Source organism: Brevibacillus soli (genome assembly GCF_044759095.2).
Classification (GTDB): domain Bacteria; phylum Bacillota; class Bacilli; order Brevibacillales; family Brevibacillaceae; genus JBIYSM02.
In genome coordinates this window covers 1-57671 of record NZ_JBIYSM020000021.1, presented here as the reverse complement: position 1 = coordinate 57671, position 57671 = coordinate 1, and the positions used below count along the sequence as shown (strand labels likewise).

General features: G+C 52.1%; 58 protein-coding genes, 1 pseudogene and 2 riboswitches (1 of these 61 running past the window's edge). Of the genes and pseudogenes, 43 read left to right on the top strand and 16 right to left on the bottom strand.

Annotated features, from left to right (window positions below; all coding sequences use genetic code 11):
- Positions 1-821, bottom strand: partial view of a DMT family transporter gene (locus ACE99V_RS10670; protein ID WP_400491064.1) — the 5' portion only. The gene continues 76 nt to the left of window position 1, outside the view; the window shows 821 of its 897 coding nt (coding positions 1-821); the start codon lies at positions 819-821; its stop codon lies beyond the left edge, outside the window.
- A gap of 149 nt (positions 822-970) precedes the next feature.
- Here ACE99V_RS10670 and ACE99V_RS10665 point away from each other — a divergent pair, with 149 nt between their 5' ends.
- Together ACE99V_RS10665 and ACE99V_RS10660 are read left to right on the top strand one after the other, a co-directional pair.
- Positions 971-1873: a LysR family transcriptional regulator gene (locus ACE99V_RS10665; protein ID WP_400491076.1), complete on the top strand. Its 903-nt coding sequence runs from the start codon at positions 971-973 to the stop codon at positions 1871-1873.
- Between the two features lie 90 nt (positions 1874-1963).
- Positions 1964-3064 (top strand): citrate synthase, encoded by a 1101-nt coding sequence (locus ACE99V_RS10660; protein ID WP_400491063.1) that lies wholly within the window; start codon positions 1964-1966, stop codon positions 3062-3064.
- 214 nt (positions 3065-3278) lie between these two features.
- Here ACE99V_RS10660 and ACE99V_RS10655 read toward each other — a convergent pair whose 3' ends face one another.
- The 5 genes from ACE99V_RS10655 to ACE99V_RS10635 all read right to left on the bottom strand — a co-directional run bounded on the left by ACE99V_RS10655 (position 3279) and on the right by ACE99V_RS10635 (position 8048).
- Positions 3279-4094 carry an ABC transporter permease gene (locus ACE99V_RS10655; RefSeq protein ID WP_400491062.1) on the bottom strand — a complete coding sequence of 272 codons (816 nt, stop codon included), beginning with the start codon at positions 4092-4094 and terminating at the stop codon, positions 3279-3281.
- Entirely contained in the window at positions 4091-5080 is a 990-nt protein-coding gene (locus ACE99V_RS10650; protein WP_400491061.1) for an ABC transporter ATP-binding protein, read from the bottom strand. Before ACE99V_RS10650 ends, ACE99V_RS10655 begins: the two co-directional genes overlap by 4 nt.
- 16 nt (positions 5081-5096) lie before the next feature.
- Entirely contained in the window at positions 5097-5906 is an 810-nt protein-coding gene (locus ACE99V_RS10645) for an ABC transporter permease (RefSeq protein ID WP_400491060.1), read from the bottom strand.
- A 2-nt stretch (positions 5907-5908) separates the two neighbouring features.
- Positions 5909-6982 (bottom strand): ArsR/SmtB family transcription factor, encoded by a 1074-nt coding sequence (locus ACE99V_RS10640; protein ID WP_400491059.1) that lies wholly within the window; start codon positions 6980-6982, stop codon positions 5909-5911.
- Positions 6983-7127: 145 nt separating this feature from the next.
- Positions 7128-8048: a DMT family transporter gene (locus ACE99V_RS10635; protein WP_400491058.1), complete on the bottom strand. Its 921-nt coding sequence runs from the start codon at positions 8046-8048 to the stop codon at positions 7128-7130.
- A 93-nt stretch (positions 8049-8141) separates the two neighbouring features.
- Between ACE99V_RS10635 and ACE99V_RS10630 the strand changes: the two genes are divergently transcribed.
- Complete coding sequence (locus tag ACE99V_RS10630; protein WP_400491057.1) at positions 8142-8444, top strand: ArsR/SmtB family transcription factor; 303 nt, start codon at positions 8142-8144, stop codon at positions 8442-8444.
- A gap of 206 nt (positions 8445-8650) precedes the next feature.
- Positions 8651-9601, top strand: a complete 951-nt coding sequence (locus ACE99V_RS10625; protein ID WP_400491056.1) for an LLM class oxidoreductase — start codon at positions 8651-8653, stop codon at positions 9599-9601.
- A 44-nt stretch (positions 9602-9645) separates the two neighbouring features.
- On the opposite strand, the gene ACE99V_RS10620 is transcribed toward ACE99V_RS10625, so the two are convergent.
- Positions 9646-10269, bottom strand: coding sequence for a Crp/Fnr family transcriptional regulator (locus ACE99V_RS10620; protein WP_400491055.1), 624 nt, complete (start codon positions 10267-10269; stop codon positions 9646-9648).
- Positions 10270-10453: 184 nt separating this feature from the next.
- Between ACE99V_RS10620 and ACE99V_RS10615 the strand changes: the two genes are divergently transcribed.
- The 7 genes from ACE99V_RS10615 to ACE99V_RS10585 all read left to right on the top strand — a co-directional run bounded on the left by ACE99V_RS10615 (position 10454) and on the right by ACE99V_RS10585 (position 15318).
- Positions 10454-11029, top strand: a complete 576-nt coding sequence (locus ACE99V_RS10615) for a 2-oxoacid:acceptor oxidoreductase subunit gamma family protein (protein ID WP_400491054.1) — start codon at positions 10454-10456, stop codon at positions 11027-11029.
- Between the two features lie 6 nt (positions 11030-11035).
- Positions 11036-11332 carry a 4Fe-4S binding protein gene (locus ACE99V_RS10610; protein ID WP_400491053.1) on the top strand — a complete coding sequence of 99 codons (297 nt, stop codon included), beginning with the start codon at positions 11036-11038 and terminating at the stop codon, positions 11330-11332.
- Complete coding sequence (locus ACE99V_RS10605; protein WP_400491052.1) at positions 11332-12570, top strand: phenylglyoxylate dehydrogenase; 1239 nt, start codon at positions 11332-11334, stop codon at positions 12568-12570. Before ACE99V_RS10610 ends, ACE99V_RS10605 begins: the two co-directional genes overlap by 1 nt.
- Entirely contained in the window at positions 12567-13595 is a 1029-nt protein-coding gene (locus tag ACE99V_RS10600) for a thiamine pyrophosphate-dependent enzyme (protein WP_400491050.1), read from the top strand. Before ACE99V_RS10605 ends, ACE99V_RS10600 begins: the two co-directional genes overlap by 4 nt.
- Positions 13580-13864 carry a hypothetical protein gene (locus ACE99V_RS10595; protein WP_400491049.1) on the top strand — a complete coding sequence of 95 codons (285 nt, stop codon included), beginning with the start codon at positions 13580-13582 and terminating at the stop codon, positions 13862-13864. The genes ACE99V_RS10600 and ACE99V_RS10595 overlap by 16 nt, the downstream gene beginning before the upstream one ends.
- Positions 13865-13966: 102 nt before the next feature.
- Entirely contained in the window at positions 13967-14794 is an 828-nt protein-coding gene (locus tag ACE99V_RS10590; protein WP_400491048.1) for a PaaX family transcriptional regulator, read from the top strand.
- A 98-nt stretch (positions 14795-14892) separates the two neighbouring features.
- The gene (locus ACE99V_RS10585) at positions 14893-15318 is read left to right on the top strand and encodes an acyl-CoA thioesterase (RefSeq protein WP_400491047.1); all 426 of its coding nucleotides are present in this window, start codon (positions 14893-14895) and stop codon (positions 15316-15318) included.
- A gap of 64 nt (positions 15319-15382) precedes the next feature.
- On the opposite strand, the gene ACE99V_RS10580 is transcribed toward ACE99V_RS10585, so the two are convergent.
- From ACE99V_RS10580 to ACE99V_RS10550, 7 genes are all read right to left on the bottom strand, one after another.
- On the bottom strand, positions 15383-16747 hold the full coding sequence (locus tag ACE99V_RS10580) for an MFS transporter (protein ID WP_400491046.1): 1365 nt from the start codon (positions 16745-16747) through the stop codon (positions 15383-15385).
- Between the two features lie 116 nt (positions 16748-16863).
- A complete protein-coding gene (locus tag ACE99V_RS10575) occupies positions 16864-17514 on the bottom strand; it encodes a Crp/Fnr family transcriptional regulator (RefSeq protein WP_400491045.1) in 651 nt (216 codons plus the stop codon).
- 188 nt (positions 17515-17702) lie between these two features.
- Positions 17703-19019 (bottom strand): DUF4129 domain-containing protein, encoded by a 1317-nt coding sequence (locus ACE99V_RS10570; RefSeq protein ID WP_400491044.1) that lies wholly within the window; start codon positions 19017-19019, stop codon positions 17703-17705.
- Complete coding sequence (locus ACE99V_RS10565) at positions 19009-20202, bottom strand: DUF58 domain-containing protein (RefSeq protein WP_400491043.1); 1194 nt, start codon at positions 20200-20202, stop codon at positions 19009-19011. The genes ACE99V_RS10570 and ACE99V_RS10565 overlap by 11 nt, the downstream gene beginning before the upstream one ends.
- Entirely contained in the window at positions 20199-21143 is a 945-nt protein-coding gene (locus ACE99V_RS10560; protein WP_400491042.1) for an AAA family ATPase, read from the bottom strand. Before ACE99V_RS10560 ends, ACE99V_RS10565 begins: the two co-directional genes overlap by 4 nt.
- Positions 21144-21218: 75 nt before the next feature.
- On the bottom strand, positions 21219-22445 hold the full coding sequence (locus ACE99V_RS10555; RefSeq protein ID WP_400491041.1) for an MFS transporter: 1227 nt from the start codon (positions 22443-22445) through the stop codon (positions 21219-21221).
- Positions 22438-23484: an ArsR/SmtB family transcription factor gene (locus ACE99V_RS10550; protein ID WP_400491040.1), complete on the bottom strand. Its 1047-nt coding sequence runs from the start codon at positions 23482-23484 to the stop codon at positions 22438-22440. Before ACE99V_RS10550 ends, ACE99V_RS10555 begins: the two co-directional genes overlap by 8 nt.
- Positions 23485-23936: 452 nt before the next feature.
- Here ACE99V_RS10550 and ACE99V_RS10545 point away from each other — a divergent pair, with 452 nt between their 5' ends.
- The 11 genes from ACE99V_RS10545 (at position 23937) to ACE99V_RS10495 (ending at position 33044) form a co-directional block, all read left to right on the top strand.
- The gene (locus ACE99V_RS10545) at positions 23937-25490 is read left to right on the top strand and encodes a sensor histidine kinase (RefSeq protein WP_400491039.1); all 1554 of its coding nucleotides are present in this window, start codon (positions 23937-23939) and stop codon (positions 25488-25490) included.
- Positions 25483-26106 (top strand): response regulator transcription factor, encoded by a 624-nt coding sequence (locus tag ACE99V_RS10540; RefSeq protein WP_400491038.1) that lies wholly within the window; start codon positions 25483-25485, stop codon positions 26104-26106. The genes ACE99V_RS10545 and ACE99V_RS10540 overlap by 8 nt, the downstream gene beginning before the upstream one ends.
- A 19-nt stretch (positions 26107-26125) precedes the next feature.
- The gene (locus ACE99V_RS10535; RefSeq protein WP_400491037.1) at positions 26126-27274 is read left to right on the top strand and encodes an HD-GYP domain-containing protein; all 1149 of its coding nucleotides are present in this window, start codon (positions 26126-26128) and stop codon (positions 27272-27274) included.
- A 100-nt stretch (positions 27275-27374) separates the two neighbouring features.
- Entirely contained in the window at positions 27375-27554 is a 180-nt protein-coding gene (locus ACE99V_RS10530; protein WP_400491036.1) for a hypothetical protein, read from the top strand.
- A 201-nt stretch (positions 27555-27755) separates the two neighbouring features.
- Positions 27756-28295, top strand: a complete 540-nt coding sequence (locus ACE99V_RS10525) for a signal peptidase I (RefSeq protein WP_400491035.1) — start codon at positions 27756-27758, stop codon at positions 28293-28295.
- A complete protein-coding gene (locus ACE99V_RS10520; protein WP_400491034.1) occupies positions 28295-29527 on the top strand; it encodes a right-handed parallel beta-helix repeat-containing protein in 1233 nt (410 codons plus the stop codon). Before ACE99V_RS10525 ends, ACE99V_RS10520 begins: the two co-directional genes overlap by 1 nt.
- The gene (locus ACE99V_RS10515; protein WP_400491033.1) at positions 29517-30170 is read left to right on the top strand and encodes a hypothetical protein; all 654 of its coding nucleotides are present in this window, start codon (positions 29517-29519) and stop codon (positions 30168-30170) included. Before ACE99V_RS10520 ends, ACE99V_RS10515 begins: the two co-directional genes overlap by 11 nt.
- Before the next feature lie 14 nt (positions 30171-30184).
- Positions 30185-30970 carry a hypothetical protein gene (locus ACE99V_RS10510; RefSeq protein ID WP_400491032.1) on the top strand — a complete coding sequence of 262 codons (786 nt, stop codon included), beginning with the start codon at positions 30185-30187 and terminating at the stop codon, positions 30968-30970.
- Positions 30971-31114: 144 nt separating this feature from the next.
- On the top strand, positions 31115-31666 hold the full coding sequence (locus tag ACE99V_RS10505; RefSeq protein ID WP_400491031.1) for a signal peptidase I: 552 nt from the start codon (positions 31115-31117) through the stop codon (positions 31664-31666).
- A gap of 149 nt (positions 31667-31815) precedes the next feature.
- The gene (locus ACE99V_RS10500) at positions 31816-32106 is read left to right on the top strand and encodes a hypothetical protein (RefSeq protein ID WP_400491030.1); all 291 of its coding nucleotides are present in this window, start codon (positions 31816-31818) and stop codon (positions 32104-32106) included.
- Between the two features lie 347 nt (positions 32107-32453).
- A complete protein-coding gene (locus ACE99V_RS10495) occupies positions 32454-33044 on the top strand; it encodes a TasA family protein (RefSeq protein ID WP_400491029.1) in 591 nt (196 codons plus the stop codon).
- A 172-nt stretch (positions 33045-33216) separates the two neighbouring features.
- On the opposite strand, the gene ACE99V_RS10490 is transcribed toward ACE99V_RS10495, so the two are convergent.
- Positions 33217-34533, bottom strand: a complete 1317-nt coding sequence (locus tag ACE99V_RS10490; protein WP_400491028.1) for a homocysteine synthase — start codon at positions 34531-34533, stop codon at positions 33217-33219.
- An 80-nt stretch (positions 34534-34613) separates the two neighbouring features.
- A riboswitch (SAM riboswitch) is annotated at positions 34614-34722 on the bottom strand.
- Between the two features lie 92 nt (positions 34723-34814).
- On the opposite strand from ACE99V_RS10490, the gene ACE99V_RS10485 reads away from it, so the two are divergent.
- The 6 genes and pseudogenes from ACE99V_RS10485 to ACE99V_RS10460 all read left to right on the top strand — a co-directional run bounded on the left by ACE99V_RS10485 (position 34815) and on the right by ACE99V_RS10460 (position 39142).
- Positions 34815-35378: a GNAT family N-acetyltransferase gene (locus ACE99V_RS10485; protein WP_400491027.1), complete on the top strand. Its 564-nt coding sequence runs from the start codon at positions 34815-34817 to the stop codon at positions 35376-35378.
- A gap of 11 nt (positions 35379-35389) precedes the next feature.
- Positions 35390-35461, top strand: a pseudogene (locus ACE99V_RS10480) (putative holin-like toxin); the annotation flags it as partial.
- 296 nt (positions 35462-35757) lie between these two features.
- Positions 35758-37071 carry a cytochrome ubiquinol oxidase subunit I gene (locus ACE99V_RS10475; protein WP_400491026.1) on the top strand — a complete coding sequence of 438 codons (1314 nt, stop codon included), beginning with the start codon at positions 35758-35760 and terminating at the stop codon, positions 37069-37071.
- 24 nt (positions 37072-37095) lie between these two features.
- A complete protein-coding gene (locus ACE99V_RS10470) occupies positions 37096-38124 on the top strand; it encodes a cytochrome d ubiquinol oxidase subunit II (RefSeq protein WP_400491025.1) in 1029 nt (342 codons plus the stop codon).
- A 66-nt stretch (positions 38125-38190) separates the two neighbouring features.
- The gene (locus ACE99V_RS10465) at positions 38191-38502 is read left to right on the top strand and encodes a rhodanese-like domain-containing protein (RefSeq protein ID WP_400491024.1); all 312 of its coding nucleotides are present in this window, start codon (positions 38191-38193) and stop codon (positions 38500-38502) included.
- Between the two features lie 13 nt (positions 38503-38515).
- Positions 38516-39142 (top strand): SCO family protein, encoded by a 627-nt coding sequence (locus tag ACE99V_RS10460; protein ID WP_400491023.1) that lies wholly within the window; start codon positions 38516-38518, stop codon positions 39140-39142.
- Here the strand turns inward: ACE99V_RS10460 and ACE99V_RS10455 are convergent.
- Entirely contained in the window at positions 39139-39312 is a 174-nt protein-coding gene (locus ACE99V_RS10455; protein ID WP_400491022.1) for a DUF3889 domain-containing protein, read from the bottom strand. The genes ACE99V_RS10460 and ACE99V_RS10455 overlap by 4 nt on opposite strands.
- 158 nt (positions 39313-39470) lie before the next feature.
- Between ACE99V_RS10455 and rnjA the strand changes: the two genes are divergently transcribed.
- From rnjA to ACE99V_RS10380, 15 genes are all read left to right on the top strand, one after another.
- The gene (rnjA, locus tag ACE99V_RS10450; RefSeq protein ID WP_400491021.1) at positions 39471-41120 is read left to right on the top strand and encodes a ribonuclease J1; all 1650 of its coding nucleotides are present in this window, start codon (positions 39471-39473) and stop codon (positions 41118-41120) included.
- A gap of 93 nt (positions 41121-41213) precedes the next feature.
- On the top strand, positions 41214-41645 hold the full coding sequence (locus ACE99V_RS10445) for a BrxA/BrxB family bacilliredoxin (RefSeq protein ID WP_400491075.1): 432 nt from the start codon (positions 41214-41216) through the stop codon (positions 41643-41645).
- 70 nt (positions 41646-41715) lie between these two features.
- Positions 41716-42591 (top strand): aldo/keto reductase, encoded by an 876-nt coding sequence (locus ACE99V_RS10440; protein WP_400491020.1) that lies wholly within the window; start codon positions 41716-41718, stop codon positions 42589-42591.
- A gap of 155 nt (positions 42592-42746) precedes the next feature.
- Entirely contained in the window at positions 42747-43700 is a 954-nt protein-coding gene (locus ACE99V_RS10435) for an LCP family protein (RefSeq protein WP_400491019.1), read from the top strand.
- A 206-nt stretch (positions 43701-43906) separates the two neighbouring features.
- Positions 43907-44023: riboswitch (SAM riboswitch) on the top strand.
- A 122-nt stretch (positions 44024-44145) separates the two neighbouring features.
- Positions 44146-45168: a methionine ABC transporter ATP-binding protein gene (locus ACE99V_RS10430; RefSeq protein WP_400491018.1), complete on the top strand. Its 1023-nt coding sequence runs from the start codon at positions 44146-44148 to the stop codon at positions 45166-45168.
- A complete protein-coding gene (locus ACE99V_RS10425; RefSeq protein WP_400491017.1) occupies positions 45159-45824 on the top strand; it encodes a methionine ABC transporter permease in 666 nt (221 codons plus the stop codon). Before ACE99V_RS10430 ends, ACE99V_RS10425 begins: the two co-directional genes overlap by 10 nt.
- 48 nt (positions 45825-45872) lie before the next feature.
- Positions 45873-46724 carry a MetQ/NlpA family ABC transporter substrate-binding protein gene (locus tag ACE99V_RS10420; protein WP_400491016.1) on the top strand — a complete coding sequence of 284 codons (852 nt, stop codon included), beginning with the start codon at positions 45873-45875 and terminating at the stop codon, positions 46722-46724.
- Between the two features lie 200 nt (positions 46725-46924).
- Positions 46925-48577 carry a peptide ABC transporter substrate-binding protein gene (locus ACE99V_RS10415; protein ID WP_400491015.1) on the top strand — a complete coding sequence of 551 codons (1653 nt, stop codon included), beginning with the start codon at positions 46925-46927 and terminating at the stop codon, positions 48575-48577.
- A gap of 166 nt (positions 48578-48743) precedes the next feature.
- Positions 48744-50372 carry a long-chain fatty acid--CoA ligase gene (locus ACE99V_RS10410; RefSeq protein WP_400491014.1) on the top strand — a complete coding sequence of 543 codons (1629 nt, stop codon included), beginning with the start codon at positions 48744-48746 and terminating at the stop codon, positions 50370-50372.
- A gap of 218 nt (positions 50373-50590) precedes the next feature.
- The gene (locus ACE99V_RS10405; protein WP_400491013.1) at positions 50591-52222 is read left to right on the top strand and encodes a peptide ABC transporter substrate-binding protein; all 1632 of its coding nucleotides are present in this window, start codon (positions 50591-50593) and stop codon (positions 52220-52222) included.
- A gap of 176 nt (positions 52223-52398) precedes the next feature.
- On the top strand, positions 52399-54042 hold the full coding sequence (locus tag ACE99V_RS10400; RefSeq protein WP_400491012.1) for a peptide ABC transporter substrate-binding protein: 1644 nt from the start codon (positions 52399-52401) through the stop codon (positions 54040-54042).
- A gap of 129 nt (positions 54043-54171) precedes the next feature.
- Complete coding sequence (locus ACE99V_RS10395) at positions 54172-54429, top strand: hypothetical protein (protein ID WP_400491011.1); 258 nt, start codon at positions 54172-54174, stop codon at positions 54427-54429.
- Between the two features lie 70 nt (positions 54430-54499).
- Complete coding sequence (locus ACE99V_RS10390) at positions 54500-54916, top strand: hypothetical protein (protein ID WP_400491010.1); 417 nt, start codon at positions 54500-54502, stop codon at positions 54914-54916.
- Positions 54917-55095: 179 nt separating this feature from the next.
- Positions 55096-56736 (top strand): N-acetylmuramoyl-L-alanine amidase family protein, encoded by a 1641-nt coding sequence (locus tag ACE99V_RS10385; RefSeq protein WP_400491009.1) that lies wholly within the window; start codon positions 55096-55098, stop codon positions 56734-56736.
- 21 nt (positions 56737-56757) lie between these two features.
- Complete coding sequence (locus ACE99V_RS10380; protein ID WP_400491008.1) at positions 56758-57306, top strand: GerMN domain-containing protein; 549 nt, start codon at positions 56758-56760, stop codon at positions 57304-57306.
- The last annotated feature ends 365 nt before the right edge of the window (positions 57307-57671 follow it).

Sequence of the window (57671 nt, the reverse complement as noted above, 5' to 3'; positions counted from 1 at the left end):
ATCCCCCCGCAAATGCCGATCACAGTCAGCTGCTCTCCCAGAAACGCGGCGCCGATGCCCATGGCAATCACCGGAGCCACGTAAGTCCAGGTGGTAGGGAAGGTAGCATTCGTCTCTTTTACCAGCCAGTAATAGATGGTAGAAGCGATGATGGAGGCGACGACGGCCAGGTAGAACAGCGCCAGCAGGGAGGAAGCGGTAAACGCCACGGCTGCGATCGGTTCCGTAACGGCGGAGATCAGGAACAAGCCGATGCTGGCAAAGACCATCTGGTATCCGTTAAAGACGAACGGTGACAGCTTTTTCACGATCTTCCGCGATCGAACCGCTCCGATGGAGAAGAACAGCTCGGAGGCAATGATAAACAGTTTGCTGAAAAAGGAATACCAGCCGTAGTCTTCCCCGTCCAACTGATTGCTGAGGATGAGGGCGGCTCCCGATACGCTCAGCAAAAGTCCGGCCAGCACGTACCAGCGGAAGCGGATCTGCTTGTAGAAGACGCTGACCAGTGTGGTAAAAATGGGAGCGGACGCGACCAGCAAGGCAGCGGTTCCGGAAGAAATGTACTGTTCGCCCCAAAACAGAGCGGCAAACGGAATCGTCGTCATCAGCAGCCCGAGAATCGCCATTTCTCCGTATTCTCGCAGGGTAAGCCACCTGAATTGTTTTCGCCAGGCCATGAACAAGAGAACAATGGCCCCGGCCAGGAAGAAGCGGAGTCCGGCAAACAAGAAGGGGGGAATTCCTTCTTCCAGTCCGATTTTTATCATGAAGTAAGTCGTGCCAAAGATCAGGCACATCACCACGTATCCGATGATCATCGGTGAATCTCTCCTTTTTTTTCTTCCATCATAACGGCGGAGAGAAAGCGGGCTGTACTATCGATTGGGAAGAAGGGATATAACCTGCAGTTATAGTGGAGGGTAACCGTGGCATGGCAGGGTAGTAGAGGGAAGAGGGGTGAGGAACCATCGACTTGCGTGTATTGCAAACGTTTGTGGTGGCGGCGACCACGGAAAACTTTCACCAGGCGGCAGAGACGCTGTTTATCGCCCAGCCGACGGTAAGCCAGCATATCCGGCTGCTGGAGAAGGAATTGGGAATCGAATTGTTTGTGCGCATCGGAAAGCGGGTGAGACTGACACCGGCGGGAAAGCGTTTTTTTCCTCATGCGAAAAGCTTGCTGGATCAATGGCACAGCGGCATGGAGGACCTGCTCGCCTGGCGCCAGGGCTACCAGGACAGGCTGCAGCTGGCCGTCTCGCCGACGATTGCCAGAACGTCGCTCTTGCACCTGATCCACCGCTACACCAAACTGTATCCCGATGTGGATATTTCCATCAAGATTGTCGAATCAATCGAAATCGGCCCGCTTGTTCAAAGCGGCCAGGCCGATTTGGGGCTGACGCGGATGATTCCGGGAGAGTTCCAATTGGCTTGTTATCTTTTGCACGATGACCCGATCGTGTTTGCCGTTCCGCACAACGGCGGTGACATGGAAGCGCCGCTGCCGGATTGGGAGCAGGAACTGACGACAAAGCGGCTTTTAACCCACAACCATCCAGGATACTGGGACGAACTGCTTTTGCAGCTGCGGCAGCGGGGCCTTGCCCTGCGGACGATGGTTGTGTCCCAGACGGATATCACCAAACGTTTTATTGAGGAAGGATTGGGCGTCTCGTTTCTGCCACGTTCGGCGATCAGCCGCGATCTGTTTGAAAATCGCTTTATCGAGCTGCCGACACCCGGGTTGGAACTTCCCAAAGTGGCTTCCTATCTGGTGCTGCCAAAAGTAAGCGCTTCCGAAACCGTTCAACGCTTTGTCGACATATTGGCGGCATTGTACCCGCCTCTTCCTTTGGTGAATGATTGATTATGAATTGTAATTAATGGGCGCTGATACTTTTATTTCCCCTCTTAAGAAGGGGTTGTTATACTGGAGATAACAAGGGAGTGATCGAAAATGGCAGGAAATATCATCGCGATTGGTTTGGAAGGCATTGTCGTGGCTGAGACCGACCTCAGTCTGGTGGATGGCATCAACGGCCACCTGGTTTATCGCAACTACTGGGCTCGCGACCTGGCGATCAACCATACGTTTGAGGAAGTAGCCCATCTGCTCTGGTACGGACATTTGCCAAACGAACAGGAACTGGCAGAGTTGAAGGCAAAGCTGAAAGCAAATCGAGCGCTGCCGGCTCACGTGAAAACGGTACTGGACCTCATTCCGAAAGACGTTGACATGATGAGCGTGCTGCGCACGGGTGTATCCGCGCTGGGTGAAGCGGGGCACAGCTGGCCGCCGTCGCTGGATCAGGTGATTGCCCTGACGGCCAAAATGCCGACGATCGTGGCTTACCGCCACGCCCGCCTGGAAGGGCGTGAGCCGCTTGAGCCCAATCAGGATTTGGATCATACAGCGAACTACCTGTACATGCTGAAAGGGGAAACCCCGAATTCAGCCCATGTCCGTGCGTTGGACGCCTACCTGATTTTGACGCAGGAGCACGGCATGAATGCCTCAACCTTTGCCGGACGCGTCGTCGCATCGACCCAGTCCGACCTGATTTCTTCCATCACCGCCGCGATCGGCGCGTTGAAGGGACCATTGCACGGCGGCGCACCGTCCGAGGTAACGGAGATGATCGAAGCGATCGGAACCAAGGAAAACGCCGAACCGTGGATGCGCGCCAAGCTGGAAAAGGGCGAGCGCCTGATGGGCTTCGGTCACCGCGTCTACAGGACCACCGACCCGCGCGCTACTGCGCTTCGCGTGGTAGCCTCCGAGCTGTCCGCCAACGATCCGTGGTTTGATCTGGCTACCCATGTGGAGCAGGTAGGGCTGAAGCTGCTGGCTGAGTACAAACCAAACCGCAAGCTGAACACCAATGTAGAGTTCTTCGCCGCAGCCGTGATGCGCGCTGTCGGTCTGGACGATTCTCTCTTTACGCCTACCTTTGCCGTCAGCCGCGTAGTGGGATGGTCGGCCCATGTGTTGGAGCAGGCGCAAAACAACCGGATTATCCGCCCGCAATCCAACTACACGGGCAAGATTCCGGAATAAGATTTGTCAAAAGAAATCGGGAGCTTCCTCACAGGGGCTCCCGTTGTTTTTTGCCGCTTATTCCGTTCGGGGCTTGGTCGGATCGCATGCGGGCTGTGCCACCTCCGAGACCTGTGCCCGGAGGCGTCCAGGGGGGTGCTTGGTTAAACAGTCGTTTCATATTCCTATCTCCACCAAACCTCCTGAGGCAGCAGCACGACATTGACCGGGAAGTTTAATACAACACCATGTTGCCCGTCTGCTTCATGTGCCGTTCCGCCCGTCTGAGCAGAAAAGCGGAGATCAGCACCAGCAACGCAAGAACAGCGACGAGCAACCCAAGATCTCTGCCCAGTTCCCACAGCGAAGCTCCCTCCATCAGCAGCTTCCGAACCATGTGCAGCGCATAGGTTAGCGGGAAGCAGAAGGAGATGATTTTTGCCCAGAAGGGGAAGGCAAGCGGCGGAATGCCTACCCCGGCGAAAATCTGCATCGGCTCATCCAGTACGGTATAGAGAAAGCTGGAATCCCGGGAAAAGAGGAACAGCACGGTGAGAAAGCCGCCCCACACCGCGGCGGAAAGCAACAGGATGAAGAAGGCGAGGGGAACGCTTACCCAGCTGCTTACCCGGATCCCGTCGATGAAGAACAGGCCGAGGAGCGAAAAGGTAAAAAACAGCCAGACGCCCTCCACGAGCGAAGAAAGGGAGCGCCCGTAAATAAACGTCAAACGGTTGACCGGGGTAATGAAGATCATCTCCATCGTTCCCGATTGGCGTTCGAAGCTCAATTGCCACGCCGACTGCACCAGACACCAGAAGAAGATGTAGCCCAGGTAGCCGGTGAGCAAAAAGAGGGCCAGCTGGTCAAGCCCAATGAAGCGTCCCAAGGGCGAACCCTGCCCCAGCTGAAACGGGAGAAACGAGTAGTAGGCGGTAACAAACTTGATCACCGGCCAAACCAGCAGGCTAAAGTAGATAAAGTGACTGTGAAAGGAATTGCGGTGCTCTTTTTTCATCTCCGCCCAAAGCAGATGGAGCCACTCTTTCATGCTGATCTCCTTTCTGCCAGATGGAGAATGACGTCCTCCAGGGAAGGCTGCTCCGTTGTAAGCCGCAGGACAGGAATATGATTCTTTGCGAGAGCAGCGATTACGTCTGTGGTCAAGTCGGATTCACTGCGGAAGACCAGTTCGACGCTGGCCGATTCAGGCAGTTCAACCGTCTCCCATCTGCCTCGTTCGCTGCGTGTCAGATGGTGCAGGTCACGTGCAAGCGACTCCGGCAAAAACGGTACCGTCACCCGCAGCGTGCTCTCTTTAAACAGTGATTTTGTCAGCTTTTCCGGGGTGTCGTGAGCAACCAGCTTTCCCTTGTTGATGATGTACACCTCGTCGCACAGTTCCTCCACTTCATGAATGTAATGGCTGGTCAACAAAATCGCTTTGCCCTGTTCCGTCGCCAGCTCCTTTACATGTTGGCGCAAATGTCTGGCGATCGGAGCGTCCAAACCAAGCGTCGGTTCGTCGAGAAAGATGTACTTCGGATCGTTGATCAACCCGCGGGCGATTTGCAGACGCTGTTTCATCCCTTTTGAATACCGTTCAACAGGAGTGTCTGCCGCCTCTTCCAGACCCACTTGCTTTAACAGCTGCGCGATCCGGGCGGCAAGAGACTCGCCGGTAAGGCCGTACAAGCTGCCGAAGTAGACGAGGTTCTCTCTGCCGGTCAGCCGCCAGTACAGCATCCGCTCCCCGCCGGCGATCATGTTTACCATCGCTTTTACCTGGCGATCGTGCTTGACCGCATCCAACCCGTCTACGTTAATGGAGCCGCTTGACGGTTCCAACAGGGTCGCGCACATCTTGATCGTCGTCGTCTTCCCGGCCCCGTTGATTCCGAGCAAACCGATGATCTTCCCCGGCTCCATGTGAAAAGAGAGGTCGGTGACAGCCTCCACTTCCTTCCACTCTCGCTTGAAGAAACCTTTACGCTCTTTTGTGCGATACACCTTGCTTACTTGATCCACGATGAACATCTGTAATCAAAGCCTCCTATCCAAAAATGGATTCCACAATCCGTTTTTCCATGCGGCGAATCCCGAATGTTCCGACAACCAGGTAGATCACGGACAGCACACCTGCATGAATGAACTGCGGCATGTTTTCCAGAAGTCCGTGGCCGTGGATGACGCTGCCGCGAAAGGCCTCCAGCATCGGGGTCAACGGCATGATCAGACTGAGCGGCTGCAGCCATTCCGGCAGGTAGGGAACGGGAAATGTGACACCGGATACAAACGCCATCACGACAAACAGGGTATTTTGCGTGATATAGGTGTCGCGGAAGTAAAGCATGAGCGTGCCGAGCAAGAGCGCCTGGCAGAAAAAGGCGCCGGTCGCAAGGAACCAGATGATAACCGCGGCAAGCACATCTGTCTTTTCCAGCGACAATCCGAAAAAGAGTCCGAAGCCGATAATCACGGAAAATTCAAACACGGTTCGCATCACCTGCTGGGTGACGTTGCCGAGGAAGTAGCCTTTTCGCGAAGAAGGGGTTAAGAGCAGCGCTTCCAAGGTGCCCTCGCGCAGTTCCGTAATGAGGGAGCGGCTTACGTTCATCAGGGTAGACACCGCCAGTGAATAGATGGCACCGCCCAAAATCGCATAGGTGAGGTAATCCTCCGAATGGGCAAAGTGGATAAAGCGTTCATCCAGGCTGCCGGCGAAGACGTAGGTATAGGCGAAGTAGGCGAACATGACCGTATAAGTCCCGGCTAAAATATGGCCGATGGCAAACGACCAGGGGTAGGCGCGAAACATGACGATGGTGTTGCGGATCAATGTGGCTTTGGCAACGTGAAGCAAGGTTACTTCCTCCTCTCAGACAGGGTGGGATCAGGCATGTCGATAAATTCGTGGATGTCGACGGCCAACTGCTCCAGACGGGAGGGCATGCCGCGGTAAAAAACGTAACGACCGCGCCGTTCGCTCCAGACGAAGTTGGACTCGGCCAGCAGCTTGATGTGCTTGGTGACAGCCGGTTCGGTGATGCCGTGAAGTGCCGCCAGCTGCTGGATGCAGTAGGGGTGTTCCAGCAGTGATTTCAGGATCGCGACACGAGTGGGATCGCCCAATACCTTCATTTTGGCAATAAAATCGTTCGGGATCGTGGCTCTCGCCGTTGTTCCCGGTACGTCCACATGCAGGGCAACAGATATTCGGTCTCCCGGGTATATGCCCAAAAGCAGGTGAGGGGCGACAAAGGTAGTCGGCTTCACATAGATGTGCTTCAGCTCCCGATAGAAAAACGTGTAGGTCCTCGCCTTGTGGAATTGCAGAAACGCATCGTGCACGTGAAGGCGGGGATGAATCTCTTCCAGGAAGCCGACGGGATCATGCTGCAGCTTTTCCTGTGATTCATGGACGCTGCGGATCAGCCAGGGCTCGATGCGGCGCTGCTCTTTTTGAAAATAGGGCAGGTACTCATAACAGAAATCGAGAAAAGCGCGTCGCGTCGCCAACGGCCTGCGGATCAGCTCCCGGTGTTCCGGTTTCAGCTGCTCAAACTTCTCGTCTGTCCGTCCCTGCATCCAGGCGTCAATCTGCTGCGGGTGATAGACCGGCCCCATCATCGCCTGTACGAATTCTGCCGCAGGCATTTTCTCGTAAAGCTCCAGCCCTGCTTCTACCGACGGGAACAACGATTCCTGCCAGGGCACGATTGGATCCATGATGTCGAAAAAGATGCCGGACATGGTACTGAAGGAGGCGAGCTCTTCGCGAAGTTTTGGCGGCAAGCTCTCCAGCATTTCATTTGCCCAGGAGTGCCGCGACGTATGATGTTCGGGTTGGGCCAGCACGTGGAGGCTGAGAAAAAACTCGTAGCAGGGCAGATAGATGACGGAGACATGTTTTCTGAGCCACAGCGGCAGATCGTGCATGCTTACACCTCCTCTCTCGATTAACCAAATGGTTCATTCATTTTTCTTTTTGGCAAAAGTAGAGATATTATGCGGGGGGAGGAACTTTTTGTCAACAAAAAAACCACCCTTGTACAGGAGTGGTTGAATAGGATACAGCACGTATTTAATTGCTCTCTGCTTTCAGGGCAGGATCCTGCGTGCGACCTCCCCATTTTCGATCCAGCATGCCGGATGTCAAATACACGCCAAGAAAGACGAGCAATCCGCCCCAGACTTGTGCTCCGGTAATCTTTTCGCCCAGGATCATGCTGATCATAGCTGTAAATACAGGAATCAAATTAAGGAAGACTCCTGCTTTGCTGGCTCCAATCGCACGAACGGATAAATTCCAGAAAACAAACGAACACACAGACGGAAAAATGACCATGTAGATAATTCCCGTCACAGCCAATGGTCCGATGTTCGCCATATCGATTCCTTGTGCGAGGGCAAAAGGAGCCATCATCAGCGTCGCAAAAAGAGTCGATACAGCCGTAGCGGTGATGGGGGGAATGGCAAGACGCTTGCCAAGGATGGAGTAAAATGTCCAGATCATAACCGCCGCCAACATGTACAAATCGCCGGTGTTATACTCGGTATGAAAGACTTGACCCAGTTTCCCTTGTGTCAAGATCACCAGTACGCCAAACAGCGAAAGAACAACCCCCGACACTTGTATTCCGGAAATTCTCTCCCGAAGCAAAAAGACGGAACATAACACGATCACGCCAGGATTCAAGGCGCTGACCAGGGCCGCATTCGTTGCCGAAGTATACTGGAGCGCTGAATAAAGAACCAGGTTGTAACCGATCCCCCCCAGTGCCCCCATCCCGACCAGCGGAATCCACGCCTGTCGTACTGCCTTCCAGTCCGGCTTTTCAAAAAAACAAGCGATCGGAAACAAGAAAAACAAGGCCAACAGCCAACGGGAGAATGTGATCCAGAGCGGTGTCATCTCCGCGATCACGTACTTTCCAAACACATAGTTACCCGCCCAAAACAAGTTGCACAAGATCAACATCAGCCAAATCCGGAATGCCCCCATACAGTTCCCGCCCTCCTCGCGTCCGATCAGGGAATCGACGCTTTTCTTTTTCTACGATTTTGACATATTGATAAAAAGCGATATAGTTTATGTATGGATATCTTGGATGTATGTAAAGCACTTTCAAATGAAACCCGGTTACAGATCTTAGAGTGGTTAAAAGAGCCTGAGAAACATTTTCCGCCTCAAGAAAGTGGTGATATGAAGGAAATCGGGGTGTGTGTGAGTCACATTCACGATAAAGTGGGACTCTCACAATCTACAGTTTCTCATTTTCTGTTGAAATTAGAAAGAGCGGGTTTGCTTACTTCCCATCGCGTAGGAAAATGGACCTATTACAAAAGAAACGAAGAAAACATTCAAAAAATAGCGGAGTATATCAAACACAAGCTTTAGGAAATCCAGGCTGGATCATGTCATTCATCAAACATGATTCAGCCTTTTCTCATACAGGGATGAAAATGCCAAATCGATAAAAGCAAATCGAATGGGGCATGGTAGTAACGTAGCATGCTTACACTTTTGGACTCGAAACTCGCGTCTTTTTCGATTATCATATTGATAAATCTAGATATTTATAAATATGGATATGGAGGACAATCATGAACCGGTTTGATAAGCACAAGGGATATTCACGCATGTTTCAGGAAAATCATCTGACACTCGGATTGTTCTTTCCGTTGGAAGCATACGAGGGCAGCATTCCGGAAATGAACCTGGAAAAGCAAATAAAACTGGCCAAAAGAGCAGAGGAGCTAAATTTTGCTGCATTGTGGGTCAGGGATGTTCCGTTGTATGACCCCCATTTCGGCGATGTCGGCCAAATCTATGATCCCTGGGTCTATCTGGGGTATTTGGCCGCCCATACAGAGCGCATTGCATTGGGGACCGCGAGTGTCATTTTAACCTTGCGGCATCCGCTGCATGTGGCGAAAGCAGCCGCTTCCATCGACAAGATATCAGGCGAACGCCTGGTTCTCGGGGTGGCGACGGGGGATCGACCTGTCGAATTTCCAGCTTTTTCTGTTGACCCCGAAGAGCGCGGCGCCTTGTTTCAGGAATCGATCATGGTCATGAAAAAAGTATGGGAGGAGGAATTTCCTGCTGTCAGCTCGCCGCGGGTCCAACTGTGGAATGGGGACGTGCTGCCCAAACCGCGTCTATTCGACATTCCGGTGCTGGTAACCGGACACAGCTCTCAGTCCCCTGAATGGATAGCCGAGAACAGTGACGGCTGGCTGTACTATCCCCGACACCTGAAATTCCAAACGGAACTGATTAAAAACTGGCGCTCTCTTACCGATCGGTTTAAACCATTCAGCCAGTCCCTGTATGTAGATTTGACGGAAGACCCGAATCATGAGCCAGTCCCCATTCATTTAGGGTTCCGAATCGGGCGCAATCCTCTCATTCAATTCCTGGAGAGTCTGAAAAATGCGGGTGTCAATCATGTGATCCTCAACGTAAAATATGGCCAGCGCCCTGCTGAGGAAGTGATTGAAGAAATAGGGGAAGAAGTTCTTCCGCACTTTCCTGCATTAGCCGGGGAGTGACTCTGTGATATAACAGGCAAAAGTCCAGCCGCGATGGCTGGACTTCAATTTTTAGCGTTCATAATGGCATGCAGCTGCTCTACGTGATGGATCCGGATTGTTCGATTGGACACGGTGACAATTCCGTTCTTTTCCCACTGCTGAAGAATTTTATATACGGTAATTCTCGAGGTGCCAGCATAGAGGGAAAGGGACGTTTGATTGATGACGATTGTCTCGTTTTGCTGCTTTTTGAACAGTTTGCACAGAAAGTAAGCCAACTGTTGTTCGACCGGATTGTCTTGAATCGAAACGATTTCAGCAAGGTAACGCTGTTTTTGGATGAGGGAATTGATTAATAAATCTGCGGCTTCCGTATGCTCTTGACATAAACGCTGGAAGGCTTCGTCAGAAAAGAAGTAGAGAACGGAGGGTTTTGTAACAAGGGCTGTTGTGAAGTAGGGTTCTTTTTTGATTCCTTGTTCTCCTAACAGCTCTCCTGGAGAAACAAAATCAATGATTCTTTCGTCCCCTTTGTTTGAAACCAATCGGATATGGATCTCTCCATCATGCAAGTAATAGAATCCCTTGCCTAATTCCCCCTGACAAAACACCGTGGCGTGTTTCTTGTAGCACCGTCTTTGCCCCCATGACAAGAATGGCTCAAAAGCATACCTGCTTTCCTGCATCTTTGTCATCCTTTCAAAACGTGATCATTATGGCATTCGTTCTTTTAGACAAGTTCTCTAAAAAAATATGATTACCTTCCATAAGAAATAAACGGGAGAAATGTAAACTGGTTAATATTCGCAATAATGAAAATTTTATTACGATACTCATACGAGCTGCAGAAACTTGCTGAGGGGTGAAAGGATGAAACAAATACGGTTTCATGGCCGCGGCGGACAGGGAGCAGTAATGGCCTCGGAGCTGTTATGTCACGCTCTCGTTCGTGAAGGAAATTACGGTCAGTCCATTCCTGCTTATGGATTTGAACGTCGCGGAGCGCCGTTAGAGGCTTTTGTAAAACTGGATGACAAACCCATTCGTGAAAGGACGCAGGTGTACGAACCCGACGGAATTATCGTTCTGGACGCGACGTTGACTACTCAAATTCCCGTCTTTCATGGAATGAAGCAAAACGGATTCGCCATCTTGAATTCCCGTAAAAAAATTACGCTGGAAGAGATTCCGGGGAATGTTGAAATTCTGGCCACCATCGATGCGAATCGGGTTGCACTGGACGTTTTCAACGCTCCGATCACAAATACCATCATGCTGGGAGCGTTTGCTTCAGCAACAGGCTTGGTTCAACTGGATTCGCTCACTGCGTGTATTGCGGAATACTTCCCCCAAAAAATTGTGGAGAAAAATTTACAGGCAGTGAAACGTGGTTTCAACGAAGTGCTAATCACCAAGCGGACGATTCCTCTACAGAAAGTGAAGTGATGTGAAATGGGAAAGCATGAGGTGCCGGATAAACTGTACAAGTTGACCGGAGATGACGTGGCATCTGTCGGAAAAGGACTGTATGTAGTGAATACCGGGTTATGGCGTTATCAACGGCCCGTAACGGATCCGGATTTGTGCAAGCGGTGCTCCGCCTGTTACATGTATTGCCCCGTAGGATGCAAATTGGAGCTGAACACGCATTACGATACCAATCTGGATTGGTGCAAAGGCTGCGGAATTTGCGCGGAAGTGTGTCCGGCAAATGCCATTACCATGTACGAAGAAGTTGGTGAAGAATAATGGGCAAAATTGATGTGTTAAACGGAAATAAAGCGGCGGCATGGGGTGCCAAGCTTGCCCGTGTATCGCTTATGGCAGCGTATCCGATTACGCCGCAAACACCACTTGTGGAGTACCTGGCTACGTTTGTTGCGGATGGGGAAATTGATGCCGACCTGGTGGAAGTGGAAAGCGAGCATACGGCACTCAGTGTGCTCCAGGGCGGCGTGTTTGCCGGTGCCCGAACGTTTACAGGCACGAGCTCCCAGGGACTGGCGCTGATGTATGAACCTTACCTTCGAACCAGCACCATGCGTTTGCCGATCGTGATGGCGCTGGTCACGCGTGAAGTCATTTCGCCGCAAACCGTTTGGGGCGGGCAGCAGGATGCGGTAACCGTGAAGGAAGCCGGATGGATCCAAATCTGGTGTGAGAGCAATCAGGAGGTTTTGGACTCCGTTGTTCAAGCCTATAAAATTGCGGAAAACAAAAATGTCTTGTTGCCGGTCAATGTCTGTTATGACGGATTCTCTCTCTCCCATATGGCAGAAAGAGTAGAGATACCGGATCAGGAGATGGTTGACCAATTTTTGCCGAAACCATCGATTACGCATGTGAAGCTGGATCCGGATGCACCGATGTCTGTTGACCCATTGACAGCCGGACCGATGCTTACCGAATTCAGACACAAGCAAGTGACGGCGATGAATCATTCCAGAAAAGTGATCGAAGAAGTTCGCAAGGAGTGGCTGGAGCTTTTTGGCCGAGATCATGGCGGAATGGTCGACCTTTATCGAATGGAGGATGCCGAGATTGCCATCGTCTGTATGGGGAGCCCTTCAGGTACAGCGAGAGTAGCGATTGATGAAATGCGGGAGCATGGCATTAAAGTAGGCATGGTCAGGATTCGCGTGCTGCGTCCATTCCCGGTTGAGGAAGTCCGCCACTGGCTCTCTCGCGTGAAAGCGATTGGCTGCATTGATCGCAACGTATCCTTTGCGTGGGGATATGGAACCAGCTACCTGGAATTGAAAATGTCGTTTGGCGGGCTAAGAATGCCCCCCACGATTGACTTTATCGGCGGGTTAGGCGGATCGGATGTCACACTTGACCAAATCAAAGAGGCCATTGTGATCACGCAATATGTCGCAGAAGGCGGCACGTATCAGGACGTTACCTGGTTCGGGCTGGACAAGGTTGAGATAGAGAAGCTCTTTGACAAAGAAGAACGCCCCGAAAAGGAGGGAATCCGTTCATGAGTACACCCGACAGCAAGAACTATTCGACAATACCAAGCGGCGCAAAACCTACATTGGTGAAGAATGATGCGTTTTTTACGAAGAAGCGATTCGGATTCATTTTTCGTGAAGAAAAGAAAATAAAAGAAGCGTACAAGGAAATCACAAAAGTGGAGGATTTGTTGTCGCCGGGAAATTCAGCCTGTCTTGGCTGTCACGCGGAGCTGGCGCTAAGAACAACGCTCAGAGTTCTCGGCCCAAACACCATCCTCGCCATTCCCCCGGGCTGTATGGGAGGGATCGGTGTAGTAGGATTCCAGGGTGGATCGGGAACCAAAATACCGGTATTCTTTCCGCTGCTGGACAACACATCGGCGATGCTGTCCGGAATCAAGCGTCAATACCAGCGGGAAGGGCGCGATGTTCATGTCGTGGCGTTTGCCGGTGACGGCGGAACAGCGGACGCCGGTTTCCAATCGTTGTCGGGTGCGGCGGAACGCGGCGAAAACATCATCTATATTTGTTACGACAACGAAGCCTACATGAATACAGGCGTTCAACGAAGCGGAACGACGCCAAAATGGTCTTGGACACAAACCACGCCCGTGGGCGACAAGGGAAGGGGGAAATCTCAGAAAGGAAAAGATATGCCGATGATCATGGCCGCACATGGGATTCCTTATGTAGCGACGGCTAACCCTTCCTATCTGCCGGATTATATTGAGAAGCTGAAAAAAGCGATGCAGGTGAAAAACGGCATGTCCTATATTCACTTGTACTCAGGCTGTCCGACCGGGTGGAAATTCCCGACGGAAAAAACGATTGAGGTAGGCAGACTTGCCGTAGAAACGAACTTGTATCCGCTCTGGGAATGTGAAAACGGGAAGTTTCGGCTGACCTACGAAGTAAAAAGACGCAGACCCATCGAAGAGTACACCCGCTCCATGCAGAAGTACGCACACCTGACCAGTGAAGAAATCGCCTCTCTGCAAGAAATGGTAGACTATAATTACAAGAGGTTGAAAAATTTATGCAAAAACTCATGAACAACCATTCAACGTACCAGGTGGAGATTGAGGCGACCTCTCATGCATGGAGAAAACCGTTTGTATGGCTGTTTGAAAGGCTGTTTCGCGCAGGTGATGCCGTTCGATTGGGAAAAACAACGTTGTTTGTCAAAGACCATACCGGCCAGATCATCCACCAGGAATACTTCGGCAAAAAACGGAAAGCGGCATGGTATCGACAACTGGAAATCGAGAACAAAATGAAAACGATGGGGCCGGAAGAGTTTGTCAAATGGTTAAAAAACTAACATAATGAACCAATAAACAGCAAAACCCTCCTTAGATAGCCGAATTAAGGGGGGATTTGTTTTAAACCGAACGGGAAAAGAGTGGTGACGTAGCGGGTGCAAGTGAGGTCTGCATTTTTTACGATTTTTGGCGATTTCATTCGCAAAGATGACGGAATGATTACCATGGCGGAACTAACCAGATTGCTGGAAACGCTTCACTTCACAGAGGAAGCGATCAAAGCAGCTGTTTTTCGCATGAGGCATCAGAAAATCGTCATTTCCAAGAAAAAAGATGGAAAAATGTACTACCTGTTAACCGAAGAAGGAATCGAGAAAATGGATGAAGGCTTGCGCAGGACGTTTCGTGAATCGGACGTTGTTGAATGGGATGGATGGTGGCGAGTCCTCATTTATTCTGTACCGGAGAAAAAACGACAGCTGCGCGACCAACTGCGCAAGGAAATCACGTGGCTTGGATTTGGCCAGGTCATGCCTGGAACGTGGATTTCGCCATACAACTTGTTTGAACCGGTTAGGAGATTGATAAAACAACATAAATTGGAAAGTTATGTTCAAATGTTTGAATCAAAACACGTTGGTCCTGGCCCCTATCAAACGCTTGTTTCACAAGCATGGGATTTGGATGGAATCAATCAACAATACAGGGGATTTATAGAGGAATTTGAACCGCGGTATCAAGCCTATTGTGCTGAACACGACAAATGGGATGCATGTAAAACCTTTGCGGAACGGGTAATGCTTGTCCACGAATATCGGAAATTCCTGCACATTGATCCACAACTTCCATTAGAGCTGTTACCCATGAACTGGTTAGGGGAAGACGCACGTCATCTTTTCCGCAAAATGTATCAAGCCCTCACTCCGGGTGCGATGCAATTCTACAAACAAGTGCGCAATGACAGAATGGCAGCTTCCGGGGAACGTTAAATGCTTAACGGTTTCCCATTTCGCAGGCGCTATATAATAGAGATATAAGTTGTAAGAATAAAACGGCAGTAACAATAATGTATATATGGAGGGGTATCATGCTCGAGCATTCCATGCATGCGAAGGTAACCTGGGGAGATACGGATATGGCTGGGATTATTTACTACCCCAATTACTTTAACTGGTTTAACAATGGAAGCCTTGAAATGTTTAACGCAATCGGTCTGCCGCCAAGAGAACTCATGTCCCAACAAAAAATTGGATTGCCCCTTTTGGATGTAGGATGCCGTTTTTGTAAACCGCTCTATTTTAACGATGAAATCAGAGTGGTAACCAAACTGGTGGAAGTGAACGAGAAAACATTCCGCTTGGAGCATGAAGTATACAGAGGCGATGAACTGACAGGAAAAGGACACGAATTGCGGGGGTGGGTGCATTTTGATGAAGCTGGAAACTTGAAGGCTTTGCCCATTCCGGATGAAGTTCGAAAGATACTCACAGGCAGCGCGGCGCCAAAAGTCTGAATGTTGGAAATGAAAAAGGAAAGCATTTGATCCTGATCGAGGATCCATGCTTTCCTTTCTCTTTTTAGATAAGCTTCTCCTGGTTTTTCGGTATCAAGAAAACGGCAAGCGAAGCGATCAACCCGGGAATGGCGAAAGTATAAAAACTCCACGCTTGATCCAACTGCCATGACATCAGCAAACCGCCAAGGATCGGACCGGAGATCGCGCCCAATCTGCCGAACCCGAGTGCCCAACCAAGTGCGGTTGCCCGTGTTGTTGAACTGAAGTATTTCGAGATGTACGCATTCAGAATCAACGTAGTCCCGATGGATCCGAAACCGGCGACACCAACCAGCGCGTAAACGGCCAGCAGTGAGGATTTGATGCTAAGAAGCGCAATACAAACCGCGGCGAGGATATAAGAGAGGGTAATGACCCGTTTGGAACCCCAGCGGTCGGCTGCTACACCAGCCAGCAAAGAACCTATGGCAGCAGTAAAGTTGAGCATAAGCAGAAACGATAAGCTTGAGCCGAGAGGATAGCCGGCTTTTATCATCATTTTCGGCAACCAGGTGTTTAATCCATAGATCATTAACAGACCATTGAAGAAGGCAATCCAGAACAGGAGTGTTGCTCTGATATGCTGTTTCGAAAAGAGAGTGAAAAGTGCGGTTAACTTGTTGGCGGTAGAAGCGCTTTCTTTTTCGGTGGAGTCAATGGACTCCAAAGAGATCTGATAGCGTCTCGCAATCTTCTCTGCTTCTTCTTTTCTGTTGCGAGCCATCAGGAAATTGATTGATTCAGGCAAGAATTTGATGATAAAAGGTACGGCGAGAATAGGGAGTACTCCCAGCCAAAACATGAATCGCCAACCAAAATCATTCAGCAAATAAATGGATAAGATGGCTCCCAGCACACCGCCTAATGGATATCCCGTATACATGATTGCATACATCAAGGAGCGACGTTTCTCAGGCGAATATTCAATGGTAAGAGCCGAAACCGTGGGGATCACGCCGCCCAGTCCAAGTCCTCCAATAAAACGGTGCAAGCCGAACATCTCAGGAGAGGTCGCCATCGCCGCAAAGCCCATAAAAACGGAAAACAGGGTCAAGCATGAGATAAGGGTCCATTTTCGTCCAATCAGATCGGTAAGTGTACCAACAAGAACGGCTCCCAACAGCATTCCAATCAACGCATAACTTCCAATCGCCCCGGCCTGGACGGGAGTCATCGACCACTCACTGTACTCCAACAGCTTGGGAAGTACGGCTCCGTAAATGCCCAAGTCGTAGCCTTCGGATAAAATACAGAACCAACAGATTGTTACGACAAGTGCGGTTAAAGAGGTTGAAGTGTGCGTCTTCTCGGTGATTTTGGCGTTAACTGAGGCCGAGCCAGTCAATGCCAGATCGTCATGTGAGCGGTGTGTTTCTTTCCTGCTCATGTTTTCAACTCCTCTCGAATGTTTTGTGAAAGCGCTTACGAATGTAATTATGGAATAATATGAATTTTGAATATATTAACCATTTAACGTTTGATTGGAAATAATCGACGAGAGGCTCAAAGCAAGTGATCACCCGTATATCGCAAGAGTACATCGGGTTGTTTAATATGGATCATCCGATTTTGAATATCGATAACCTGTTCGTTTCTCCATTTTTTTAGAATTTTATAAACGGTGATTCGAGTTAGCCCTGTATAGTTGGCTAGTTCTTGTTGGGTCAGGGAAATCCGGTCATTTTTGCAGACCTGTCTCACCTTCAGCAGAGTGAAGGCAATGTGTTGTTCCGCTGTGAATACGTTCAGCATGATCTCTTCGGTAAGAATGCGCATTTTCTGGATAATGGAATCAACAAAGAGATTGAGGAAAGTAGGGGAAGAGAATATCAGTTCTTTAAAACGCTGATTGGTGAAGTAATAGAGAATGGAATCATCAGAGGCGATCGCTGTTGAAAAATAGGGCTTCTGATCCACAGCTTGTTCACCAAACAGTTTTCCTGGTCCATGAACATCAAGAATTTTATTGCTCCCGTCAGGTTTTATGGAAACGATCTTGATTAATCCCTTGTGCAAGTAATAAAATCCTGATCCCGTTTTGCCTTGTGAATAAATAATGGAGTTTCGTTTCATAAATAAACGTTCCCCGTGTTTCATAAAAGGCTGCCAAAGTTCATCCATCGTCTGATCTTTATAATCCAAGTTGGTAATCATGAATGCACCTCGCCATCTCATAAGGGAATGATGATCTGCCTTTATTATACGTTTTTAAAACGAAAAAATGAATAACGTATATTGGGAATTATCTGAAAAACAAAAAGCGTTTGAAATGAATCGGGACGTGTTCGGGCTGATCGTTCACAACGACCAGGACTCCCGGTACACGTCCCGTTTGTATCGTTTTACTTTCCGCGAAGCTGCTTCAGGCAGCTTTCCAACGCGGCGACTTCCTCTTCGGCAAGCGGCTTCTGATAGTAGCGGTAGCGCTCGTAGCAGTCGGTAATGCGAACGGCCAACTGGATTCGGGCTTGGTCTGACCAGACTTGCGACACCCGGTTGAGGAACTCATGGCTTGTTTCGTGTTTTTCGATCTTGATGCCCTGAGCCGCCATGTATCGCAAAAATTGATAGTACAGGTAGCGGACACGGTCGTCTTTTGGGCCGAACCATTCATCGAACAGGCTGCGCAGACGGCTGCCGATGCCAGCTGAGACCGGTTCCGCCGGAGAAAGTGCAAAGACAGTAGCTGTAGACAGTGTGGCTGATACAGTCTCTTCCTTCTTGTCGGCAACGAAGCGGCGAAGCCAAATCTTCCGCGCCAGCCAGAAGACAAAAGCAATGGCCAGTGCCGCGGCTAAGTACGGCTGCAGCATCGAAAAGAGCGTTTCTCCGCCGCTTCCGCCCAGTTCTTCCGCCAACTGTTCACCTGACCCCTCTCCGTTGTTCAAGTTGTGGAACCGGTCGTCTTTTCCCAGCACGCCGGAGAGTCTGGCCGCCAGGTAAGCGATTAGCTCCAGCAGCGGCAAGAAAAGCGTGTACAGGAGATCTCCAAACGGCTGTTTGATCAGCGACCAGAGGAAAACGAGCAGCGTCAGGACCAGTCCTGCAGCCGTCGCATAGGCAGCCGTAAGCAGCGCTTTTGCGGCCAGCAGCTGCCCGCCAAGCCGGGCCAGCAGCGTCGGCGGAAGCGAGACGCCCGGCGGCTTTTCCCGTGTGAGAAACTCTCCCCAGCCAACGACGATATAGCTGCCGACAAGCAGGGTGAGCATGGCAAAAAACTCCTGATAGTCAGGCACGTCGCTTTGGTACAGCGAGACAAACATCACGACGTAGACGAGGTTGAAGATGTAGCCGAACATGGCCAGGATAAATCGCCGAAGCAGGTCGTGGTGGTACAGGCGAATCGTGACTACCGTATGGACGCGCCAGAAGAAAAGGCCGGCCAGCAACAGTCCGATTGCCCAGGAGTCGAACACCCAGGTGCAGAGCGCGCCGATGGCGGCCACCAGCGGGTAGAGCAGCAGATGCAGCACGATACTGTTGCCGCCGCCGTGGTACAGCCAGCCGCCGAGACTGAGGAGCAGCGTTGCAGCGAGTGAAAAGACGGCCACATCGAAAAAGCTGGCAGGCAGGCAGCCGAGCAGTAACAGCGCTCCGGCCACCAGTTGGGATTCCAGGCAAAACGCCAGCATGCAGCGAAAGAACAAGCTAGCCCTCACGGGAGATCCCTCCTGTTCCTGCAGGCGTGGGCTCGATGCGTCGGTACACGGCCTGATCACCCGATAGGTCCAGCAGGACGACGGTATGGCCCCGCCGGACCAGACGTCGCATCGCTTCGGCAGAAGCTTCATCGATCCGCGGCGATACGACCAGCACCGTTTCCCGCTGCTGCGTCTGTTCCAAGCGTCGAAGCACTCCAAAGAGCTGAGTCGGCATGTATTGATGCAAGCGGGCCAACTGCGTCATGACGTGAACGTGATGAGCCTTCCCGCTGCTTTTTGTCAGTTGGAAAAACTCTTTGCCGCGCTGCTTCACGTTGAGCAGCAGTTCATAGGGAAGCGACTGGCGGCGACAATGGACGGCAACAGCGGCCAGGTATGAGATGGTTCGCTCGTTCGTCTCGTCGTTGTACCGCTGCTGCAACGGCTCGAACGACGGCAGGATGTGTCCCACCACCTGCCAGCGGGGATGGGCGGTAAACTCAAACTGCCGCGTCTGCAAGCCGCCGGTCTTCGCGCTTGCTTTCCAGTCGACGTTCTTCAGCCGGTCTCCCGGCATGTAAGGGCGTATCCCCCGAAGAAAGGTCGGGTCTTCCTGCCGCCGCTGCCGGGAGAGGCGGCGTCCGAACGGTTCCGTTTCACCCAGAGAGAGCGGCGGGATGGGCAGCGGCAGCGGGTAGACAAGCAGGGAAAACGCGATGGGCAGGTGTACCGAACAATCCTCATTCGCAAACAGGTCGATCAGTTCGGCATGGACTTCCGTCAGCCACACCACGCCGCGACGGTGCGGTGTAAGCGTAAAGGACCGCTCGATTTGCCGGCGGCGGGGCAGGCTCAGCCAAAGCTGCACAACCGTTTGTTTGTTGCTTGGCTTTGCTTCGTCCGCTCCTTCCACCGTGACGTGTTCGGGCAGGGCAAAGCGGATGCGGCTGTAAGGCAGCGGCAGCCAGGAGCGGTTGGTCATCCGCACGGTGATGGTGACAGGGGTGCCGGGCATGACACGGCTTTGCTCTGCCTCCCATTCGACGTGAATAAAGTGCGGCAGACGCCTCAGCCACCAGCGGTGAAATTCGGTCATGAAAAAGAAAAATCCGCCGAACAGCCAGAGAAACCAGCTGCCGGAAACAAATCCGAACAGGCAAAACAGACTGCCAAGTACGTGAAACGTCTGCCGCGTGCTCATCTGCTGAACGCACCTTCTACCGGGGCAGGTACGGTATGGAGGATTTCCTCGATCACTTCCCGCTCCGTAATGTGCAGCTCCGCCTCCATTGTCAAGCGGATCCGGTGTGTGCAAAGGGCAGGCACTACCTGCTTGACGTCGTCAGGCAGTACATAGCGGCGGCCTTCCAGATAAGCGAAGGCCTGGGCGGCTCGAACCAGCGCCAGCATCGCCCGCGGACTGATGCCCGCTTCGACTGACTTGTGCTTACGGGTAGCCTCCGTCAAATCTAGCACGTAGTCTTCTACTGCGGAGCTGACGTGAATCGATTGCACCTCTCGCTGGATGGAGGCAATCTCCTCAACGCTGATGACCGGCTGAATTGCCTCCAGTGGTGACGCCTCGCGGAAGCGGCGAAGAATTTCCCGGGCGTCCTCCCGCGTTCCGTAACCGAGTGAAAGCTTGAACAAAAAGCGGTCCAGCTGCGCTTCCGGCAGCGGATAGGTGCCTTCCGATTCAATCGGGTTTTGCGTGGCCAGTACCAGCAACGTACGCGGGAGCGGCAGCGTCACGCCTTCGATTGTCGCCTGACGCTCTTCCATGCATTCCAACAGGCCGGATTGCGTGCGGGGAGTGGCGCGGTTGATTTCATCGGCAAGCAGCACATCGGCGAACACCGGTCCGCGCCGCAGCTCGAATTCGTTGGTTTTCGGATTGAAGTAGTGCAGGCCGACGACGTCGGACGGCAGCAGATCGGAGGTGAACTGCAGGCGGTTATAGGTTCCGCCGATCGCTTGGGCGAGCGACTTGGCCAAAACGGTTTTCCCCATGCCGGGGAGGTCCTCCAGCAGCACATGACCGCGGGCCAGGAGGGCAACCACCAGCAGGCGAACCTGCTGTTCCTTTCCTACAACCACGCGATTGACGGCTTCCATCAGGGCTTGAACGTTATGATGAGACATAGCGGCAACTCCTTTGCTTTCATAAAATTCAGATAGAGTCTATTATAAGTGTTCCATCCTAGTTTTCGCTAAATTTTAACAATTTTTTATATTGTTTTCCTCCTGCAAAAAACGGAAGTACGGCAGCATCATGCCGAGCAGTGAAACCGTGCAAATCAAGAGCCCCATGGCCGTATAAATGGGACGCACCCCGAGAGATTCGCCGAATTGGCTGCCGAGCCACACCCCGAGCGGCATGGTGATGCGGATGATCAGCAGCCGGACGGAGAAGACCCGGCCCAGCAAATGGTTGGGGACACTCCGTTGGTACAGGCTGGTGCTGTGCACGTGAAAAAACGGTGCGACGACACCGGCGGCAACTTCGATCATGATGGCCAGCCACACCTGATGGGTTAGACTCAAGGCAACAAAGGACAATCCGCCCAACAGCAGCGAACCCATCATGATGCGGCGCCGATTCACTCGGATGGTCCAGCTTCCGACCACGAGAGAGCCCAGAAAGTAGCCCAATGGGTATCCTGCCATGAACAATCCGTAGTGAAACGAGGTTCCCTGCAGGTCGTCGACCACGTAGGGGAGATTCAGTACCATGGTAATGCCGACGGCAAACTGCACAAACGAAAGGAAGATCCCCAGCCACAGGAGCGTCGGCTGCTCCCTGAACACACCGATGCCTGCCATAAACTGCGCGGCCCACGGCTCTTTCGAAGGAACCGGCTCTCCTTCGGCACGCTCCTGGTACAGGTGCAGAAGGACTCCGCTGAACGCGTAGGCCAAAGCAACGGCAAAAAGGGAAGCATGACCGCCGAATAAGGAGATGAACAAGCCTCCAACCGGGGGACCGACGATCATCATCAGGCGAAGGGTACCGTCCAGTGCTGCATTTGCTGGGGTGAGCTGTTCTTTCGGCAGCACGGATGGTAAAAAGGCAAGACTGGCCGGCACGTACAGCGGTTGGACCAAACCGTTTACCAGCGAAACGAGGTAAAGCGGCCAGGTACCGGTGTACGGCAGCGACAACAGAAAAAACGCGAGCAGAAACATCGCACCCCGAACCCAGTGGGAAACCATCATCACCCGCTTGCGGTTCCAGCGATCCAGATAGGGACCCGAGACCAGCTGAACCAGCAGGGATGGCAGAAAATAGACCAGCCACATGCCGCCGACGGCCGCTTTTGAGCCGGTCAGTTCGAACACCAGCCAGCCATTGGCGACCGTGCCGAGACTGCCGCCCAGCTCGGAGACGGCCTGTCCCGCCCAGATGGCGAGAAACGAGGGATTGCGAAACAGCCGGTTATGCATGGTCAGTCTCCGGGCGCTGCAGGAAACGTTGCCAGAGGGCAGGCAGCCGATCGAGCGCTGCCGGTTTGAGCGCGTATTTGTCACCGGAGACGGTGACCAGCTGGGCGGAGCGAAGCATGGAGAGATGATGATGCACGGTGGACTTGGCCAAGGCAAGCTTGTCCTTCAGCTCCTGCAGGCTGCGGTCCTGTTCCGCCAACAGTCGTACGATGCGAAGGCGATGCTCGTCACCCAGTGCTTTTAGAGACTGCACCAGCATCTGCGGCGGACGGTAGGGGTCGATCTCCCCGTACAGGCTCTCGTCGCTGACGGGAAAATAGAAGATCTTCGTCTGTTCGGCATCGGCCTGGATGTTCCAGGGGCGATAGATTGCATGGGGAATCAGCAGAACGCGCATCACACCGGGCTCCGGCGGATACTGAATGCCGCCCGTTGCCCACTCCACCAGGTCTTCCGGGGAAAGCTTCGACTGCATCGTTTGCTTTTGATCGACATCGCGTTCCAGAATTCGACGCAGGTCCTCTTCCATCGGCTCCACATGTGTCCGGTACCAGCCCTCCATCAGCACAGTCAGGTGGCGGCGCAGTTCTTCCACATCCGCCTCCGAGACAAAACGGATATAGGCGGGGAAAAATTTGTGTCCCCGACAAAAGCGGATCAGCTTCTCCGCTGAATCCCGGTCTCCACCGGCCGCCTCGCTTCTGGTTTCCTCCATGGCGGTGCCGAGGTAAGGAAGTGAGTGCCTGCGGAGTTCCACCGGATCGAGCTGTTTTACATAGTCGAGAAAGGTTCCGAGGTCGCCGAAGGCCTCCTGCTGCAAAAGCTGCAGCAGCGTTTTCCAGGTGTTGTGCTTCTGTGCGTAATGAACTTCACTTCGGATCGCGGGAGGCAGAGCCGTGATCATCTGCTCCCAATAGGAAGCGGGTTTTTCCAAAGTGGGATAGATCTGAGGATAAGTGGCGGCGGCAATGCCCAAAGCGGTTTCGAACAACGGCGAACAAGCAAATTCGACGCGATAGGTGGTACGTCCGTATGTCATGTCCAATACTCTCACGAATATCCAACCCTTTCCAGATCATGCTGCCATCATGCTATCATATTCGAATGAAATATTCTATATTTTTCGAATTACTTTTGGGTGGGATTGCCTCAACGGGCTGACCTCCCCATTGACATATTGAATGGGAGACAATTGAAAGTATTTTGAGATTGAAGGTGAGAGTGTATCCCTTTTATCTTCAGATGTGTGACATCGTGAACATGATGAAAATCAGAATGTGGAGGAATGAACGTGAAGAATTTCGCGATCGCATGGCAGGCTGCGTCATTCCCGAGTAAGCGGCAAAGCTGACTTGCCATGTCTGTCTGGGTCGAATCTACCAGAAAAGACAGGGAGTGTTCGACAATTTAAGTCTATTGTCACGGCGTTCCCCATACCGTAGTATTAAGACTGCTCGGTACATTTGTGGAAAATATTGGGGTTTGCTCCTGATGAGTGATTTCCTGAAAGAAATTCGGTTGTATCTGTTCATCTACCAGTGGTTTATTTTTTTGTCCATTTTTCTCTTTTACTTGAAGGCTGCCGATCACCATTACGGGTTTTTTTATGTGCTGATCGGTCTCTACCTCGTGTACACGCTTATCTTTTGCTATGCCTATCCGCGAAAATCCTGGCTGTTGCTTGGCCTCTTCGACTTAAGCATCGCTCTCTACATCATCGTGCAGACCGGCAAATGGAACAGCCCGTTTATGTTGTATGCGTACACCACCCTGCTTTGGCTTGGACTCGTCGTCCGTACGGATCGTTTCGTCACCGTTGTCCTGCTGTTTCTTGTTGCCTACTTTATCCTCCCAGCCATCTTTCCGAATGAATTGCTGCTTCCCTCTCCCTTGCTCGATCAACTTCGCTTCATGCTTGATGTGATCACCTGGTCCGGCCTGGCCTTTCTGTTCGTCGCTGTTCTGAAAAACACCAAGAAGCTGTATGGTTCCTTTTTCCGCTTGTGTCTGTTCCAAAACCGTCTGGCGCAACTGGAGCAGCCGGCTGAGGTCTGTGAGTTGACGGAAAAACTGGTAAAGCGGGTCTTGGGCAGCCGGCATGCCCATCTCTGTCTTTTTCAGGAATGGGAGCTGGACGGCGACTGGAGGCGGCAGTTTTTCCTGCACAGTCTGCTTGAGGCAGGGGCAGAGTCTTTTGACAAGCCGGGAACGATCCGCCTCACCGATTTCATGGGCAAGGAGTCAGCCTACTTTTCCTTTCCCTTGTGGTTTGAGCAGCAAAGCTGGGGAGTGCTGCTGGTACAGTCGGAGAAACGGGAAGGTCCCTCCCGCTGGCAGCAGTTGTGGTTGAAAATGGTCACGGCAATCGTCATTCACCAGCGCAAGCAAATCCGCCGTCAGTACGATCAGGCTCGGACGCTGCACCAGGAGATGCAAAAAAAACTGGCTCAGGACATGCACGACGGGCTGGCGCAGCAGTTGTTTTTTTTGTCCGCACAGCTTTTTCAAATCAAGCAAAGTCTTCCTCCAGACTGGTCGGAGCGGCTTGGTTCCAAAATCGAGCAGATGGAGCAGCGGATACAGTGGTGCCACGGAGAAGTGCGCAGCACCATTACCCATCTTCGCGACAATCGACATTCCAGTCATATTTTCGATGCTGTCGAGCAATTATTAAAACGTATGACTTTGGGAGCAGACATCCACGTGGACTACTCGACAAGGGGGCGCATAACGGAAGAACATTTGCCGGTCATGGATGCGGTATACCGCATCGTTGAAGAGGCGACAGCCAATGTGTTGAAGCATGCCAAGGCGTCGGTGCTTCAGGTGAGTGTGGATGCGTCGCCTGTCCAGTATACGGTCAGGGTAAAAGACAACGGCATCGGATTCCTCATCGAAACGGTGAAACAGGAGCGCTACGGCGTCATGGGAATGAGAGAACGGGTGGCCAAGGCAGGCGGTACGCTGCACATTCTCTCCAAACCGAACGAGGGCACGGAAATCGTGGCAATTATCCCGAGAAAGGCGGTGGAAATGTATGGATAAGGTGCAATTGCTCCTGGCTGACGATCATCGCATCGTACGAGAAGGGTTCAAAATGATCCTGGAAAGCTCGTCCCGCTACACTGTGGCAGCGGAAGCGGGCGACGGCGACGAATTGTTCGCGAAGGCGATGAGCGTCAAACCGGACCTGATCGTGTCCGATCTGAAAATGCCAGGGACTTCCATCATCGAGAATTGCAAGAAAATCAAGGAACATTTGCCGAATGTGAAAGTATTGATTTTGACGGCATTCGACGAGAGCGAGGACGTTTTTCGTGCTCTGGATGCCAACATCGACGGGTACATCATGAAGGACACGGTTCCGGAACAGATTCTGACGACCATGGATATGGTTCTGATGGGCTATTCCTGCTTCCAATCGAAGCTGCAGCGCAAGAAAAAAGAAGAGGCGGAGATTGCCTTCACCGAACGGGAACAGGAAATTTTCCAGCTGATCGTGGAAAACCTGAGCAATCAGGAAATTTCACAAAAGCTGTTCATCTCGGAGGCCACCGTCAAAACCCATGTGAGCAGCATTTTGCGAAAAACGGGCCAAACCAACCGGTCCCAAGCGGTATTGTACGCCCTGAAAAAGGGATATGTGAAAGTTCCATCCTAACCAGATCGTGAGGTAGCGCATGCAGAGAGTAAACGATACGAGGCAACTGGCTAATCGTATTTTGTTCTGGATGGCTGTATTGGTTACGGCTCAGTTCGCCGTGGCATACGCCATGATTGCGGCAGGCATCGTGAAGCATTCCGGGACGTACATGGTAGGTCTGTTCATATGCACCGCCGTCTTTTGGATCGCCTATGTTCTGCAGCGAAGGCAAATTGGGGAAGGCGGATATTCCATCCATCTCACCGCCTTTCTCTGTTTGTCTCTGATTACGTTTGTCGGACTGTATAATCCTTATCGATTCGATGAAATTTGGGTCATCTTCCTGCTGTATCCGATCGGGATCAGCCTGTTTCACGACAAATCGGCGTTCGTTGTCTGGGGGACGTTATCCTACGCTCTGTACGGTTTATTGGCGATTTTTGATCCCTCCGTCTCGGAAGCCGTTGATGTATACAATCGCTGCTTTATTGCGCTCGCCAGCTTGATGCTCGCCTGCATCGCGTTTGCCACGCTGACCCAGCTTAAGAACTCGCACGGCCAGGTGGCGGAGGACCGGACGCGTGAATACGTCATCACCATGCTGCAAACGCTGATTCCCATCGTGGAGCGAAAGTCTCAGTCCAGCAGCAAGGAGATCGAGCAGATGAGCCGGCTGATGAAGCGTGTGTTGAAGGAATTCCCCCAGGAGGAAATACACGATTGGGAGATCAAGCTCATCTCGATCCTGCACTTCGTCAGCCGGATCAAATGGCCGGATTACGTCTTCGAAAAGGAAGAAAAGCTGACTGACCACGAGTACAAAATCGTTCAGGAACACTGCTTCATCGGCGGAGACTTGTTCAAGAAAGGACCTGATTTTGATCGGGTGGTAAAAGCACTGCAGTACCATCACGAGCGATTCGACGGAACCGGATACCCGTATCAGCTGAAGGGAGAATCGATTCCGCTGGTGTCGCAGATTTTAGGGATTGTGGAGAGTTTTATGGCGATGACGACGTCCCGTGCGTACCGGGAAGCATTGACGCCGGAAGAAGCCTTCGAAGAGATTCGCGCCATGGCCGGCAGCGTTTACGACGGTCGTATCGTCGAGGCGCTGGAAAAAGTACTGCGAATTCAAACCGCGTCCCCTAACATCTCGACCGGAGTCCCCCCCATGGTTGGATAAAACATCAGACTGACGGTTGAGAAAGAATAGCTCCTGCACCGATACGAAAGACCGTCCCCCATCTGCTATGGTAGAGAAAACCAGGATGGGGGGCGATTTTTTGCTACGAAAAACATGTACGCGCTGTGACAAGCGGTCCTTCAGCAGCGACGCCTCCAACCGCTGGATATGCCCGTACTGTCAAAAAGACCTTACCCATGTGCTGGCAGAGCCGTCGGAGATGCGCTGCCGACGTTGGCCGCTGCGCGTGTTCAAGCTGATCCGAAGCAGAAACAGTTGAGAGAGTGATCATTCTACAGGAGGCGGTTCTTCCGTCGCTTGGCTGGAAGAAGCCGCCTCCTTTCCGTATCTCATACTCAAGTATGAGCCCCCCTCATCCCCCCGGGCAAAATATATCCCCCGAACGGGAGAGAACAGTCCTCCCGTTGATGGAAGATAGCCGGGTACGATCTTCGTACAATGGGGGAGAGAGGTGGTAGGCGTGAATCGTGTGTGGACAAAACGAGTGGGGCAGTGTTTGCTGGGGCTGTTTGTCCTGGGCAACGTCTTCCTGTTCGCGACCAGCAAATGGAACAGCGACCATATGCCCGGCCTTTTCCATTGGCGCATCCTGTCCGTCATGACAGGCAGCATGTCGCCTGCGATCGATGCCGGAGACATGGTGATCGTCGTGAGCTACCGGGGAGCACAGCCGCAGGTTGGCGATATCGTCACCTACTGGAAAGACCAGACGGCCCGATCCCTGATCACCCACCGCGTCGTCCAGCGTCTGGAGAACGGATTTATCCAGACTCGCGGCGATGCCAATCACGAGGCGGACGGTGGATGGACAGACCCGGCCCACATTGTGGGGAAAGTGGTGTTTACCCTGCCGTACGCTGCAAATGTACAGCGTTTTTTACAGCACCCGATGGTGTTGTTGGGACTTCTGGCCGCGCTCGCCTATACGAGCTATCGCAAAGGGCGGCGGCCCATACAGGAAACTTCGTGCCAAACCGCTACCGTTGAGGGGGATAAGTGATGATCAAGTTTGATTATGAACAGGTGAAAAATTGGCCGTGGAAGCGGATCATGATCGGTACGGCTGTCATCTCGTCGATCGCAGCCAGTTCCAGCTTCGGTACGTATGCGTACTTTACCAGCCAGGTAAACGAGTCGACCGCCTTTGCGGCAGGCAAGCTGGAAATCGCGTTGGGTACGACATCGGCTACGTTTAAAGCAGAAGCAGATCAGCCGTTTCTGCCGGGGGTTCGCTTTGAGAAGGATCTGGCTGTGGAAAACAACAGCGACGTCCCTGTGAAGTACGCGCTGCTGGCAGAGAAGAAAAGCGGCGATGACGTCGTCTACAACCAGCTGGTAGTGGAGATTGAGCGTGACGGGGACTTGCTTTATCGCGGACGGGTCAGCCAGCTGTCGCAGGCCAACGTGGTCATCCCGGAACTGGCTGAGGGCCATAGCGATCCGCTTCACTATACGGTCTACCTGCCGGAGAGCACAGGCAACGAGGTGCAGCAAAAAACAGCCGAGGTGGATTTCGGCTTCCTGGCCACCCAGCAGGATAACGGTGAGTACTTCGCCCAGAAAGGCCCGGTCATGACCTTCACGCCGGAAAATTTGAATGGCAGGACGCTGCAGGAAACGCTGTCAGCAATGGGTGACAATGCGGAGGGATTGACTTTTGTGCTGGCAGATGGCGCCTATGATCTGGGCAGCGTTGAGATGAACAGTAACATCACCTGGAAGGCAGCGAACGGCAAAGACGCCAAGGTCGTGATAAAGGCGGACGATCTGCGCGTCAAGAATGCCTCGTTTGAAAACATCACGTTCGACGGAAGCGGCGTAATCGCAGAGTCCAACGTGAGCTTCAGCAACTGTGTGTTTGACGGGGCTTCCATTCAAACGGCGGAGGCAAAGGAAGGTACGCTGGAGAACTTGACGGTGAAAAACAGCAGATTCGTCGGAGCGGATCATGCGATTGTGCTGAATCAAGCGATAACCGCTGTTCTGGTGGACGGCAATACATTTGAAGGTGTCGAGCACGCGCTTGTCGTAGCCAATGACAAGGCGACGCAGGTACAGATCGTCAACAACGACTTCAAAGGCGTAAGCAAGTACGCGGTGGAAAGCAACGGTGTCCGGGTAGGTGATGGCATTGACGGATTTACGGAGATCGCGAAGGAAGGCAAGAAACCGCTGGCTCTCCATCTGCGCCAGGCCGATTTCTACCTCGAAAACAACGAGTATGGCAAGTAATTCGAGAACGATGCGTGCCCGTGCCGCCCGTAAATCGTTCGGCATGAGAGACAAATTCATGAGCGGCGTCTTTTTGGTCGGCGTGACGTTTTCACTCTGGGTACAGCCGTCCGGCACGTACAGCTGGATGTGGAACGAGGCCAGGGATACCGTCCATCAGTTTGTGGTCGGGCTGCTGGACATATCGGAGAGCCAGTACGGTGACCAGTGGAAAGTGGTGGAGGGCGGCAGCCAGACGGTCGACCTCTCCAGAATGATCCCGGGGGACGCCCGGCAGCTTAGCGCCACGCTAAAAAAAGGAAACAGCGACCTGGATTTTGACTACAAGATTGTTGCCGAGCTGAAAGACGTGCGAAAACAGGGACACGCGCAGAAGTTGGAGGAAGTGCTGCGCGTCAAGATTGAGCTGGGCAAGGACGTTCTCTACGACGGACTCATACGCGATTTGAATCGAGGTACCACCGTGAAGCAGGGGAACCCGACGGAAGACAGATTGACCCCGCAGGAGCCGGACCGAGAGTTTCAGATCACCGTTTATCTGCCGGAAGACGGGGTAAATGCGTCCTACCAGGCGCTTGCTGCAGAGCTGCAGCTAAGCTTCCTGGCCAAACAGGCGACGCCCAACTCCATTTATGCCGAGTAAGGGGAGGGAATGTGTTGAGAAAGTCCGTATTATATCTCGCTACGATATCCTCCCTGTTCTATCTGTTTCAGCTGGAAGGAACCACGGCGTTTTTGACCAGTGAAAAGAAGCATGCTTCTGCTGTATCTACCGGAACGAATCAGGATGTGTTTGTGACGGAAGCGAAGCAGTTGGTGTTGAAGACGGAAGTCTTTAAGAAGGTCAAGATTACGAAGAAGAAAAAAGAAGGCGCAGGACCCTCCAAACCGGGAGAGGACATAGAGACCGACGTCAAGGTTACAATTCAGCGGGGGGCGGATTGGATCACCCTGTTTCCGCAGCGTCCCCATCTCGATTTGGAAGTGGAGAACTTTACGGTTACCGGTGCCGCAGAAGATGACGTGAAGATCGAAAAGGTGGAGTCGGAGGACGGCGAGGGCATCACCTTTAAAGTGTACCATGACGACAAAGCTATCGGACGGAAAAACAAGACGGTAACGGGGCAGCTGCATGTAACGGCCTTGGGCGGCTTTTATCATCAGATGGTGCCGATTACGGTCCAGACCACGTACCGGGAGAAGACGGATGTGGAGGAGGTCGTGGTGCCCGATCCGACGGGGCCTACTCCGGATGTTCCGACTACGCCAACCACTCCGGGTACGCCGCCGACAACGCCAGATACGCCGCCGTCACCCCCACCTGCGGACGATTCCACGACCCCGCCGCCTCCCGCAACTGATACACCGACAGAGCCGCCAACACCGCCATTAGGCGAGGAGGGCAGCCCAATGGATTCACAAGCAATCCAACCCAGCGACTGAGTTGCTGGGTTTTCTCTTTGCGAGTAGGAGAACAGAGTCATACTTCAGTATGAGGTCATTCCCACCTGATGAAGGAAGTTAGCGTCATGTAAACCTCGTAAAATAAAGTTACTGAACAGAATGAGGAAAGAGAGGAATGTTTACGTGGCTATTCTTAAAAAAGTGGTTTCAGTTGCAACAACGCTTTTTCTCGTTCTTGTGATTGCACTCTGCGGGTTCCTGTTCATGGGGAAAATCAACGGCGGCAAGACAACCTTGTTTGGAAACGAGCTCATGGTGGTGTTAAGCGGCTCGATGGCCCCTACTTTCAATACAGGAAGTATCGTAGCGGTGAAAGCGGTTCCGATTGAGGAGATACAAAAAGGGGATATCGTCACATTCAAAGACAAGGATAATGTTACAGTCACGCACCGTGTGGTTGATATTCAAAAAGGGAAACTCAACACCAAAGGGGACGCAAATGATGGGAATGACGCGAATCCGATAACGCCAGATCGGGTGATAGGAAAAGTACAGTATTGGGTCCCCCTTGTGGGTTATCTGATCAGCTTTGTACAATCCAAGACAGGCATGTTGCTCTTTTTGACGGTGCCAGGTGTCTATTTAATCATCAGTCAGATCTGGAAGCTGTACAGGCTGATGAAAGAGGCCGAAAAAACGGATTCCGGCGATCTCAACACCCAGTCACAGAAATAAAGATCATAATCCGGCTGCCATGCAAGGGCAGCCTTTTCCATTAACACTCCTAAGGCAAAAACTCAACCTGAAGATGTATATGCGTAATGTGCAAATCACAGATAAAATTGTATGGAGAATACTACCAAATAGGAAGGGGGTGAAACCTTGTGATGAAATGGAAAAGGACTATGCTTACGTCTGCTCTCGTGTTCAGCATGTCAGTCCCCATGTCAGTCCATGCTGTTAGTAATCCTGAACCGCCAACCAAAGCGTATAAAAAGGAAAATGAAGTTCTAAAGCAAGATCTTCAAACGTTTATTAAACAATTGCAACAAAAACTTGCAAAAAAGGAAATTACCCTAGAACAATTTCGGGAACAAATGCTAAATTGGTTTAAACTAAATATACCTGAGGGTATAGATGATGATGTGCTGAAGCAGAATAAGAGGAAAACGTAACACTCTTTATGGTTGTATATGCCGGGGCTGTCCCACAAGTCTAGCTTAGACTAAGGGATCGCCCCGTTTTTTCGTTTAGTGATAAAAGTTGCCTTCAGGTGTAGAGTCCTTAGAATTGCCTGGTGCAAGAGGATGGGGATAGTATGTGAGGTTGCATGAACCGTACCTGCGGGATGAAGTGGACTCCTCCTTCAGTATGAGGACATAAGAGGATGAGTTGTAGCGTCGTTTCAACCATCCCATGCTCTTTTTTCAACCTGACGCAGGAAGTTGAAACCAGGAAAAAACCGTAAGATTAAAACTGTGAACGGTACTTGATACCGAAAAAACAATGGGAGGAATTATCAATGAATCTGAAAAAACAATTTGCTATGACTCTGGCATCGGTTGGTTTGGGTGCAGCACTCATCGGCGGAGGAACTTTCGCATACTTTAACGATACGGCTCAAATCGAAAACACCATGGCAATGGGAACCTTGGATTTGTCTGTTAATCCATCTACCGTATTCAATCTTTCAAACATGAAGCCGGGTGACTGGGTAAACGGATCGTACACAATCGCGAACACCGGTGAATTGGATATTGCAAAAGTATTGTTGTCTACGTCTTATAACGTAACTGATAATGGTTTGCCGAACGGTTCTGAGGACATTGGCGAACACATCTTCGTAAACTGCAAAGTAAACACTGACCACGGTGAAGTCATCGTATTTAACAAATCGCTAGCTGAACTGGCAGAATTAACCGAAGATAACCGTCCAGACCTCATCGATTGGGACGGAGAAGGCCATCTGCCAGTAGAGGATATTGACGACATTGTGTTCAACATTGAGTTCAGAGACAATGGTGACAATCAAAACGTCTTCCAAGGCGACGAAGTTGCACTGACATGGACGTTTGAAGCAACACAAACAGATGGCGAAGACCTCACTGACTAATCTGACTCTTTAATCATAGGATCGTTTTACAAAAGGTGGGTTTTGTGCCCGCCTTTTTGTAATTTAAAAGCCAAGAGATATCGATTGTGTACTGAACAAAAAAAACAAGCAAAAACACCTCCCTGAATCGTTTGAGAAGATTCAGGGAGGTGTCTAATTTAGGTTCAAAACTTCACTCTCCAGTAGTTGTTATTTCAAATTGTTCCACCGCGATCTCCAACGCCTGCTCCAAATCGCCGATGATATCCTCAATCGCCTCGGTCCCAACCGACAGGCGAATCAGCCCCGGCGTAACGCCGGCCGCCCGCTGCTCGGCCTCCGACATCTGCTGGTGAGTCGTGCTCGCCGGGTGGATAATCAGCGACTTGGAGTCGCCCACGTTGGCCAGATGGGAGAACAGCTGCGCCGACTCGATCAGCTTCCGGCCTGCTTCCACTCCGCCTTTCACTTCAAACGTCAGGATCGCACCTGCCCCTTTTGGCAGGTATTTTTGCGCCAGCTCATAATGCTTGTCGCCCTCCAGACCGGGGTAGCTGACCCATTCCACGTCGGGGTGCTGCGCCAGGAATTTGGCGACGGCGAGGGCGTTTTGGCTGTGCCGCTCGACGCGCAGGTGCAGCGTCTCCAACCCTTGCAGGAACAGGAACGAGTTGAACGGTGCCACCGCGGCGCCGATGTCTCGCTGCAGCTGAACGCGCGCCTTGATGATATATGCCAGGTTGCCGACCGCCTCTGTGTAGACCACACCGTGGTAGCTCGGGTCCGGCGTGGTCAGTCCGGGGAACTTGCCGTTGGTCCAGTCAAATTTGCCGGAGTCAACGATGATGCCGCCGATGGCCGTGCCGTGCCCGCCGATAAATTTGGTGGTGGAATGGACGACGATGTCTGCCCCATGGTCAAACGGACGGCAGAGAATGGGGGTGGCAAAGGTATTGTCCACGATCAGAGGTACGCCGTGCTCATGGGCGATGTCGGCGATCGCTTCGATGTCAGCCACGTCAATACGCGGATTGCCGATCGTTTCGCAGAAGAGAGCTTTGGTTTTGTCGGTAATCTTTTCGCGGAAGTTCTCCGGATTGGACTGATCGACAAAATGAACGGTGATGCCCAGCTTCGGCAGGGTGTGGGCAAACAGATTGTAGGTGCCGCCGTAAAGGCTGCTGGAGGCTACAATATCGTCGCCTGCTTGAGCGATGTTGAGGATGGCAAAGGTAATAGCCGCCTGCCCGGACGCTGTGGCGAGAGCGCCGACGCCGCCTTCCAGCAGGGCAACACGCTTCTCAAACACGTCCTGCGTGGGGTTCATGATGCGCGTGTAGATGTTCCCGAATTCCTTCAATCCAAACAGATTGGCGGCGTGCTCCGTATCGCGGAAGACGTAGGAGGTGGTTTGGTAAATCGGTACGGCGCGTGAGCCTGTTACCGGATCGGGCTCCTGACCTCCGTGCAAAGCAAGTGTTTCTGGCTTCCACTGTTGATTGGCTGACATGTACATCTCCCTCTCTTGATAAAAAATGAAAAGCCTTCTTCTGAGTAGAAGAAGGCTGCGTACACAAAGCGGTTCGCATGATTTCATCTCTCAGAATCATTGGGATTCTGCAGGATTTAGCACCTTGCATGAAGTCATGCCGGTTGCCGGGCTTCGTCGGGCCAGTCCCTCCACCACTCTTGATGAACAAAAACACTATGAAAATTGCGATTATTTGTTATTATAGGAAAAACACCTGATCCGGTCAATATGAATTTCCAAGTAAAGCAGGGGGAATTGCAGTGATTTCAGTCAAATTGCAGCCGCATGATCTGGCCTATGCAGAAAGAATCTATACACTGGTAACGGATCCGGCCGTCAAGGAGCAGTTGGGCGTAAACGACCAATCTGTAGAAGATACCAAACACTATATTCGCTTCATTTCGGAAGAAGAACAGGAGGGCAAGTCCATCAGTCGGGTGGTTTTCAACGAGAACGATGAACTCATCGGCATCACGACGCTGATGTTCATCGACAGGGAGAAGCGGCGCTGTCATATCGGGAGCTGGCTGGGCAAGGACTACTGGGGAAAAGGCTACAACCAACAGGCCAAGGAAGCCATTCTCCGCATTGCGTTCCTCGACCTGGAACTGGACGTCGTTTTCGCCGGGGCGAAACAATCCAACATTCGCTCGCAAAAAGCACAGGAAAAACTGCCTTACGTGAGCTTAAACGTGGAGGGAGAATATCCAGAAGAGCACGAACACCTGGAAAACCGGGTAAAGCAGCCGTGCGTTCTTCACGCTTTCAAGCGGGAAGATTTTCTGCGATACCTGGCGGGCAAAGCTGAAGTGACCGAACAGTAAAAAAGTGGTACGAAGCCATTTCCCTGATGATTTCATTTGGGATGCTGGTCGTCGCGATGCTTTCGTTCCAAAAAAGGAAGTGACCTCCCTTGAGCCTGACAGCTTAGAGGTCACTTCGCTGGTAAAAATGAGCCGCCCCCTTGTGGGGAACGTCTATTGTGCAGACCGTGGGTGTAGCAGCACCTGCGGTCTTTTTGTTGTATGCAGATATTTCCATTTTACCATGGTATTGATCGATATGCCAGCCCGTCTTATTTCTGTAACGATTTTGCCTTCGCTTGTTCACAACCTTCACCCGAATCGGGCCATCCTCCCCACATGATTGTGATAAAATTCACATATAAACACTGTGAAAATATTGTAATCGGAGGGGAGAACCATGGAACTGGATAACGTCATGCTGGCTCGTATGCTCACCTCGTTGACATTGGGGTTTCATATCATTTTCGCCGCCATGGGAGTAGGAATCCCGGTGTTGATTTCCGTTGCTGAGTGGCTTGGCATCCGTAAGAAGGACCCGATGTACACGCTGATGGCAAAACGCTGGGTAAAAGGCTTCACCGTCACGGTTGCCGTTGGTGTTGTTACCGGTACGTGTATCGGACTGCAGTTGAGCCTGCTGTGGCCGAGCTTTATGAAGATCGCCGGAGAAGCAATCGCGCTGCCGCTGTTTCTGGAGACGTTTGCCTTCTTCTTTGAAGCGATTTTCTTAGGCATGTACCTGTACACCTGGGACCGCTTCAAGAACCCGTACATTCACTGGCTGTTCTCCATTCCGGTGGTGATCGGTTCGACGGCTTCCGCTTTTTTCATCATGACGGTGAACGCTTTCATGAACGCGCCGCAGGGGTTCTCGCTTGTGAATGGGGCCATCGTAGATATTCAGCCGCTCGTGGCGATGTTCAACCCGGCAACGCCGTCCAAGACAGGGCACATGATCTTGTCCTCGTACGCCACCTCAGCTTACGTGCTGGCCGCGCTTGCTGCCTACAAACTGCTCAAGGGCAACGCCCACGAGTATTACCGCAAGGCGTTGTCGTTCACTATGGTCATGGCTCTCCTATTCTCATTTGGAACCGCATTGTGGGGAGACATTGCGGGCAAGTATCTGGCGGAGTATCAACCGGCCAAGCTGGCGGCTGCGGAGTGGCACTTTGAAACGAAGCCGCAGGCCGAGCTGGTGCTGGGGGGAGTGCTTGACAAGGATACACTCGAGGTGAAGTACAGCCTGAAACTGCCGTATGCCTTGAGCATACTCGCGGACGGTTCGCCGAACAGCGTCGTGAAAGGCCTCGACCAAATCCCGAAAGAGTACTGGCCGCCGCTTTTCATTCACTATCTGTTTGACGGCATGGTGGTAATCGGGATGTACATGCTCATCGTGCCGATTTTCTTCTTCGCGTGGCGCAAGCGGAAAAAAGGGCAAACGCCGCGCATGCTGCTCCGCGCCATCATCTGGGGGGCGCCGCTTTCCTTCCTCGCGATTGAGCTCGGTTGGGTGTTCTCCGAGGTCGGCAGACAACCGTGGATCCTCGTTGGCTACATGAAGACGCAGCACGCCGCAACTACAGCGGACAACGTCGGCGAGATGCTGGTTCTGTTCAGTCTGTTGTACGCGTTCCTTGCCGTCGTTTCGACGGCTGTGCTCAGACGCATGTTCAAAGACAAGCCGGTTCAGGCAGAACTCCAGTAAACCAGGAGGAAGGAGGGAGCGTTCATGCCGCTTGAAATGATTGCCATAACGGTGCTGTGGATCTTTTTGTACGGGTATATCATCGTCGCGGCGATTGACTTCGGCGCCGGATTTTTCTCCTTTTACAGCAAATTGACGAGACAGGACCACATCGTCAACTCCATCATCGAGCGATATCTGTCGCCCGTGTGGGAGGTGACCAACGTCTTTCTGATTTTCTTCATCGTCGGCCTGGTCGGGTTTTTCCCTGACACCGCCTACTACTACGGGACGGCGCTGCTGGTGCCGGGGAGCATCTTCCTCGTTCTGCAGTCACTGCGCGGCTCGTTTTACGCCTTCGCCCACTACGGCGCGCGTGACAGCATGGCCTACCTGTTCGTGTACGGTGTGACCGGGCTGTTTATTCCGGCTTCGCTGGCTATAGTTCTGACCCTGTCGGAAGGCGGCTTTATTGAACAGCAGGGAGACCGGATCATCCTGCTGACGGACCGCCTGTTGACCAGCCCGTATTCGTGGACCGTGGTATTTTTGGCGCTGGTCAGCGTCCTGTTTATCAGTGCGAGCTTCCTCACGTTCTACGCGGACCGGGCCAGAGATGCTGCCGCCACCAGGCTGCTGCGGTCTTATGCCGTGGGCTGGAGCCTGCCGACGATCTTTGCCAGCTTTCTCGTCTTCGTCTCGATCTACCGTCACAATCCCGAGCATTTTTCCCGCATGCTGGATGTGAGCTGGCTGTTTTTGCTGTCGTTTGCCTGCTTCCTTGGAGCCCTCGCCCTGCAGTTGAAAAAGCGCTGGTACGGCTGGGCGTTTGTACTGGTGATGCTGCAGTTTGCCTTTGCATTCTTCGGGTATGGCGTCTCCCATCTGCCGTATCTTTTGTACCCGTACATCACGATTACAGGCAGCATTACCAGCCCGGCAATGGGACTCGCCTTGGTGATCGGGTTGATCGCCGGACTGTTCCTGCTGGTTCCGTCGCTCATCCTGCTGCTGCGGCTGTTCCTGTTCGACGCCAAATACGTGCAGGGGAAACACTCGCCCATTAGCAAATAGCCTTCTGCCTGTGGTATGATGAGTGACGGCAGAAATTCGGCATATCAAGTACAGGAGGCGTTGGATGTGGAAGGGAATGTGAAGGAAATTACCCCGGCAGAATTAATGGAAAAAATCGAAAAAGGGGAAAAGCTGCAGATCATCGACGTACGGGAAGTGGACGAGTGGAACGCCGGACACATCGCGCAGGCGAAGCTCATCCCGCTCGGCTTTTTGCCTCATCGGATCGATGAACTGGACAAGAATACCCCGATCGTCATGGTGTGCCGCAGCGGTGCGCGCAGCCATATGGCGACGCAGTATGTGACGGAGCTGGGCTTTGACGCGGCCAACATGGTCGGCGGCATGCTGGCCTGGCCGGGGGAAACGGAAAAGTAAGAGGGGGAGAAGCATGAGCGGAGGAACATCCAATACGCAAGCGACATTCTGGCAGCGGCACTGGTTCACCGTGCTGGCGGCGCTGCTGGGTGTCGCAATCGCAGCGTTGGTTGGCTATCAGTACTGGGCAAAGTCACAGATCCCCGTTTTGAAGAAAATGAGTGACTTTACTCTGGAAAATATCAATGGATCAACCTTTCAGCTGTCTGAAAGCAACGGCAAGGTACGCCTGGTGTCCTTTATCTTTACCCACTGTCCTGACGTATGTCCGGCCACGACCCGATACATGGCTGATTTGCAGGAACAGCTGAAGGCCAAAGGACTGTTTGGTGAGAAGGCGGCATTCATCACCGTCTCGTTCGATTCGGAGCGGGACACGCCGGAAGTGCTCCAAAAATACGCCAATACGTTCAATGCCGATCCGAGCGGCTGGTACTTCCTGAGAGGCAGCGAAGAGGCCGTTCAAAAGGTGACAAAAGACTTCGGTATCGCTGCAATCAAGCAGCCGGACGGCAGCTACATGCATACGACAAAAATCTTCCTGCTTGACCCGGACGGCAACATGCGCCGGATTTACGGCATGGCTGAGGAGATGAACCTGGAACAGATCGCAGCCGACATCGAACAGCTGGCTGACTAGTCTTCCTCAAACCGGACAGCCACCACATGCTCGGACTCGTTTGTAAATTCAATACGGACAAACACCGCCCACCTGCGATTGCCCTCTTTGAGCAAGAGCTTGAACGTCTCCTCTGACGTGGTGGCGGTTTTCTTTTGCCGACCGACGTGGAGATAATCGACGATTTGCACCTGCCTTTCCCAAAATGGTTTCGGTATCGGTAGTGTGCACTCTTTTTTCACATTGTGATACAATGAAGACACAGTGATTGTTCGGGTAGATTTATTCCATATGGCTATCATTTGAGAACAGTTGCGTTTACAGTCAAAGCTATCTAGGAGGAATTGGATTGAGTGACGTAAAGATTTTTGCAATGGGCGGCCTTGGTGAAATTGGGAAAAACATGTACTGCATCGAATACGAGGACGAGATTATTATCATCGACTGCGGCGTGAAATTTCCCGAAAATGAGATGTTCGGCATTGATTTGGTGATCCCCGACGTTTCGTACCTGATCGACAACCAGCACAAAATCAAGGCGATGCTTTTGACACACGGACACGAGGATCACATCGGGGCCATTCCGTACGTGCTGAAGCAGATCAAGACGCCGATCTACGGCGGCCGGCTTACCCTTGGGCTGGTCAAGGCAAAGCTGGAAGAACATCGGATGCAGAACGATGTCAAGCTGATTCCGATTTCGGAAGATACGGAGATTCCCTTCCAACATATGAAGGCAAGCTTTTTCCGCACCAATCACAGCATTCCGGACTCCTTCGGCATTGTCATTCAAACCCCGGAGGGCGCTGTTGTCCATACCGGCGACTTCAAGTTTGACATGACGCCGGTCGGCCAGCAGACCGAATACGGCAAAATCGCCCGTATCGGAAACGGCGACGTGCTGGCGCTCCTGTCCGACAGTACCAACAGTGAGCGTTACGGTTTTACCATGTCGGAACGAACTGTAGGCGAAGGCATTGCAGATGTGGTGATGAAAGCGAAAGGCCGCATTATCCTGGCGACGTTCGCATCCAATGTCCATCGCCTGCAGCAGGTGATCGATGCCGCTCAGGAGTGCAATCGCAAGGTGGCCGTGATCGGACGAAGCATGGAAAAGGTGTTTCAGATCGGTCAGGAGCTGGGGTACATCCAGATGCCCGAAGGAATGCTGATTGACGTGAAAACCATCGACAACTACGCAGACAATCAGGTCCTGATCATCTGTACGGGCAGCCAGGGAGAGCCGATGGCCGCCCTTACCCGAATCGCATCCGGTTCCCATCGCACGGTGCAGATCTACCCGGACGACACGGTGATCATTTCCGCTTCGCCGATCCCCGGCAACACCGTCAACGTCAGCCGGACGATTGACAAGCTGTACCGCGCAGGAGCCAATGTCGTGCTAAGCTCCGTCTTTGACATTCACGCCTCCGGACACGGCAGCGCGGAAGAATTGAAGCTGATGCTCAACTTCATCCGTCCGCGTTATTTCATCCCGATCCACGGCGAATACCGGATGCTGAAAACACATTCGAAGCTCGCCCAACAAGTGGGGATCGAGGAGAAAAACATTTTCGTCATGGACAATGGCGACGTGCTGAATTGTACGCGGGAAAAAGCGACCTTGAGCAAAGTGCCTGCCGGCATTGTGCTGATTGACGGCAGCGGTGTAGGTGACGTCGGCAATATCGTACTGCGCGACCGCAAGCATTTGGCCGAAGACGGGCTGATGGTGGTCGTAGTCAGCGTGGACATGAAGAACTTCAAGATTTTGACCGGTCCGGACATCGTCAGCCGCGGCTTTGTCTACGTACGCGGTTCAGAGTCCCTCATCCAGGAAGCCACCGTAATCGTCAAACAGAAGCTGCAGGAGGCGCTGGACAAGAAAATCAAGGAGTGGACCGAGCTGAAATCGCAGATTAACGAAGTCATCAAGCCGTTTATCTATGAAAAAACGGGTCGCAACCCGATGATTTTGACGATTTTAATGGAAGTCTAGCGGATTCCGATACCAAACTGCACTCCAACGATTCTCCTTTCCTCCCAGAAGGGGTATAATAGGATGAGCATATGGAAAAAGGAGAGAGTGCCCATGATGTCCTACGAGGCATATATGAACCAAGTCATTCAACCGATGCGCGACGAACTGACCCGCATCGGATTTAAGGAACTGCGCACGGCGGAAGAAGTCGAGCAGACCCTGCCAAACCTGAAAGGAACGGCACTGGTTGTCGTCAACTCCGTGTGCGGCTGTGCCGCTGGTCTGGCCCGTCCGGCTGTCGCCCATTCGTTGAATCACCCGAAAAAGCCTGACCACCTGTATACGGTTTTTGCCGGACAAGACAAGGAAGCGACGGCAAAGGCACGCGAGTACTTTGAAGGCTACGCGCCGTCCTCCCCTTCGTTCGCCATCATGAAGGACGGCAAAATCATGACCATGATCGAACGCCACCAGATTGAAAACAACGATTTGCAAACCATTTCCAAGCTGCTCACAGACGCGTACGATAAATACTGCGAATAAGGTTAAAGCTAAGGATGAGGAGACGCTCCATGGTGGGCGTCTTGTTTTCTGAAGAAAGGAATGACGCAACATGCAAACCCGTTCATTTGGACGAGATCCCCATCAGGTGTCCCTGCTCGGTTTTGGCGCCCAGCGCATTGTGGATGAACACGGCTGCACAGAGGAACAGGCCGTTGCGATCATCAGACGGGCGGTTGAACTGGGGGTCAACTACTTTGACACGGCGCCAAGCTATAGTGAAGGGCAATCGGAGACCCGTGTCGGACTGGGCCTGCAGGGTCTGCGCGATCGCGTGTGGATTGCCACCAAAACAGGGGGGCGCACTCGCGATTTGGCCTGGAGGGATCTGGAGGCCAGCTTGAAGCGGCTGCAGACCGACTACGTCGATGAATGGCGTGTTCACAACGTCATGAAGCCGCATGATTTCGAAGCCATCTTTGCCAAGGGAGGAGCTCTGGAAGCGCTGATCGAGGCAAAGGAACAGGGGTTGGTAAGAAAGCTGAGCATCAGCGGCCACACTGACCCTCGCCTGCTGGCGGAGGCGATTCGCCGGTTCCCGTTTGACAGCGCATTGGTGGCGCTCTCCGCTCTCGATCACTTCATTTACAGCTTTGCCCACGACTTCATCCCGGTTGCCGTGGAAAAGGGCGTAGCCGTGATCGGCATGAAAGTGATGGCGCTTGGCAAGCTGGCACCGTGGACGGAGCAGGCGCTTCGCTACACCTGGAGCTTGCCGGTCTCCACGGCCATTCTCGGCATCAGCAAAATGAGCGAACTTTTGGCGGATGTGGAGGCGGCCAAGCGGTTTACGCCGATGACCGATATTGAGCGCGTCGCCTTCTTCCAGGAGATCATGCCGCTTGTGCGAGCCGATGTGCTCCGCTGGAAGGCCGGAGAATGGATGTCCGGCGAGTGGTACCAACTGCCGCAGCTTTCTTTTTCCTAAGGAATGACTCGCCCCGAAGAGAACGGAAACTCTCTTGCATGCCCCTGGCCGCCTAGGTAAATAAAGGCTGCCACGCTTCGCAGCGAATCGAGTATACTATATGAGGTAGGCGAGCGAAGATTTAGTTGCAAGGAGTAAAGGTGGCGTTTCTCTTGATGCGGAAATGGAAAAGAGTCCTCCTGATGCTGCTGGTGGTGGTCGCAGTGGCAGGAGGGTATTACGGATATGCGTTTTACCAGTTTTTCAGCGGCATTCAACAGCCGAAGATTGCCGGTGCAACGGGCGATAGGAAAAAACCGGCAGATATTCCCGTCTGGAGCGGAACGGAGCGGGTAAACATCCTGCTGATGGGGGTGGATCGGCGAGGGATGCGGCCCAACGAGGTTCCCCGTTCCGATTCGATGATGCTTGTCAGCATCGACCCTGTTCAAAAGCGGTTCGACCTGTTTTCCATACTGCGCGACACTTATGTGAAAATTCCAGGCAACGGTCGGTCCCGGATCAATACGGCATTGGCGGACGGCGGGCCGGAGCTGGCCATGGAGACGGTCAGCCAGTTTACCGGTCTTCCGGTTGAGCATTACATGATCACCGACTTTGAAGGCTTTAAAGGCCTGATTGACGCGGTGGGGGGCGTGGAGCTGGAAGTGGAGAAAAACATGCGGTATCGCGACCCTTCCGACAATGGCGTATACGATATCGACCTGAAAAAAGGATGGCAGCGACTGGACGGCAGCAAGGCTCTCCAATACGTTCGCTTCCGCCATGACGCGTTGTCTGACTACACCCGAACGGAGCGGCAGCGCAAGCTTCTGAAAGCGCTGGCGGCGCAGATGAAGAGCGGGACGACGTTGATCCAACTCCCGAATATCCTGAAAAGCGTCACACCGTACGTACAGACCAACCTCAGCTCGCTTGACATGCTGAAGTTGGCCGCGCTCGGCCTCAGGCTGGATACAGAGAAGGCTGGGCAATATCAGCTTCCACCAATGGGGGCGTTTCACGAATCGCAGCGCGGCGGCTCTGTCCTGATTCCGGACGTCGAGCGGGTACAGCAGTTTATTCAGGAAAAGGTAAAGCCGGTTCCGACCGAAACCAAAAGTTTTTGAAAAAACTTTTTATGCAGCCGGTGTATTGACAGACAGAACGAAATTTACTATTGTTATACTAGTTTTTTGATAAGCAGAGCAAATTACTCGGAATTTGCTGGAACGTAATTTCGATAGTTTTTCCATTGACTTTTGATCTTTTGGTAGCCTATAATGCGATTTGTGTTTATCACACGTTAATTGAAACATAATAGAATAGGCAATTCTTCTTATCCAGAGAGGCGGAGGGACAGGCCCAATGATGCCCGGCAACCCGCTCACCAACGCGGTGAGTGTGCGGTGCCAATTCCTACAAGATTGCTTGTAATCTTGAAAGATGAGAAGGGTGGATGTAAACATACAACCCCTTTTTCATTTTGTGAAAAAGGGGTTTTGCTTTACAACGGGGCCCCGCTCGGCACAGCGTAAGCTACCGCCGAGTGGGTAAATTGGGAGGTGAGCCGGGATGATTCAACTGCAAAATCTTCACAAGGACTATATTGTAAACGGAAAAACGGTTCCTGCCCTGCGCGGAATCGACTTCACCATAGAGAAGGGCGAAATTTTCGGGATTATCGGCCATTCCGGTGCAGGAAAAAGCACGCTGATCCGCTGCATCAATCTACTGGAACGGCCTACGTCGGGGAAGGTTGTCGTGGACGGGATTGACCTGACGAAACTGGACGACCGGAAGCTGCAGGAGCAGCGCCGGCAGATCGGAATGATTTTTCAGCATTTTAATCTGCTGTCTTCGGCAACCGTGGCAGACAACGTGGCGTTCCCGCTCAAGCTGGCGAAGAAGCCAAAGGCGGAGATTGACCGGAAAGTGGCAGAGCTGCTCGCTTTGGTCGGATTGCAGGATCACGGCAACAAGTACCCGGCACAATTGTCCGGCGGGCAAAAACAACGCGTCGGGATTGCCAGGGCGCTGGCGAGTGATCCAAAGGTGCTGCTGTGCGACGAAGCCACGTCCGCGCTTGACCCGCAGACCACCAATTCGATCCTTGCGCTGTTGCGCGACATCAACCGGAAACTGGGGATTACCGTTGTGCTGATTACACACGAGATGCATGTCATCCGCTCCATTTGTGATCGGGTCGCTGTCATCGACGGCGGGAAGATTGTGGAGTCCGGCAGAGTGATTGACGTATTCCTCAAACCGCAGCATCCGACGACCCGCGAGTTCGTCGAGCAGGTGGCCGACTCAGTAGAGCTGCGGGAAGCGGTTGCCCATGAAAAGGCAGCCGGTGACCGGACCATTATCCGCATCACCTTCCTTGGTGAGCAAACCTACCAGCCAATCCTGTTTCGGACCATGCAGGAGACAGGTACTTCGTTTAACATCCTGCAGGGAACAATCTCCCGCATGAAAGATACGCCATACGGCCAGCTGGTGGTAGAGCTGGAAGGCGAAGACGACCGCAGCAGGCAGACGATTGACGTGCTGCGCCGACGCGGGCTTGAAGTGGAGGTGATTGAATGGAACTGACATGGGAGAATGTCGATTGGGAAGAGATTGGTCTGGCGACGGTCGATACGTTGACCATGCTTGGATTTTCCACGCTCTTTACCGTTTTGATCGGGCTGCCGCTGGGCATTCTGCTGTTTCTTACCTCCAGAGGACAGCTGTTGGAGAATCGGGTCTTTTATTCCGTTACCTCGTTTCTTGTAAACGTCCTGCGTTCGGTGCCGTTCATTATCCTGATGATCATCCTGATTCCGGTCACCAAGGAGCTTGTCGGCACGTCGCTTGGCGTCAGAGGAGCGATTCCGCCGCTCGTGATCGGCGCGGCCCCGTTTTTTGCCCGCCTGGTGGAGACCTCCCTGCGTGAAGTGGATCGCGGCGTGATTGAAGCAGCGCAGTCCATGGGGGCATCCAACTGGCAGATTATCTGGAGAGTGCTCCTGCCAGAATCCCGTCCAGGGCTGATCGCCGGCATCACGATTACGACCGTGGCGCTTGTATCCTATACGGCCATGTCGGGTGTGATCGGCGGCGGCGGGCTGGGTGACCTGGCGATTCGCTACGGTTACCAGCGTTTCCAGACAGACGTCATGATTGTCACCGTCATTATTCTGCTTGTGCTGGTTCAGATCTTGCAGACGCTCGGAGACCGGTTGGTACTCCGATTCAGCCGAAAGTAAGATCTTGCCCATATATAAAACTCTAACCACCGAAAGGAGAACCTTCTTATGAAAAAGGTTATCGTATCTGTACTCTCTGCAGTATTGGCATTCTCGCTGGCAGCTTGCGGCAAAAGCGAAACCGCTCCGGCTCCGTCCGCAGGCGGCGAAGGCGGTGCGCAAGGCGGCGCACAGCAGGAGGTAACCCTGAAAGTAGCTACCATGCCGGTTCCGCACGCGGAAATCCTGAAGTTCATTCAACCGAAACTGAAGGAGCAGGGCGTGAATCTGGAAATCAAGGAATTTTCCGATTACGTACAGCCGAACGTACAAGTATTTGAAAAGCAGATGGACGTTAACTTCTTCCAGCACATTCCGTACCTGAAGCAGTTCAACAAGGATCAAAACATGGATCTGGTTGAAGTAGTTCCTGTGCACATCGAGCCGTTTGGCGCGTACTCCAAAAAAATCAAAAGCGTTGACGAACTGGCAGAAGGCGCAACCATCGCGGTTCCAAACGATCCGACCAACCTCGGACGAGCTCTTGCCCTGCTGGAGAAAAACGGCGTAATCAAGCTGAAAGAAGGCGCAGGCATCAACGGAACGGTGAAAGACATTGTGGAAAACAAGAAAAACGTGAAGTTTAAAGAAGTAGAAGCTGCCATGCTGCCACGCGTACTGGAAGAAGTAGATCTCGCCCTGATCAACACCAACTACGCACTGGAAGCGAAACTGGTACCGACCAAAGACGCGATCTTCATTGAAGACAAGGATTCTCCGTATGCAAACTACCTGGTAGCACGTCCTGACAACAAGGATTCCGAAGCGGTTCAGAAGCTGGCAAAAGCGCTGAACACACCGGAAGTGAAAAAGTTCATTGAAGAGAAGTACCAAGGCGCGGTCGTGCCGGCATTTGAATAAGAATTGAGGATGGAAAACCCAACCGGTTGGACAAGCTGGTTGGGTTTTTATACTTTTCCATAAAGTTTATTGTTTTTAATCAAATGATAAAATATTCATAAAATTTAATTAAATCTAAACAAACCCTATTTTCATCCCCCTGGCAACCAAGTATATTTTTGGTAAGGTTTTTCAAAAATAGAAATAGGGGGAACTTTCAAATGAAAAAGAACGTGTTTGTGCTGGCGAGCTCCGTTCTCGCCCTGAGTGCGGCACTGGCCGGCTGTGGGGGAAACGACGCGAAGCCTGCCGCCAACCAGACAGAACAGGCTGCTGCCCATACACCGGCAGCTTCGACGGAAAACAAGGTTCCACAGGTTCTGCGCATCAACATCCACAGCGAACCGTCTACCGCAGATCCGGGACTTGCCGAGGACAACATCTCCGGTGCGCTCACCCGAGCGACGTTTGATGGTCTCACTCGCTTGGACAAAGACGCGAAGCCGATGAACTCGGTAGCTGCCAATGTAAAGGTTTCGGAGGATGGTCTTACGTATACCTTCACGATTCGTGATTCCAAATGGTCCAATGGGGATCCGGTGACCGCACACGATTTTGAATTTGCCTGGAAACGCGCGCTCGACCCGAAAACAGCATCCAACTACGCATATCAGCTGTACTACGTGAAAAACGGTCAAAAGTTCAACGAAGGAAAAGCAAAGGCAGACGAAGTAGGCGTCAAAGCGCTGGACGACAAAACGCTGGAAGTGAAGCTGGAAAATCCGACGCCGTTCTTCCTCGAGCTGACTTCCTTCTACACCTACTATCCGGTCAACAAGAAGGTGGTAGAGGCAAATCCGAATTGGGCGATGGAAGCAGCTACCCACGTAGGGAACGGTCCGTTCAAGATGACCGCTTGGGAGCACAAGAGCAAAGTCGTTCTCGAGAAAAACGAAAACTACTGGGATAAAGACGCGGTAAAACTCGACAAGATTGAAATTTCCATGATCGAGGACGAGAATACAGAGTTGTCGATGTTCGATAACGGTGAGCTGGACTGGGCGGGGCAACCGCTTGGCGGGCTGCCGGTCGATGCGATTCCTGCACTGAAAGATGCCGGCAAACTGGTGATCCATCCGAAGGCGACCATGTACTGGTTCAAATTCAACACCGAGAAAGCGCCGTTCAACAACGCAAAAATCCGTAAAGCGTTCGCTTACGCAGTCAACCGTCAACTGATCGTCGACAACATTACACAGGCGGGTCAAGTGCCGGCGATGGGAATGCTGCCGCAAACCATGGCCGTCAAGCCGGACGGTTACTTCAAGGACAACGATGTGGAGACAGCCAAAAAACTGCTCGAAGAGGGCATGAAAGAGGCTGGGCTGAAGGAACTGCCTCCGATCACCATTTCCTACAACACGGTTGAACGCCACAAAAAAATTGCAGAAGCCATACAGGACCAGTGGAAGAAAGCGCTCGGTGTAGAGGTGAAACTGGCAAACAAGGAGTTTAAGGTTCACCTTGAGGACCTGCACACAGGAAACTTCCAAATCGGTCGCCTGGGCTGGAACGCCGATTTCAACGACCCGATCAACTACATGGAAATGTTCAGAGACAAAAAGGGCGGCAACAACGATACCAATTGGGAAAACGCTCGTTATAAAGAGCTGATCATCCAATCTGCAAAAGAAACGGATCCGGAAAAACGCAAGGCGCTGTTCGCTGAAGCGGAACAGATCTTCATGGATGAGATGCCGGTCATCCCGATCTTCAACGATGTGGATGTATGGGCCCAAAACGACAAGGTAAAAGGCGTTCAAGTGGACGGTCTCGGCTTTATCGACTTCAAGTGGGCGGAGAAAGTGGAATAAGGCAAGGAAAAAGAGAAAGAGGGGCAGAGGCTCCTCTTTTTTTGGTGTCAATGCACGCACAACATCAATCAACCACGGGAGGATTTTTATATACTAATGAAGTATAAATATCATATACATTCAGAAAATTTTGAGTGAATATTCATTCAGGAGGGGGTTTTGTCGTATGATGAATACGCAGCTAACCATTTCGCCTTTGATGGAGAGAGCGGAAAAATACTTTTCCAAGAAAGAAGTAATCTCCCGTACGGCGACTGGGATTTATCGCTTTACGTATGGAGAGATTGGCAAACGTACGCGTCGATTGGCGAGTGCCCTGGAAAAGCTGGGGGTCAAACGCGGCGATCGTGTAGGAACGCTGGCATGGAACCATCATCGACATCTCGAAGCGTATTTTGCCATTCCGGGGATGGGGGCCGTGCTGCACACGATCAACATCCGTCTTTCCCCTGAACACATCGCGTATATTATCAATCATGCAGAGGATCAGGTGCTTCTGATTGACGATGACCTGTTGCCACTCGTCGAGCGCATCAAGGATCATCTCCATACGGTGAAGGCTTTTGTCCTCATGACCGATCACGACGAACTGCCCGCCTCCAATCTTGAACCCCTTTACTCCTATGAAGCAGTTCTGCAAGAGGGCGATCCCAACTATCAATACCCCGCCGATATTCAGGAGAATGATCCGGCAGGCATGTGCTACACGTCAGCTACAACCGGGAATCCGAAAGGCGTTGTGTACACGCATCGCGGCATCGTTCTGCATTGCATGGGGATTGGACTGGCAGATTCCCTTGGTCTTTCCGAGTCCGATGTATGTATGCCGGTCGTTCCCATGTTTCATGTGAATGCCTGGGGACTTCCATTTGCCGCTACGTGGTTTGGGACAACACAGGTGATGCCTGGTCCGAGGTTCACGCCACAGATCCTGGCCGAAATGATGGAGTCCGAAAAAGTAACGATCTCAGCCGGCGTTCCAACCATCTGGTTGGGTCTGTATCAGGAGCTTGAAAGGGGACGCTACAACACCAGCAGCGTGCGAGCCATTGTATGTGGGGGTTCCGCTGCGCCGAGAGGGCTGATCAAGGCATTTGCCGAAAAATTTAATCTCCCCGTTCTGCATGCGTATGGGATGACCGAAACCAGTCCTCTCGTCACCGCTTCCCGATTGAAAAGCTATCAGCAGGAGCTGCCTTTTGAAGCAAAAATGGATCTGTACGCCAAGCAGGGTATGGTCGTGCCCGGGCTGGAAGTCAAAGTAATCGGACCCAATGGCGAAGTGGAATGGAACGGACAGGAAATGGGAGAACTGCTTGTCCGCGGGCCGTGGATTGCCGATGAATATTACCGCGATGAACGTACCGCAGACGCTTTTAAAGACGGCTGGCTGCATACAGGCGATGTCGCCACGATTGACGAGGAAGGAACCATTAAGCTTGTCGACCGAACAAAGGATTTGATCAAGAGCGGCGGCGAGTGGATTTCTTCCGTGGATCTTGAAAACGCCCTCATGGCTCACGAGGCAGTGCTGGAAGCTTCCTGCATCGGGGTTCCCCATCCGCAGTGGGATGAGCGGCCGATCGCCTGCGTGGTGCTAAAAGAGGCCTATAAGGATAAGGTTACCAAAGAAGAGCTGCTCGCTTTCCTGACTCCCCAGTTCGCCAAATGGTGGCTGCCGGATGATGTCGTCTTCCTGAACGAGATTCCCAAAACTTCAGTCGGAAAATTCCTGAAACGGGCCTTGCGGGATCAATTCCAGCATTATTTCACGGTGCAAAAGGAGACAAAATAATCTGCCGACATATGAACCAGCCGGGAGAATGACCACCCGCTGGTTTTTTCCTTCTATGCGTGCCCATCTTCGAAGCTTCCAATGGAAGCTTTTTATTTTTGTAAACAAACTTAAGTTAACATAAAACAAAATTAAAATTGGTGAAAATAGTTTCAACTATATTGAAAAAACAGTATATTGGTAAAAGGATTTTGCTAGGAAACAAGGGGGTACCACCTATGAAAAAAAACATCTTTGTTGCCATGAGCTCGATTTTGGTTCTTGGCGCAGCATTGGCTGGTTGCGGAGGCGACAAGCCGGCAGACAGCGCTGCAGGAAATAGCCAGCAAACCTCTTCCGACAGCACTGGTCCGAAAGTGCTGAAACTAAACCTGCACTCCGAGCCGCCGACAGCGGACCCGGGTATTGCCGAGGACGCAAGCTCCGGCGCGATTATCCGCGCTACCTTTGACGGTTTGACGCGCACGCAGGAAGACGGAAAGCCGCATGAATCCATCGCGGAAAAGATTGAAGTCTCCCCTGACCAACTGACCTATACTTTCAAGCTTCGCGATGCAAAGTGGAGCAATGGCGATCCGGTAACCGCCCAGGATTTTGAATATGCCTGGAAGCGCGTGCTTGAACCGAAAACCGGTTCCAACTACTCCTATCAGCTGTACTACATCAAAAACGCGGAGAAGTTTAACAAAGGACAAGCCAAGGCGGGAGATGTCGGCGTGAAGGCGCTGGATGAGAAAACCCTGCAGGTCACCCTGGAAAATCCGACGCCGTACTTCCTGGAGCTGACCTCGTTCTACACCTACTATCCGGTCAACAAAAAAGTGGTGGAGTCCAATCCAAACTGGGCGACCGACGCGAAAACCCACGTGGGTAACGGACCGTTCAAGATGGAAAGCTGGGAGCATAAAAACAAGCTGGTTCTCGTGAAAAACGATAACTACTGGGACAAAGACGCCGTAAAGCTGGACAAGATCGAATTCTCCATGGTGGAAGACGAGAACACCGAGCTATCCATGTTTGACAATGGCGAACTGGACTGGGCAGGCGCTCCGCTCAGCGCCCTGCCGACCGATGCCATCCCGGCTCTGAAAGACTCCGGTCAAATGGTTACGCAGCCGACTGCCGGTCTGTACATGTACAAATTCAACACGGAGCAAACACCGTTCAACAACGCGAAAATCCGAAAAGCGTTCGCCTATGCGATCAACCGTCAATCCATCATTGACAACGTAACGCAGGCGAACCAGCAGCCGGCGATGGGACTCGTACCGCCGTCCATGGCTGTTTCTGCCGAACCGTACTTCAAGGACAATGACGTGGAAACGGCGAAAAAGCTGCTGGAGGAAGGCATGAAGGAGCTGGGTATCACCAAGCTGCCGCCAATCACGCTTTCCTACAACACCTCCGAGGGCCACAAGAAAATAGCGGAAGCCATCCAGGACCAATGGAAAAAGGCGTTTGGCATTGACGTGAAACTGGAGAACAAAGAATGGAAGGTGTACCTGGAAGACCTGCACCAAGGCAAATTCCAGATCGGCCGTTCCGGCTGGTTGGGCGATTTTAACGACGCCGTGAACTTCCTCGATCTGTTCAAGCAGAAAAAAGGCAGCAACAACGATACCAACTGGGAGAATCCGCAGTATCAGGAGCTCTTGAACAAATCCGCGCTCGAAACCGATCCGGAAAAGCGCAAGCAGATTCTCGCAGAGGCCGAGAAACTCTTCATGGAGGAAATGCCGGCTGCACCGATCTACTTCTACACGCTGTCGTGGGTGAAGAAAGACAACGTCAAAGGGGTCATTATCGACGGTCTGGGTTTTGTCGACTGGAAATGGGCAACAATCGAGTAAAAGCAACGAAGGGCGTATTGCCCTTCTTTTTTTTTACAGGACAACTGTAGATTTTTTTATTTGATTTTATAAACTTTATAAATAAATAAAAATTTATTAAATCTCGTTAAACTTGTTTAAATTATATATAAAAGGATGTATATTGATAAAAGATTTAGAAAAGGGGGATAAGTGATATGAAAAAGAATGTTTTTGTAGCGATGAGCTCCATTCTTGTTCTCGGCGCTGCATTGGCTGGCTGCGGCGGCGCAAATGAGGCGAAACCTGCTGACAATGGTGCAGCTAACAACCAACAAGCTGCTGCTCCGGAAAACACTGGCCCGAAAGTACTGAAACTGAACCTGCACTCCGAACCTCCTACAGCTGACCCAGGTCTGGCTGAAGACTCCACTTCCGGCGCCATTGTTCGTGCGACCTTTGACGGTCTGACCCGTACCGGTGAAGACGGCAAACCGCACGAATCTGCCGCTGAGAAAGTGGAAGTATCTCCGGATGGCCTAACTTATACATTCAAAATTCGTGATGCAAAATGGAGCAACGGTGATCCGGTAACGGCTCACGACTTCGAATATGCCTGGAAGCGCGCCCTTGATCCAAAAACCGCTTCCAACTACGCATACCAGCTCTTTTACATCAAGAACGGTGAGAAGTTCAACAAAGGCGAAGCCAAAATGGATGACGTGGGCGTAAAAGCTCTCGACGACAAGACGCTGCAAGTCACTCTGGAAAACCCGACTCCGTTCTTCCTGGAGCTGACTGCTTTCTATACGTATTATCCCGTTAACAAAAAAGTTGTCGAAGTGGATCCGAAGTGGGCAACAGAAGCAAAAACCCACGTGGGTAACGGACCGTTCAAGATCGAAGCTTGGGAACACAAGAGCAAGCTGATTCTGGTGAAAAACGACAACTACTGGGATAAGGACGCTGTGAAACTCGACAAGATCGAGTTCTCCATGGTGGAAGATGAAAACACCGAGCTGTCCATGTTCGAAAATGGTGAAATTGACTGGGCAGGTCATCCGCTCAGCTCTCTCCCAACCGATGCGATGAGTGCTTTGAAAGATTCCGGCAAGATGACCATTCAGCCAATCGCGGGTACTTACTTCTATCGCTTCAACACGGAGAAAGCGCCGTTTAACAACGCAAAAATCCGCAAGGCGTTCGCTTATGCGATCAATCGTCAATCGATCATCGACAACGTAACGCAAGCGAACCAGCAGCCTGCAATGGGTTTTGTACCGCCTTCCATGGCAGTAGTGTCCAACCCTTACTTTAAAGACAACGATGTTGAAACGGCCAAAAAGCTGCTGGAAGAAGGTATGAAAGAGCTGGGCGTCACCAAGCTGCCGCCGATCACCCTCTCTTACAATACTTCCGAAGGCCACAAGAAGATTGCAGAAGCCATCCAGGACCAATGGAAAAAAGCGTTCGGTGTCGATGTGAAGCTGAGCAACACCGAGTGGAAAGTGTATCTGGAAGACGTTCACCAAGGAAAATACCAAGTGGCTCGAGCCGGCTGGTTGGGTGACTTCAACGATCCGATCAACTTCCTGGAAATGTTTAAAGAGAAAGACGGCGGAAACAACGACACTCGTTGGGAAAATCCGAAGTACAAAGAACTCCTGAACCAGTCTGCTTTGGAAACAGATCCGGCAAAGCGTAAGGAAATCCTGGCTCAGGCAGAGGCCATCCTGATGGAAGAAATGCCAATCGCGCCGATCTACTACTATACGCAATCCTGGGTGAAAAAAGACAACGTCAAAGGCGTTATCGTAGACGGCCTGGGCTTCGTAGACTACAAATGGGCAACTATTGAATAAGAGAAGTCAGCAGAGGTACCTTCGGGTGCCTCTCTTCTTTTTTTCCGGATTTATGGACATTCGACCAATCCACTGAAGCGAGTTCCACATAGAGTAACATGGAACAACTTGAAATTGGGGTGAGAAGCCATGGATATCGGAAGATTGATTGGAATCGTCAAGTCGATTCCAAAGGAGAAGTTGAAAACAGACTCCGGTTTGAAAGAAGTCATACGGGAATTGGGTAAAAAGACAGGGAAATCTTTTTCCGATCAGGAACTGAACAGCTACGTATCGAAGTTTCGGCAGATGTCCAAGACGGAAAACGCCAACAGCCTGATGGGAAAGCTGGCGAGAAAGGGTATCAAGAGGGAAGACCTGAATTCCATCAGGAAGCGCTTGAAATAGCAGGGGAGGTGGAACTATCGCAGCGAAACCGAGAGCAAAGCAGAAGAACACCGGTACCCAGTCCAAGCTGATGGAGAGGCTGAACCAGCTTTCTGAGGCGCACAACAGCAGCAATGAACAGATCATGCGGGAGATGGGCAGCGTGCGTCAGGAGCTCCATGAAATGAAGGAAGTGCTTCACCTCCTTCGAGTGAAGCCGAAGAGAGAAGGGCGGAGCGGCGGACTGCTGTTTGGTCGGCGTCGCACCATCCCGGTGCAGATGGAACCGGAAAAGCCGAAGCTCACCCTCCCGCTTGACCAACTCCTGCCGCTCCTGCCGCAGCTCGGGGGAGTGATTCCCCAACTGAAAAACCCCAAGGTGGTTGAGTCGATCAAGGTTCTGGCCAATCCTGCCGTGATTGCCATCATTCAGCAGTTTCTGGCGAACGGCGGTCTCTCAGGCAAATTGACACAAGTGAGCGGCGGAGGAAGGCGAGGCATTCATTAGGGGCAGCTTTGATGAGGCGTCTGTCACCAGGAAACGCCTCTTTTTTGTTTTTCATGAAAAAAGGCTTCGTAATTTGGTTCGAAAAGACTATAAACTTTGTCGGACAAACAGCGTCTAATTATATGGCATTCACCGCAACGTTTGCTGTATTTCAACAAAATTCGACGAGGGAGGACAGGATGAAGAATCGATTATTCCTTGTGTTTGCACTGCTAGCCCTGTTGCTCATCCCCAGTTGGGCAGTTGCGGCTGCATCCGTCCCTGGAGAAGAACCGGTCAATCTGGTGATCGAGGGACAAACCGTTGAGCCTGATGTACCGCCCGTTATTCAAAACGACCGCACGCTGGTGCCGATCAGGGTGATTGCCGAGGGGTTGGGAGCCGAAATTGACTGGAATCAGGAGACGAGAACGGCAACCATCGAGCGAAATCAACAGAAGCTGGTTCTCACGCTCAATTCCGCAACGGCTGTTCTCAACGGCAAGGCCGTCAAGCTTGACGCACCTCCAACCGTCCGCAACCAGCGGATGCTTCTGCCGCTGCGTTTTGTCGGGGAAGCACTCGGATCTACTGTCGGCTGGGACAGTACCACCCGAACCGTCATTGCCAATGAAACCGTGAGCGTACATATTAATGGGCGCGATATGGGGCGGTCGATCAAGATGTACAAGCTGTCGGACAAGCTGTATGCGCCCATTCAGCTGATCGCAGAACAGGTTGGAATCAAAGGACACACCCTTCAAAAAACAAGAGATGTCGTGATGATCGATTCCCAGCAAACCGTACCGATTGACCAACTGAAGGAGGAGCTTGGCGGTGACGTTTCCTGGGACAAACAGGACAACCGCGTGGAGATTGAACGATTGAACCAATTCTTGGGGGTGGAGCAGGAAGAAGACCATCTGCTCATTCAAACGTCCCTGCGGGTAACTGTAGAGTCATTCACTCTCGAGGGACCCCACCGGATCGTCCTCGATCTGCCGCAAACAGTTGTGTCGGACGAGCTGCTGGCTGAACAGAACGAGGGAACAGACGCAGTATCATCCGAAGATGAAGACGGCGAAGACAACCACGATGAGGAGCCTGCGGAAGAGGAGCAAACCGAACAGCAAGAGATGGAGGCAAAAACCACTCCGCTGATCACAGGTGTCCGTTTCAGCCAGTACAGCTCATCGCCGCAAACCGTTCGGGTCGTCATTGAGCTGAGTCAGAAGAGCAAGTATAATCTGAAGTATACCGATGAAGGCATTGTGGTACAGCTAAACCCTGTTCCTCGAAAAACCGGGTTTCTCGTTGTTGTGGATGCCGGACACGGCGGAAAAGATCAGGGTGCCAAAGGCGTAACAGGCAATCTGGAAAAGGATTACAACCTGTTGGTAGCCAAGCGCGTGATCGAGTTGTTGAAACAATACCCGGAGTTTCAAGTGGAGGCTACGCGGACAACCGATGTCTACATCACTCTTCAGGATCGAGTGAAAAAGGCGAATGAGCTGGACGCCGACCTGTTCATCTCCATTCACGCGAACTCCTTCAAACCGCAGTCAAGAGGGACAGAGACGTTTTATTACAACGCCAACAGCAAGGCTTTTGCCCAAGTGGTTCACCGTCATTTGCTGGCAGCCACTCAGTTTCCGGATCGCAAGGTCCAAACTGCTGAGTTTTACGTCATCAAACATACGAAGATGCCGGCAGTCTTGACGGAAACCGGCTTTATGTCCAATGCGTACGAAAATGCGCAGCTTACCTCCCCTGCCTTTCGGGAAAAAGTCGCGCGAGCGCTGGTGGCAGCAATCCGTGAGTACTACCAATCCTATCATTAATGCCAGAAGTGGAGGGATCGCATGAAACGACGCAGCACCTTTTGGACGGCCGCCGTCTTGACGTTGCTTTTGGCGGGTTGCGGCGAAGGAGCGGCTCCTGCTACACAACAGCCCCAGCCGGCACCCGCGGTGATTCCGCCGACACCGACGTCCCCTGCGCAGCCTGCAGCGGAGCCGGAGCTGACGAAGCAGATGATTGCCGTCTATTACACTGACCAAAATATTGCGGATCTGAAGAAAGAAGAGCAAGAGATCGCCTACAAGGACGAAATCGAGAAGTACAAAGAGGCAATTGCTCTCCTGGAGAAACCAAAACAGGCCGGGCACGACCCGCTCTGGCAGAACTTCCGCTATCACTCCGTCACCTTTCAGGACGGTCAGCTGACGATCGACGCTGACAGCAGCAATCAATACAACCTCGGAGGTGGCGGTGAAGCGCTGGCGATTGAGGCGCTGAGGCAAACCCTGTTCCAGTTTCCCGAGGTGCAGAAAATCGTGATCCTGGAAGACGGCCAGCCGATTGATTCCCTGATGGGGCACGTCGACATCAGTGAACCGCTGACCAGATAAGATCCCAACAACAAAAAGCGGCATGACCTGTTACGCAGATCATGCCGCTTTTTTGCTGTATAAGAATTTATAAATTTGGACATCCCATACAGCCGCTAGAAAAGTGTTCGGGGCCCCGCCCGGCGAAGCGTTAGCTAGTTTCCCCTGAAAAATTCCTGGGGTAAGTCAAAAACAAAAGGAATTCAGCTCTCTAAATGGAAGTAGTTGTTGACGAGGCAATACATCCAAAAAGAGGGACTGAATTCCTTTCTTCATAAAGAAATTCAACAGTGCTCCTCGAAAATCCTATTTGAGGTGAGCGATTATGTTAAAACTTCGTAACGAGCAAATCACATTGTGGGATACCCTTCTCCCTGAACCAATCC

Excerpts from the sequence above, each read along its gene's own strand:
- ACE99V_RS10580 (WP_400491046.1), bottom strand. The coding sequence starts at position 16,747 with ATGAGCAGGAAAGAAACACACCGCTCACATGACGATCTGGCATTGACT.
- ACE99V_RS10445 (WP_400491075.1), top strand. The coding sequence starts at position 41,214 with ATGATGTCCTACGAGGCATATATGAACCAAGTCATTCAACCGATGCGC.
- ACE99V_RS10410 (WP_400491014.1), top strand. The coding sequence starts at position 48,744 with ATGATGAATACGCAGCTAACCATTTCGCCTTTGATGGAGAGAGCGGAA.
- ACE99V_RS10630 (WP_400491057.1), top strand. The coding sequence starts at position 8,142 with ATGGATATCTTGGATGTATGTAAAGCACTTTCAAATGAAACCCGGTTA.
- ACE99V_RS10575 (WP_400491045.1), bottom strand. The coding sequence starts at position 17,514 with ATGATTACCAACTTGGATTATAAAGATCAGACGATGGATGAACTTTGG.
- ACE99V_RS10380 (WP_400491008.1), top strand. The coding sequence starts at position 56,758 with ATGAAACGACGCAGCACCTTTTGGACGGCCGCCGTCTTGACGTTGCTT.
- ACE99V_RS10470 (WP_400491025.1), top strand. The coding sequence starts at position 37,096 with ATGCCGCTTGAAATGATTGCCATAACGGTGCTGTGGATCTTTTTGTAC.
- ACE99V_RS10635 (WP_400491058.1), bottom strand. The coding sequence starts at position 8,048 with ATGGGGGCATTCCGGATTTGGCTGATGTTGATCTTGTGCAACTTGTTT.
- ACE99V_RS10535 (WP_400491037.1), top strand. The coding sequence starts at position 26,126 with ATGCAGAGAGTAAACGATACGAGGCAACTGGCTAATCGTATTTTGTTC.
- ACE99V_RS10405 (WP_400491013.1), top strand. The coding sequence starts at position 50,591 with ATGAAAAAAAACATCTTTGTTGCCATGAGCTCGATTTTGGTTCTTGGC.
- ACE99V_RS10475 (WP_400491026.1), top strand. The coding sequence starts at position 35,758 with ATGGAACTGGATAACGTCATGCTGGCTCGTATGCTCACCTCGTTGACA.
- ACE99V_RS10595 (WP_400491049.1), top strand. The coding sequence starts at position 13,580 with ATGCAAAAACTCATGAACAACCATTCAACGTACCAGGTGGAGATTGAG.
- ACE99V_RS10615 (WP_400491054.1), top strand. The coding sequence starts at position 10,454 with ATGAAACAAATACGGTTTCATGGCCGCGGCGGACAGGGAGCAGTAATG.
- ACE99V_RS10555 (WP_400491041.1), bottom strand. The coding sequence starts at position 22,445 with ATGCATAACCGGCTGTTTCGCAATCCCTCGTTTCTCGCCATCTGGGCG.
- ACE99V_RS10385 (WP_400491009.1), top strand. The coding sequence starts at position 55,096 with ATGAAGAATCGATTATTCCTTGTGTTTGCACTGCTAGCCCTGTTGCTC.
- ACE99V_RS10515 (WP_400491033.1), top strand. The coding sequence starts at position 29,517 with ATGGCAAGTAATTCGAGAACGATGCGTGCCCGTGCCGCCCGTAAATCG.
- ACE99V_RS10540 (WP_400491038.1), top strand. The coding sequence starts at position 25,483 with ATGGATAAGGTGCAATTGCTCCTGGCTGACGATCATCGCATCGTACGA.
- ACE99V_RS10620 (WP_400491055.1), bottom strand. The coding sequence starts at position 10,269 with ATGCAGGAAAGCAGGTATGCTTTTGAGCCATTCTTGTCATGGGGGCAA.
- ACE99V_RS10520 (WP_400491034.1), top strand. The coding sequence starts at position 28,295 with ATGATCAAGTTTGATTATGAACAGGTGAAAAATTGGCCGTGGAAGCGG.
- ACE99V_RS10550 (WP_400491040.1), bottom strand. The coding sequence starts at position 23,484 with ATGACATACGGACGTACCACCTATCGCGTCGAATTTGCTTGTTCGCCG.
- ACE99V_RS10655 (WP_400491062.1), bottom strand. The coding sequence starts at position 4,094 with ATGAAAGAGTGGCTCCATCTGCTTTGGGCGGAGATGAAAAAAGAGCAC.
- ACE99V_RS10660 (WP_400491063.1), top strand. The coding sequence starts at position 1,964 with ATGGCAGGAAATATCATCGCGATTGGTTTGGAAGGCATTGTCGTGGCT.
- ACE99V_RS10435 (WP_400491019.1), top strand. The coding sequence starts at position 42,747 with ATGCGGAAATGGAAAAGAGTCCTCCTGATGCTGCTGGTGGTGGTCGCA.
- ACE99V_RS10545 (WP_400491039.1), top strand. The coding sequence starts at position 23,937 with ATGAGTGATTTCCTGAAAGAAATTCGGTTGTATCTGTTCATCTACCAG.
- ACE99V_RS10495 (WP_400491029.1), top strand. The coding sequence starts at position 32,454 with ATGAATCTGAAAAAACAATTTGCTATGACTCTGGCATCGGTTGGTTTG.
- ACE99V_RS10395 (WP_400491011.1), top strand. The coding sequence starts at position 54,172 with ATGGATATCGGAAGATTGATTGGAATCGTCAAGTCGATTCCAAAGGAG.
- ACE99V_RS10605 (WP_400491052.1), top strand. The coding sequence starts at position 11,332 with ATGGGCAAAATTGATGTGTTAAACGGAAATAAAGCGGCGGCATGGGGT.
- ACE99V_RS10650 (WP_400491061.1), bottom strand. The coding sequence starts at position 5,080 with ATGTTCATCGTGGATCAAGTAAGCAAGGTGTATCGCACAAAAGAGCGT.
- ACE99V_RS10560 (WP_400491042.1), bottom strand. The coding sequence starts at position 21,143 with ATGTCTCATCATAACGTTCAAGCCCTGATGGAAGCCGTCAATCGCGTG.
- ACE99V_RS10415 (WP_400491015.1), top strand. The coding sequence starts at position 46,925 with ATGAAAAAGAACGTGTTTGTGCTGGCGAGCTCCGTTCTCGCCCTGAGT.
- ACE99V_RS10625 (WP_400491056.1), top strand. The coding sequence starts at position 8,651 with ATGAACCGGTTTGATAAGCACAAGGGATATTCACGCATGTTTCAGGAA.
- ACE99V_RS10565 (WP_400491043.1), bottom strand. The coding sequence starts at position 20,202 with ATGAGCACGCGGCAGACGTTTCACGTACTTGGCAGTCTGTTTTGCCTG.
- ACE99V_RS10440 (WP_400491020.1), top strand. The coding sequence starts at position 41,716 with ATGCAAACCCGTTCATTTGGACGAGATCCCCATCAGGTGTCCCTGCTC.
- ACE99V_RS10425 (WP_400491017.1), top strand. The coding sequence starts at position 45,159 with ATGGAACTGACATGGGAGAATGTCGATTGGGAAGAGATTGGTCTGGCG.
- ACE99V_RS10640 (WP_400491059.1), bottom strand. The coding sequence starts at position 6,982 with ATGCACGATCTGCCGCTGTGGCTCAGAAAACATGTCTCCGTCATCTAT.
- ACE99V_RS10610 (WP_400491053.1), top strand. The coding sequence starts at position 11,036 with ATGGGAAAGCATGAGGTGCCGGATAAACTGTACAAGTTGACCGGAGAT.
- ACE99V_RS10585 (WP_400491047.1), top strand. The coding sequence starts at position 14,893 with ATGCTCGAGCATTCCATGCATGCGAAGGTAACCTGGGGAGATACGGAT.
- ACE99V_RS10420 (WP_400491016.1), top strand. The coding sequence starts at position 45,873 with ATGAAAAAGGTTATCGTATCTGTACTCTCTGCAGTATTGGCATTCTCG.
- ACE99V_RS10400 (WP_400491012.1), top strand. The coding sequence starts at position 52,399 with ATGAAAAAGAATGTTTTTGTAGCGATGAGCTCCATTCTTGTTCTCGGC.
- ACE99V_RS10490 (WP_400491028.1), bottom strand. The coding sequence starts at position 34,533 with ATGTCAGCCAATCAACAGTGGAAGCCAGAAACACTTGCTTTGCACGGA.
- ACE99V_RS10460 (WP_400491023.1), top strand. The coding sequence starts at position 38,516 with ATGAGCGGAGGAACATCCAATACGCAAGCGACATTCTGGCAGCGGCAC.
- ACE99V_RS10430 (WP_400491018.1), top strand. The coding sequence starts at position 44,146 with ATGATTCAACTGCAAAATCTTCACAAGGACTATATTGTAAACGGAAAA.
- ACE99V_RS10390 (WP_400491010.1), top strand. The coding sequence starts at position 54,500 with ATGGAGAGGCTGAACCAGCTTTCTGAGGCGCACAACAGCAGCAATGAA.
- ACE99V_RS10600 (WP_400491050.1), top strand. The coding sequence starts at position 12,567 with ATGAGTACACCCGACAGCAAGAACTATTCGACAATACCAAGCGGCGCA.